Source organism: Pseudomonas sp. P2S-1 (assembly GCF_057197725.1).
In genome coordinates this window covers 2,680,179-2,737,849 of sequence record NZ_CM170068.1, presented here as the reverse complement: position 1 = coordinate 2,737,849, position 57,671 = coordinate 2,680,179, and the positions used below count along the sequence as shown (strand labels likewise).

Genomic DNA, 57,671 nt, shown 5'->3' with positions numbered 1-57,671 from the left:
GAAGCCCTGCGCCAGCAACTTGCGGCAAGCCTGCCGGAATACCTGGTGCCGGCGCAGATCCTGTTGCTGGAGCGCCTGCCGCTGACCGCCAACGGCAAGCTGGACAAGCGCGCCCTGCCCAGGCCGGGCGCGGTCAAGCAGCGTTACGTGGCACCGTCCGGCGAGATCGAGGAAAAGCTCGCGGCGATCTGGCGCGACGTGCTCAAGCTGGAACAGGTGGGCAGCACCGACAACTTCTTCGAGCTGGGCGGCGACTCGATCCTCAGCCTGCAGATCATCGCCCGGGCCAAGCGCCAGGGCATCAAGCTGAGCCCCAAGCAGCTGTTCGAGAAACAGACCATCGGCCAGTTGGCCACCGTCGCCAGGCTGATCGAGAAGAAAGCCGCCGCCCCGGCCCCGGCACAGATCAGCGGGCGCCTGCCGCTGCTGCCGATCCAGGCGCGCTTCTTCGACACCGCGATCCCCGAGCGCCAGCACTGGAACCAGGCGGTGATGCTCAAGCCCAGCGTGCGCCTCCATGCCGCCCATTTGCAGTCTGCGTTGCAGGCGCTGATCGAGCAGCACGACGCCCTGCGCCTGAGCTTCCAGCAGCAGTCCGCCGGCTGGCAGGCCAGCTTTGCCCCGGCCAGCAGCGCGGGTGTGCTGTGGGTCCGTGAGCTGGCCGAAGCGGGCGACCTGCGCGAGCTGGCCAACGAGGCCCAGCGCAGCCTGAACCTGGGCGACGGCCCGCTGCTGCGTGCGCTGCTGGTCAACCTCGCCGACGGCGAACAGCGCCTGCTTCTGGTGATCCATCACCTGGTGGTGGACGGCGTGTCCTGGCGCGTGCTGCTGGAAGACCTGCAACAGGCCTGCGCCGCGCTGATGGCGGGCAAGGCGATCGAATTGCCGGCCAAGACCAGTTCGCTGAAAGCCTGGGCCGGCCAGTTGCACGACTACGCCGTGAGCCCGGCGCTGGAGCAGGAACTGGATTACTGGCAGGCGCAGTTGCGCGGGCTCAGCGACGAGTTGCCTTGCGACCATCCCGAGGGCAGCCAGGAGCGCCGGCATGCTGCGTCGGTCAGCACCCACTTGGATGCCGAACTGACCCGCCGCCTGCTGCAGGACGCCCCGGCGGCCTACCGCACGCAGATCAACGACCTGCTGCTGACCGCCCTGGCCCGGGTGATCTGCCGCTGGACCGGGCAGGCCCATACGCTGATCCGCCTGGAAGGCCATGGCCGCGAGGACCTGTTCGAGGAGATCGACCTGAGCCGTACCGTCGGCTGGTTCAGCAACCTGTTCCCGGTGCGCCTGACCCCGGCCGGCTCGCTGGAGGCCTCGCTCAAGGCGATCAAGGAACAGTTGCGGGCGGTTCCGAACAAGGGCATCGGCTACGGCGTGCTCCGTCACCTGGGCAACGATGCCGCCCGTGAGGTGCTGGGCAGCCTGGCCCAGGGCGCTATCGTCTTCAACTACCTGGGCCAGTTCGACGGCAGCTTCACCGCCGAGGACGCGCTGTTCGCGCCGTCTGGCGAAAGCGCCGGCGACGGCCAGGACTTCGCCGCGCCACTGGCTGCCCTGCTGAGCATCAACGGCCAGGTCTACGGCGGCGAGCTGGACCTGGGCTGGAGCTTCAGCAGCGCGGTGTTCGAGCGCGAGACCGTGCAGCGCCTGGCGGATGACTACGCCACCGAGCTGCGCCTGCTGGTGGAGCACTGCACCGCGCCGGCGGTGGCTGGCATCACCCCCTCGGACTTCCCGCTGGTGAAACTGACCCAGGCCGAGCTGGATGGCCTGCCGGTGCCCGCCGGCAATATCCAGGACCTCTACCCGCTGGCGCCGATGCAGCAGGGCATGCTGTTCCACACCCTCTACGAGCAGGAGGCCGGCAACTACATCAACCAGTTGCGGGTCGAGGTCAATGGCCTTGAGGTCGCCCGCTTCCGTGCGGCCTGGCAGGCGGTGGTGGACCAGCACGATGTGCTGCGCAGCGTGTTCGTCAGCGAGCTGGAGCAGCCGTTGCAGGTGGTGCTGCGCCAGGTCGAGGTGCCGTTCAGCGAGGTCGATGCTCGTGGCCAGGCCGACCAGCAGGCCTGGCTGGATACCTGGGCGGCCGGCGAGCGCGAGGGCGGTTTCGAGCTGAGTAGCGGGCCGCTGCTGCGGTTGGCCGTGGCGCGCATCGGTGAGCAGCGTTATCAACTGGTGTACACCTGCCATCACATCCTGATGGACGGCTGGAGCAGCTCGCGCATGCTCGGCGAGGTCTTGCAGCGCTACAGCGGCCAGGACGTTGCTCGTCAGGGCGCGCGCTATCGCGACTATATCGAGTGGCTGCAACGCCAGGACGGCAGCGCCAGCCAGCGCTTCTGGGTGCGTCACCTGCACCGCCTGGACGAGCCGACCCGCTTGGTCCAGGCATTCAAGTCCGGGGTTGCCGGCACGGGTTACGGCGAGCAGTCCCATGTGCTGGACGCTTCCCTGACCCAGCGCCTCGGCGAGTTCGCCCGGGAGCAGCGGGTCACCCTCAACACCCTGGTCCAGGCTGCGTGGCTGTTGCTGCTGCAACGCTACACCGGGCAGTCCAGCGTGACCTTCGGCGCCACGGTGGCGGGCCGTCCGGCGGAGCTGCCGGGCATCGAGGAACAGCTCGGCCTGTTCATCAACACCCTGCCGGTGGTCGGCAGCCCGCGTTCCGAACAGTCGGTAGCCGATTGGGTGCGCGAGGTACAGGAGCAGAACGTGGCCCTGCGCGAGCACGAGCATACGCCGCTCAACGAGATCCAGCGCTGGGCCGGGCAGGGCGGCGAAGCGCTGTTCGACAATATCCTGGTGTTCGAGAACTACCCGGTGTCCGAGGCGCTGCAGCAGACCGCACCGCAGGGCCTGGAATTCGGTACGCTGGTCAACCGCGAACAGTCCCACTATCCGCTGACCCTGGTGGTCAACGTCGGCGCCACGCTGTCCATGCGCCTGAGCCATGACCGGCGCTTCTTCGCCGATGCGGCGGTGGTGCAACTGGCCGCGCATCTGGATCATCTGCTGCGGGCCCTGGTGGCCAATCCGCAGGCGGCGCTGGGTGAGCTGGCCTTGCCTTCGGCGGTGAGCCAGGAAGTGGCGGTCTACCCGGGCGAGCAGTGCATTCATCAGCGTATCGAGGCGCAGGCGGCGCGGGTGCCGGAAGCGGTGGCCGTCAGTTTCGGTAGCGAACAGCTGACTTATGCACAGCTGAACCGTCGGGCGAACCAACTGGCGCACAAACTGCGCGAGCAGGGCGTTAGGCCGGATGTGCTGGTCGGGCTTTCCGTCGAGCGCAGCCTGGAAATGCTGGTTGGGGTGCTGGGCATCCTCAAGGCCGGCGGCGCCTATGTGCCGCTGGACCCGGATTATCCACAGGACCGTCTCGACTACATGCAGCAGGACAGCGGCATCAAGCTGCTGCTGACCCAGGCGGATCTGCTGGGCTCGTTCGAGGGTTACAGCGATGAGAATCCGGTCAACCTGACGTCGCCGGACAACCTCGCCTATGTGATCTACACCTCGGGTTCGACCGGCAAGCCGAAAGGCGCGCTGTTGCCGCACCAGAATGTCCTGCGCCTGTTCAAGGCGACCGAGGACTGGTTCGGTTTCGACGACAAGGACGTGTGGACCCTGTTCCACTCCTATGCCTTCGACTTCTCCGTGTGGGAGATCTTCGGCGCGCTGATGTACGGCGGTCGCCTGGTCGTTGTCCCGCGTGAAGTGACCCGGTCGCCGGAAGACTTCAGCCAGCTGTTGGTGGACGAAAAGGTCACCGTGCTGAACCAGACGCCATCGGCGTTCAAGCAACTGTCCCGGGTCGCCAGCGAAGCACTGAGCCTGCGCTACGTAGTGTTCGGCGGCGAAGCCCTGGACGTCGGCAGCCTGCAACCGTGGTTCGAGCGCTTCGGCGATCAGCAACCAAGCCTGATCAACATGTACGGCATCACCGAAACCACGGTGCACGTGACCTATCGCCCGATCACCAAGGCCGACCTGGTGCAGGCGGAAGTCAGCCCGATCGGTGAGGCGATCCCGGACCTGTCGATGGTCGTGCTCGACACCGACTTCAACCCCGTCGCGACCGGTGTCTGCGGCGAGCTGCATGTCGGCCACGCCGGCCTGGCACGCGGTTACCACAACCGCGCCGCACTCACCGCCGAACGCTTCGTACCGAACCCGTTCGCGAAGGATGGCAGCCGCCTGTACCGCACCGGCGACCTTGCCCGTTTCCGCGAAGAGGGCGTGATCGAATACGCCGGTCGCATCGACCATCAGGTGAAGATCCGCGGCTTCCGTATCGAGCTGGGCGAGATCGAGGCGCGTCTGCAGGAACACGACGGCGTACGCGAAGTAGTGGTATTGGCAGTAGCCGGCCCGAGCGGGCAGCAACTGGCGGCCTATCTGGTCCCGACCGATCCGCACCAGGCCGACCTGCGCGAGACCCTGAAAACCCACCTGAAAGCCAACCTGCCGGACTACATGGTCCCGACCCATCTGGTCTTGCTGGAATCCTTCCCGCTGACCGCCAACGGCAAACTGGACCGCAAGGCCCTGCCCAAGCCTGACGCGGCCACTCTGCAAGCCGCCTACGTGGCCCCGCAGAGTGCCCTGGAACAGCAACTGGCAGCGATCTGGGCCGATGTGCTCAAGGTGGAGAAGGTCGGCCTGACCGACAACTTCTTCGAGCTGGGCGGTGATTCGATCATCTCCATCCAGGTGGTCAGCCGCGCCCGTCATGCCGGGATCTTCTTCACACCGAAGGACCTGTTCCAGCGCCAGACCGTACAAAGCCTGGCGGCGGTGGCGCGGCTGGCCGAAGCCACCACTATCGAGCAGGGCGCGGTCGAGGGCATCGCCCCGCTGACCCCGGTGCAGCACTGGTTCTTCGACGGCGACCTGCCGCAGCGCCATCACTTCAACCAGGCGGTGCTGCTGCAGCCGTCCCGCGCCCTGGACGGCAAGGCGCTGGAACAGGCCCTGCGCGCGCTGCTGGTGCAGCACGACGCCCTGCGCCTGGCCTTCGCCGAAGACAACGGCGTCTGGCAGGCCCGTCATGGCGCCCGTCACGATGCGGCCCTGCTCTGGCAGCGCCAGCTGACCCATGTCGATGAGCTGGAGCCGCTGGTGCAACAGGCCCAGCGCAGCCTCGACTTGCAACAGGGCCACCTGCTGCGCGCCCTGCTGGCCGACCTGCCGGATGGCTCGCAGCGCCTGCTGCTGGTGATCCATCACCTGGTGGTGGATGGCGTGTCCTGGCGCATCCTCCTGGAAGACCTGCAACAGGCCTACAGCGCGCTGCTGGACGGCAAACCCGCGGCCCTGCCGCGCAAGACCAGCGCCTTCAGGCACTGGGGCGAGCACCTGCGCGACTACGCCCGCAGCCCCGCGCTGGAGCAGGAGCTGGGTTACTGGCAGGCCCAGCTGGAAGGCGTCAGCGATGCCTTGCCGCATCACGCCTCCGGCCCGCTGACCAGCCGCAATATCACCAGTGTCTCGACCCGTCTCGACCGCGACACCACCCGCCAGTTGCTGCAGGACGCCCCGGCGGCCTACCGCACGCAGATCAACGACCTGCTGCTGACTGCCCTGGCCCGGGTCATCTGCCAGTGGACCGGGCAGGCCTCGGCACTGATCAAGCTGGAAGGCCATGGCCGCGAGGACCTGTTCGACGAACTGGATATCACCCGCACCGTCGGCTGGTTCACCAGCCTCTACCCGGTGAAACTCAGCCCGCAGGCGGACCTGGCTGGCTCGCTGAAGACCATCAAGGAACAACTGCGGGCGATCCCCAACAAGGGCATCGGCTACGGCGTGCTGCGCTACCTCGGCAGCGACGAGGCGCGGCGCAGCCTGGCGGCCCTGGCCAAGGGCACAATCGTGTTCAACTACCTAGGCCAGTTCGACGGCAGCTTTGCCGCCGAGGACGCGCTGTTCGTCCCGGCCAGCGAAAGCCGTGGCGATATGCACAGCGCTGAGGCGCCGCTGGACAGCCTGATCAGCGTCAGCGGCCAGGTCTATGGCGGCGAGCTGGAACTGAACTGGCGTTTCAGCACCGAGGCCTTCGCCCCAGCGCTGTTGCAGGACCTGGCCAACCGATATGGCGAGGAACTGCGCCAGTTGATCGCCCATTGCCTGGGCGCCGGCGTGGCCGGGGCGACGCCGTCGGACTTCCCCCTGGCGCGCCTGGAGCAGGCGCAGATCGACCGGCTGCCGATCGCCGTGGCGGAGATCGCCGATATCTACCCGCTGTCGCCGATGCAGCAGGGCATGCTGTTCCACAGCCTGTACGAGAAGGAAGCGGGCAACTACATCAACCAGATGCGCGTGGATGTCCGCGGCCTCGATGTGCCGCGCTTCAAGGCGGCCTGGCAGGCACTGATCGACCAGCATGAAGTGCTGCGCGCCGGTTTCGTCAGCGATATGGAGCGGCCGTTGCAGGTAATCCGTCGCCAGGTCGCGGCAGCCTTCGCCGAGCAGGACTGGCGCGGTCGCGATCATTCCGACGCGGCGCTCAAGGCCTGGGCCGATGGCGACCGCCAGCGCGGTTTCGACCTGGAGCAGGAAGCGCTGCTGCGCCTGACCCTGCTGCGTACTGGCGAGGACAGCCATCACCTGGTCTACACCAGCCACCACATCCTGATGGACGGCTGGAGCAACTCGCGCCTGCTCGGGGAAGTCCTGCAGCGCTACCACGGTGAAGTGCCGGCGCCGAGCGGGGCGCGCTATCGCGACTATATCGAGTGGCTGCAACGCCAGGACGCGGCGCTCAGCCAGCGGTTCTGGAGCGAGCAACTGGCGGTGCTGGACGAGCCGACCCGGCTGGTCCAGGTGCTCAGGTCGAGCACCGGCGCCCAGGGTTACACCGACCAGCATTACGCGCTGGATCAAGGGGAAACCCGCAAGCTCAACGAGTTCGCCCGCGAACAGCGGGTCACCCTCAACACCCTGGTCCAGGCCGCGTGGCTGTTGCTGCTGCAACGCTATACCGGGCAGTCCAGCGTGACCTTCGGCGCTACCGTGTCGGGGCGTCCGGCGGAGCTGGCGGGGATCGAGGAGCAGCTCGGCCTGTTCATCAACACCCTGCCGGTGGTCGGCAGCCCGCGCCCGGAGCAGCGCGTGGCGGACTTCGTGCAGCAGGTGCAGAACCTCAACCTGGCCCTGCGCGAGCACGAGCACACGCCGCTCTACGATATCCAGCGCTGGGCCGGGCAGGGCGGCGAGGCGCTGTTCGACAGTATCCTGGTGTTCGAGAACTACCCGGTGTCCGAAGCGTTGCAACAGGCGGCGCCGGAGGACCTGAAGTTCGGCAGCGTGATCAACCTGGAGCAGACCCACTATCCGCTGACCCTGATCGTTTCGGCTGGCGATGCGCTGGGTGTGCGCTTCAACTTCGATCGCCAGCGCTTCAGTGATGAAGCCATGGCGCGGCTGGTCGGGCATTTCGACCATCTGTTGCGGGCGCTGGTGGTGGATCCGCAGGCGGTGCTGGGTGGGTTGGCCTTGCCTTCGGTGGTGAGCCAGGAAGTGGCGGTCTACCCGGGCGAGCAGTGCATTCATCAGCGCATCGAAGCGCAAGCGGAGCGGGTGCCGGAGTCGGTGGCCGTGAGTTTTGCTGGCGAGCAACTGACGTATGCACAGCTGAACCGCAGGGCCAACCAGTTGGCGCACAAGCTGCGCGAGCAGGGCGTCGGGCCGGATGTGCTGGTCGGGCTTTCGGTCGAGCGCAGCCTGGAAATGCTGGTTGGGGTGCTGGGCATTCTCAAGGCCGGCGGCGCCTACGTGCCGCTGGACCCGGATTATCCACAGGACCGTCTCGACTACATGCAGCAGGACAGCGGCATCAAGCTGCTGCTGACCCAGGCCGATCTGCTGGGCTCCTTCGAGGGCTACAGCGATGAAAACCCGGTCAACCTGACCTCGCCGGACAACCTGGCCTACGTGATCTACACCTCCGGCTCGACCGGCAAGCCGAAAGGTGCCTTGCTGCCGCACCACAACGTCCTGCGCCTGTTCCAGGCGACCGAGGACTGGTTCGGCTTCGACGACAAGGACGTCTGGACCCTGTTCCACTCGTATGCCTTCGACTTCTCGGTGTGGGAGATCTTCGGCGCGCTGATGCATGGCGGTCGCCTGGTCGTTGTCCCGCGTGAAGTGACCCGGTCGCCGGAAGACTTCAACCAGCTGCTGGTGGACGAAAAGGTCACGGTGCTGAACCAGACGCCATCGGCCTTCAAGCAACTGGTCCCGGTCGCCTGCGCAGCGCTGTCCCTGCGTTACGTGGTGTTCGGTGGTGAAGCCCTGGACGTCGGCAGCCTGCAACCGTGGTTCGACCGTTTCGGCGATGAGCAGCCGCGTTTGATCAACATGTACGGCATCACCGAAACCACGGTGCACGTGACCTACCGGCCGATCACCAAGGCGGACCTGGCGCAGGCGGAAGTCAGCCCGATCGGCGAAGCCATTCCCGACCTGTCGATGGTCGTGCTGGACAGCGATTTCAACCCGGTCGCGCCCGGAGTCTGTGGCGAACTGCATGTCGGCCACGCCGGCCTGGCTCGCGGTTACCACAATCGCGCCGCCCTGACCGCCGAACGCTTCGTGCCGAACCCGTTCGCCACCGATGGCAGCCGCCTGTACCGCACCGGCGACCTTGCCCGTTTCCGCGAAGAGGGCGTGATCGAATACGCCGGCCGTATCGACCATCAGGTGAAGATCCGCGGCTTCCGTATCGAACTCGGCGAGATCGAGGCGCGTCTGCAGGAACACGACGGCGTACGCGAAGTGGTCGTGCTGGCAGTTGATGGCCCGGCGGGTCAGCAACTCGCGGCTTACCTGATCCCGGCCAATCCTGATCAGGGTGATCTGCGTGACAGCCTGAAGGCTCACCTGCGGGCCAACCTGCCGGACTACATGGTCCCGGCCCATCTGGTCCTGCTGGAAGCCTTCCCGCTGACCGCCAACGGCAAGCTGGACCGCAAGGCCCTGCCCAAGCCCGACGCGGCCAGCCTGCAAGGCGCGCATGTGGCCCCGGTCAGCGAGCTGGAGCAGCAGCTCGCGGCGATCTGGGCGGATGTCCTGCAAGTGGAGCGGGTCGGCCTCACCGACAACTTCTTCGAGCTGGGCGGCCACTCGCTGCTGGCGGTGCAGATGCTGGTACGCATCCGCGACCAGTTGCGCTGCGATATCGCCCTGCGCGAGCTGTTCGAGAAGAGCACGCTGCAGGACCTGTGCGCCGTGGTCGAGGCGAAACAGGGCCAGGTGGACCATGCCCAGGACGAACTGACTAAATCCCTGGAGGCCCTCAAACGTCTTAGTGCAGAGGAAATCGACAACCTGCTCGCCTGACTGGAGACCCCAACGTGCAAGAGCTGCTTGACTCCGTGAAATCCCTGTCTGCCCGTGAACGCAAGGCGCTGGCCGCCTTGCTCAAGCGCCAGGGGGTGAATCTGTACGGCGTCACGCCGATCTTCAGGCGCGAGCTGGAGGCCAGCGCTGCGTTGTCCTACGCCCAGCAGCGCCAGTGGTTTCTCTGGCAACTGGAGCCGCACAGCAGCGCCTACAACATCCCGGTGGCCCTGCGCCTGACCGGGGTGCTGGACGTCGCGGCGCTGGAGGCGGCGTTCGCCGGGCTGGTGGCCCGCCATGAAACCCTGCGCACCACCTTCCGCCAGGACGGCGAGCAGGCGGTGCAGGTGGTGCATGAGGCGCTGCCGTTCCAGTTGCCGGTGGAGGAGGTCGCTGACGCGGAGCTGCAAGCCCGGGTCGGCGCCGAGCTGCGTGCGCCGTTCGACCTGCAGGCGGGGCCGCTGTTGCGGGTTCGGCTGTTGCGGGTGGGCGCCGAGGAGCATGTGCTGACTGTGGTCCAGCACCATATCGTTTCCGATGGCTGGTCGATGCCGATCATGATCGACGAACTGGTGCGGCTCTACGACGCGCACCGGCGCGGGCAGCCGCTGCATCTGCCGGCGCTGCCGATCCAGTACGCCGACTATGCGATCTGGCAGCGCAACTGGATGGAAGCCGGGGAGCAGGAGCGCCAACTGGGTTACTGGACCGCGCAACTCGGCGGCGAGCAGCCGGTGCTGGAATTGCCCACCGACCGTCCGCGGCCGCTGGTGCAGAGCCATGCCGGGGAGCGCCTGGATATCGACCTGCCGCCGGTACTGGCGCAGCAACTCAAGGACCTGGCGCGGCAGCAGGGCGTGACCCTGTTCATGCTCCTGCTGGCGTCGTTCCAGACCTTGCTGCACCGCTATTCGGGACAGGCCGATATCCGTGTCGGCGTGCCCACCGCCAACCGCAATCGCGCCGAGACCGAGGGGTTGATCGGCTTTTTCGTCAACACCCAGGTGCTCAAGGCCGAATTCAGCGCAGACGCGACCTTCGGGCAACTGCTGCAACAGATCAAGCACACCGCCGTGCAGGCCCAGGCCCATCAGGACCTGCCGTTCGAACAGCTGGTGCAGGCCTTGCAGCCGGAGCGCGACCTGAGCCGCAGCCCGCTGTTCCAGGTGCTGTTCAACCACCAGACCCAGGCCCAGGGCCAGGCCCGGCAGTTGCCGGGGCTGAGCGTGGAGAAGCTGCAGTTCGGCCAGCACACCGCGCAGTTCGACCTGACCCTGGAAACCCTCGAACGCGACAGCGGTATCGGCGCGGCGCTGACCTATGCCACGGCGTTGTTCGACCCGGCCACCGCCGAGCGTTTTGCCCGGCATTGGCGTCATCTGCTGGAAGGCATCTGTGCCAATGTCGGGCAACGGATTGCCGAACTGCCCTTGCTGGATGCCGGCGAGCGCCAGCGCATGCTGGTGGACTGGAACCGCAGCCAGCTCGACTATCCCCGCGAGCAGTGCCTGCCGGCGTTGATCGAGGCCCAGGCGGCATCTACGCCGGATGCTGTCGCACTGGTGTCCTCCGACGCATCGCTGAGCTACGCGCAACTGAATGCCCGCGCCAACCAGCTGGCGCACAAGCTGCGCGAGCTGGGTGTCGGCGCGGATGTGCTGGTGGGCGTGGCGCTGGAGCGGGGACCGGAAATGGTCGTCGGCCTGCTGGCGATCCTCAAGGCCGGTGGCGCCTATGTGCCGCTGGACCCGGACTTCCCGGCGGACCGGCTGACCTACATGATGGAAGACAGTGGGCTGAAGCTGCTGTTGAGCCAGTCTTCCCTGGTCGACCAACTGAGCATTCCGCCTGCCGTGCAGACCCTGTGCCTGGATCAGGGCGGCGATTGGCTCGAGGGCTACAGCCGCGAAAACCCGCCGGCCTCGGCCGGCCCGGAGAACCTCGCCTATGTGATCTACACCTCCGGCTCCACCGGCCTGCCGAAAGGCGTGACCATTCACCACCAGGCCCTGGTCAACTTCCTCTTCAGCATGGCGGACAAGCCAGGGCTGACGGCGGCTGACCGGGTGCTGTCGCTGACGTCCCTGTCCTTCGATATCGCCGGCCTGGAGCTGTACCTGCCGCTGATCCGCGGTGCTGCGGTGGTCCTGCTCAAGACCCACCAGAACAAGGACCCGCAAGCCCTGCTGCAGGTAATCGCCGAGCAGCAGGCCAGCGTGATCCAGGCCACACCGTCGAGCTGGCGGATGATCCTCGACGCCGCACCAGCCGGTGCATTGAAGGGCAAGACCATCCTCTGCGGCGGCGAAGCCCTGAGTGCCGAGCTGGCCCAGCGCCTGATCGACCAGGCCGGGCATGTATGGAACGTCTACGGCCCGACCGAGACCACCATCTGGTCGGCCCGGCATTACCTGACCCGCGCCGACGATGTCTGGCTGGGCAAGCCGCTGGCCAACACGGCGCTGCATATCGTCAGCGATGACTTCGATGTGCTGCCGGTCGGTGCCCGGGGCGAGTTGCTGATTGGTGGCGACGGCCTGGCCCGTGGTTATCACCAGCGTCCCTCCCTGACGGCGCAACGCTTCGTGCCGGATCCGTTTTCCAGCACCGGCGGGCGCCTGTACCGCACCGGCGACGTGGCCCGCTACCGCGCTGACGGGGTGATCGAATACGTTGGCCGTCTCGACCACCAGGTAAAGATCCGCGGCTTCCGTATCGAACTGGGCGAGATCGAGGCGCGCCTGCTGGCACACCCGGCGGTCCACGAAGCCGTGGTCATCGATATCGATAACCAGCTGGCGGCCTACCTGATCGCCGACCAGGATACCCCGGAGCTGCGCAGCGCTCTCAAGGTCCACCTCAAAGCCGGGCTGCCCGATTACATGGTCCCCAGCCATTTCACCTGGCTGGACAGGATGCCCCAGACCCCCAACGGCAAGCTCGACCGCAAGGCCCTGCCCAAGCCCGATGCCAGCCAGGCGCAGGGCGAACACGAACCGCCGCGCAACGAGCGTGAGCGGCAACTGGCGCAGATCTGGAGGGACGTGCTCAAGGTCGAGCGGGTCGGGCTCAAGGACAACTTCTTCGCCCTGGGCGGTCACTCGTTGCTGGTGATCACCCTGGTCAGCCGCTTGCGCGAGGCCTTCGAGACCAACCTCAGCCTGCATGATTTCCTGTTGCTGGAAACCTTCGAGGACCTGGCGGACTTCATCGCTGCGGGCGAGCGCCGGGTGAGGAACCCGGTGGTCAGCATGAACATCAGTGCCGGCGACAAGGCCCCGCTGTTCTGCCTGCCGCCCGGTGGCGGCGGTACCTACGCCTACTATCCGCTGGCCGGGCACCTGGGCCCGCAGCGCAGTGTGCTGGGGGTGGTCAACAAGAGCTATGTGGTGCCGGGCTGGAAGGAAACCTCCTGGGACGACATGGTCGGCTACTACGTCGAGCAGATCCGCAAGGTGCGCCCGCACGGGCCCTACAACCTGCTCGGCTGGTCCCTGGGCGGGGCGCTGGCCATCGAGGTGGCGCATGTCCTGGAAACCTCAGGCGAGACCGTGGGCTTCCTCGGGCTGGTGGATACCCACCTGCCCAAGAGCGAACAAGTGCTGGCCAATGAGGATGCCGAGGAACCTGAAGCCGGGCCGTGGGAAGGGCTGGTGCGCAGCCTGCTGGCGTTCGCGCCGGGGATTGGCGAGGCGGTGGTGCTGGACCTGATCGAGGAAGGTACTGCGCGCTTTGAGGATCCGAAGGAAGCGGCGGATTGGGTGATGGTCCAGGTGGCTGGGATCAGCGGCACGGACATCGAGGCGCTGCGGGCGATTCACCGGGATATCGGGGTGCAGGCGGAGATTGCCAGCGGTTATGAATTGCTCAGCGCGAACATGGCGCTGGGGCAGGCGTTCGTGCTCAAGCCGTTGCGGGTCAAGCCGCATTGCTGGTGGGCCGGTGGCAGCCGCACTGAAGAGCAGGTGGCGGCGGCGCAGGTGCTGCTGAAGGCGGGTTGCGGGCTGGACGAGGTCTGGTCGGCGACGCTGACGGGGGTGAAGCATGATGATGTGGTGCTGGCGCCGGAGCTTTTGACTGCTGTTTCGCAGCAACTCGAAGGCATGGAGTAACGCTATACCTGTGGGAGCTGGCTTGCCAGCGATTGCGGTGGTGAACTCACTGCCGCTATCGCTGGCAAGCCAGCTCCCACAGGGTCCACGCAGACGCAACAAAAAAGGCCAGTCGGGATAACCGACTGGCCTTTTGTTTTACCGCTGCCGAACGATCAGAAATCGCCGCGCAGGCTCAGCATGAAGGTCCGTGGATCACCCCAGACGTTGCCGCGGTTCAGGCCCGAAGCGGTGGACCAGTACTTGCGGTCGAAGAGGTTTTCACCGGTCAGGTTGACCTTCCAGTGCTCGTCGATCTTCCAGCCGATACGGGCATCCCAGATGGCGCGGCCAGGGGAGCCGTAGTCATAGCCACCGGCCAGCTTGTTCTCGTAGCGCGATTGTGCGGAGACGCCGGCACCCACGGTCAGGCGGTTCCATTCGCCATCCTGCGGGGTGTAGCTGGTGCTGATGCGGGCCAGGTGCTTCGGGGTGTCGACACTCAAGGGTGTGCCCTGGGGGCTGACGATACGGTTGTAGGTGTAGCCGGCCAGGACTTCGAGGCCCGGCAACACCTCGCCGCTGGCTTCCAGGTCGATACCCTTGCTGCGCTGGATCAGACCATTGACCTGGCAGATACCGGTGGCGTTGGTCGGGCAGGTGTGGGTCTCATCAGGGTCGTTGACCGCGAGGTCTTCCTGCTTGATGTAGAACACGGCCGCCGACAGGTTCAGGCGCTTGTCGAACAACTCGCCCTTGATACCGGTCTCGTAGTTGGTGCCAATCGCCGGATCAAGCGGCGAACCGTCGTAAGTCCGGTTGTTTTGTGGCTGGAAGATATCCGCATAGCTGGCGTACCACGACCAGTGCTCGCTGAAGTCGTAGATCAGGCCCGCAAACGGGGTGACCTCACGGTTCTGCTGGGTCACGTAGTCGTTGCCGCTGCCCAGTTTCTGGTCGTAGTCGTACTTGTACCAACTGACGCGGGTACCGAGGACCAGGCTCAGTGGCTCGCTCAGGTGCAGGCGGGTGTTGGCATAGAGGCCGGAACGCTCGTCGACGTATTCGGAGACCTGAGTCCAGGCCGTGCGGACCGGTTTGGCAAAGGCACGGTGATCAACGTCGAAGATGTTGATCGGGATCGCATCAGCCAAGCGTCGCTGATACGGCAAGCGTCTTTCCGTCACGTCCTGCCGCGACCAGTTGGCGCCCAGGGTGACCTGGTGCGATTGGCCGAAGGCATCGAAATGGCCGTCCAGGAAGCTGTCGACACCGACGCTCTCGATATTTGTGTGACGGAATTCAACGTTGCGCCAGACCGAGCCGGTATTGGTGGCCGGGTCGATTGCACCGTTGCCGTAGGCCGCCACCATGTCGAGGTCGCCCTTGGACCAGCTGACGGAGGTCTTGTTGCTCCAGTTGTCGTTGAAGCGGTGGTTCAGTTCGACGAACACCTCGCTCATGTTGGTGTTCAGGTGGTTCCAGTCCTGGACCAACGCAGTGGAGCGGGAGATATCCAGCGACTGGCCGTTGGAGTAGCGCGGCAGGGCCCAGATCGAATAGCCGTCGACGCGCTTCTCCTGACGACGCAGGCCCAGGGCCAGGGTGGTGTCTTCGGCCAGGTCCGCTTCGATGATTCCGTAAAGCAGAGGCGTCTTGGCGTTGTACTCGTCGAGGTAGGAACCTTTGTCCTCGTAGGCCGTGACCAGGCGTCCGCGCAGGGTGCCTTCGGCATTCAGGCGACCGCTGCCATCCAGATCGACGCGGTAGTTGTCGTAGGAGCCGGCACGGGTCGTGATGGAGAACTGCGGGTCCGAGGTCGGACGCTTGCGCACCAGGTTCACCGCACCGCCCGGGTTGCCGGCACCGACCAGCAGGCCGGAGGCACCGCGCAGAACCTCGATGCGGTCGTAGATCGCCATGTCCGGCGACATCCAGCCGCCAGGGGCATAGGACTGGCCAGGAATGCCGTCAACCATGTAGCTCTCGTCCGTCAGCACGAAGCCGCGGGACTGGAAGGCATGGGAACCGAAGTTGCGCTGGGTGAAGGATATACCCGGGGTCTTGGACAGGACCTGGTCCAGGGTGACCAGGTTCTTGTCATCCATCAACTGACGGGTCATCACCGTCACCGACTGCGGGGTTTCGCGCAGCGATTGCGCCGACTTGCCGATGGTCACTGCACCGGTGGTATAGGACCCGGTGTTCTCGGTGGTAGTCCCCAGCACCTGCGAGTTGATGTTGGTCGGTGCCAGGTTCAGCGTCGCCGGGGCGCCGTTGGCGGCCTTGGCCTCGCTCTCGCCCTCCACGTCCTGGGCGTGGACCTGGGCGGCCAACGGCAGGGTCAGGGCCAGGCCGAAGGCGGCCTGGCGCAGGAGCAAGGCCTTGCTCAAGGGCGTAAGTCGGGACGGTGTATGCATGTGCAGAAGACTCGTTCTAAGGGTTGTGTCATGAGTGATGGCGTGCTGAGTCAACGGCCCGCTTCTGCGCCGGCTCAAGGGAGGGGAGGCCGGGTCTTTCCTGGCGGAGCGCGTTTGGTCGTTGTAGAGAACGAGTTGCAGGTGCGAGGATTTAACGGAATTTTCACTTTCTGCTGATTTGTGCGTGATGACGGTTTTTGGGCGCAGATCGTCGGTTTTGTGGCGCCTTGATACCGTCGACCCACGCTCCTACAGGGGTATGCCTGAAGGCATCCATGCCAGTCGAGATAGGAAGAAATTGTCGGCAGAACGCCGCAGAAGGGAGGTAAAGCGGGGGCGTCAGAAGTCGCCGCGCAAGGTCAGCATGTAGCTGCGCGGGTCGCCGTAGAGATTGCCGCGGTCCAGGGCGGCTGCGGCGGCGTAGTACTTGCGGTCGAACAGGTTGTCGCCGTTGAGGCCGAGGGTCCAGTGCTCGTCCAGCTTCCAGGCGATGCGTGCATCCCACACGGCATAGCCCGCCGCGCCATAATCGACGCCCTGACCGGCATCGTTGCGGTAGCCGGACTGCGCCGAGACACCCCCGCCGATGCTCAGGCGATTCCAGGCGCCCGGCAGGGTGTAGCTGGCACTGGCGCGCAGCAGGTGCTTCGGGGTTTCCGGCGAGACCGCGCCGCCGGTACTGCTGCGGGTCAGGTTGAAGGTGTAGCCGGCCAGCACCTGCAAGCCGGGCAGCACCTCGCCACTGGTCTCCAGTTCGATGCCCCGGCTGCGCTGCACGGTGCTGTTGACGTAGCAGGTGCCGGCGACATCGTTGGTCAGGCATTTGCCGTCGCTGGCGGTGTCGATGGCGTACACGCCCTTCTGGCGGATATAGAACAGCGCCGCCGAGACGTTCAGGCGCTTGTCCAGCAACTCGCCCTTGATCCCGGTTTCGTAGCTGGCGCCGATGGACGGGTCGAGGGTCGAGCCGTCCACCGAGCGATAGATGCTCTGCGGCTGGAAGATATCGGTGTAGCTGGCGTACCACGACCAGTCGTCGTCGAGGTCGTAGATCAGCCCGGCGAACGGCGTGACCCGGGCCTGCTGGTGGTCGGTGAAGTCGCCGCCGCCGATGCGGTAGTCGAAGTCATAGGTGTACCAACTGAGCCGCGCCCCGAGAATCAGCGCGAGGGGATCGGCCAGGTGCAGGTTGGCCTTGGTGAACATTCCGTAGCGTTCGTCGACCACCCGGTTGATCGCCGACCAGGCCGGACGCGCCGGTTTGGGGAAGGCGTCATGGTCGACATCCTCGAGATCGATAGGGATGCGTAGCGCCAGCGGTGCACGCTTCTCCAGCACGGTCTGGCGCGACCAGTTGACCCCGCTGGAGATCTGGTGCGCCTGGCCGAACAGCTCGAAATGCCCGTCGAGCACGCTATCTACCCCGGTGCTGTCGATATCGGTGTGGCGGAATTCGACGCCGCGAAACTGCGAGCCGCTGCCGGTCACCGGGTCCACCGCGCCGCGGGCATAGGCGATGGACTGATGGAAGCCACCCTCGGAATGGATCAGCGACAGCTTGCCGGTCCAGTCGTCGTTGAAGCGGTGGGCGATTTCCCCGAAGACCTCGGTGATCTCCGGCTGGTGCCGGTTCCAGTCCTGCACCAGGGCGGTGGAGCGCGGCACGTCGAGGGCGGTGCCGTCGCTGTAGCGTGGCAGGCCGAAGATCGAGTAGCCGCGCACGTCGCTGGTCTGGCGACGCAGGCTGGTGGTCAGCACCGTGTCCTCGTCGAGATCGATATCGACGATGCCGTAGAACAGCGGGGCGCTGGTGTGCTTTTCGTCGAGGTAGGAGCCGTCGTCCTCGTAGGCGGTGATGAACCGGCCGCGCACGCTGCCGTCGTCGTTGAGCTTGCCGCCGGCATCGAGGTCGAGGCGGTAGTTGTCCCAGGAGCCGGCGCGGGCGATCAGGGTCAGGCGCGGTTCGGCGCTGGCGTGCTTGCGCACCAGGTTGACCGCGCCACCCGGGCTGCCCGCGCCGATCAGCAGGCCGGCAGCGCCGCGCAGCACCTCCACGCGGTCGTAGATGGCCATGTCGGTGGGCAGCCAGGCGGTGGGGTTGTAGGCCTGCCCGGGGATGCCGTCCATCATGTAGCTTTCGTCGTTCACCGCGAAACCGCGCGACTGGTACAGGTGCGAGCCGTAGTTACGCTGGCCGAAGGTCATGCCCGGGGTCTGCGCCAGGACCTGGTCGAGGCTGGTGAGGTTGCGGTCGTCCATCAGTTGGCGGGTCATCACCGTGACCGACTGCGGGGTGCGCCGCAGCGACTCGGCCGACTTGCCAATGGTCAGCATGGGCGTGGTGTAGGAGCCGGTGCCCTCGGTGGTCGGGTCGAGCGGCTCGGCGCTGATCGAGGTCGGGGTGATGTCCAGGGTCGACGAGGTCTGGGTCATCACCAGGGTCAGGGTATCGCCCGCCAGGCTGTAGTTGATCTGGGTGTGGCGCAGGAGGATCTGCACCGCCTGCTCCGGAGAATAGCGGCCTTGCACCGGGCTGCTGGTCTTGCCCTGGATATCGTCGGGGTTGACCAAGACCTGGAAATCACTCTGCCGGCCCCATTCCTGCAGCGCGCTCCACAGCGGTTGCGCGGGGATATCGAAGCTGATTTCCCGGGCCTGGGCCTGGGTGCTGATCATCAGTGGCAGCAGGGCGGCACCGGCCAGCAGCGCCGGGCGGCGGTGCAGCAGCTGTTTCATCAGCCAGGCGAGGCGCAGCGGACAGCGTCGTTGCAGTCTTTGCATTGGGTGGGATCTGGATTGATATCAGGGTGATGGCGTTTTTGCGCGACGTTAATGATATCCATTTCTAAACATTTGCATATTGTTCGGGGCAAAGACTTTTGCCCGCCGCGGCTGGACCGGGGCGGGGGAGGGGATAAAGCGACGAATGGTGTCGTGATCTAGAGGGCACCACTGACCCTGTGGGAGCTGGCTTGCCAGCGATAGCGTCGGTGAATTCACTATAGCTATCGCTGGCAAGCCAGCTCCCAGAGGTTCGGTGAACAGTCAGCCAAATCTGAGTCAGGCAGGAATGGCGCTGTCTTCTACCTGCTCCACGGAAATCCGCCCACCCTGCATCCGCACCAGTTGATCCGCCACCGGGAAATACCGGTCATCATGGGAGATGACGATGATGGTCTTGCCTTGCTGTTTCAGCTCCGGCAGCAGCTCGGTATAGAACACCCGGCGGAAGGCCGGGTCCTGGTCGGCAGCCCATTCGTCGAACACCAGCAACTGGCGTTCGTCGAGCCAGGCACTGATCAGCGCCAGGCGCTTGCGCTGGCCGGTGGACAGGTCGGTGGTGGTGAAGGCACCGTCGCGGATGCCGACCTTGTGCGCGATATCCAGGCGTTCCAGGTATTTCGCCGCGTCGGCGGTGATGGGTGCGTCGCCCGGCAGCGGGTCGTCGAACAGGTAGTAGTCGGCAAAAATCGTGGTGAACAGCTGGCGATAGTCGTCCAGTTGCTCGGCGGCCAGCGCCTGGCCATTGAACAGGATCTCGCCCTGCTGCGGCGTGTACAGGCCGAGCAGCAGCTTGATCAGGGTGGTCTTGCCGCCGCCGTTCTCGCCGACGACGAAGACGATATCGCCCTGCTTGATGCTCAGGTTGACCGGGCCGAGGTGGAAGGATTCGACGCCTTCCACCGGCGGATAGTCGTAGCGCAACTGGCGCAGTTCCAGGGTGCGCATGGCGCCCAGGCTCGACGGGCGATCCTTGACCAGCAGGTGCGGCTCCGGCGAGGAGAATTTCCAAGACAGCTCGGCGATCCGGCGCAGGGCGATCTTCGCCCGGGAGAGGATCGGCAGGGAGGTGATCAGGCGCTCCAGCGGGCCTTTCATGTACAGCATGACCAGCACGAAACCGCCCAGCACGCTCTTGTCGGTGGCCGGCCACAGGGCCTGGAAGGCGATGGCGATGCCGATCACCGCGAAGAACAGCATGGAGCCGAAGGTCTCGGCGCTGACGAAGATGTCCACCGCGCGGATGTTCGAGGCGCAGATGCGCTCGGTGGTGCCGTGGATCTGCTCGTCCAGCAGGTGCTGGCGGCGGCGGCGCTGGATGCGCAGCTCCTTGGCCCCGGCGGAGATCGCCTGGTAGTGCTTCTGCAACTCGTCCTCGCCATCGCGGGCTCGCAGGATGCTGCGCGTGGTGGCCTTGTGCGCCAGGTACTGGGCGCCGCCGCCGATGATCACGGTGAGCAGGGTCAGGGCGAGGATCTGCCAGGACAGGAACGCCAGGTAGCTGAGGCAGCCGAGGGTCACGGTGAAGGCGATGACCATGGGCGCCACGGCCAGGGCGAAGTTGCTCAGGGTGTTGACGTCGGTCATCAGCACCGGAATCAGCCGGTGCGCGCGGTAGCGCTCCAGTTGCTCGATGGGCGCGACGAGGATTTTCGCTGCCAGCTCGCGGCGCAGGTTGGCCACCACGCGCTGGCCGACCCGGTTGCTCAGCAGGCTGGAACCGGTGGAGCAGGCCAGGGTCAGCAGGCACAGGCCGGCGAAGAGCAGCGCGATGTCGACGCCGGGGCCGCCTTCCTGGGTCATGGCGCGGTTGATGGTGGCGATCAGGCCGGTCACGCTCAGCCCGCTGACCACGCCCAGTACCGTCGACAGAGCCACCAGCCACCAGTAGGGCTTGAGGATTCTCAGGGTTTCCCGGGCCAGGCTTTCAGTCTTGAGGGTCATGCGTTTCTCTCGGATTGCGGGCAAACGGGCTCTGCGCCGTCAGGGAGAGGACGAGCTCCCGGGCGGGAAATTTAGCGGCACAGCGTAGTGCGACCGCATGTCGGCGAGATGAATTCTGTCGCTGATTCGGAGCCTGGCGGTTTAAGTGCCCGGCCAGCTGTAGCACAATAGGCGCCGTTCGTTTTTCCCCTCCAGGATTTGCAATGTCTAAGTCAACCGTCTGCGGTGCGCTCGGGCTGGCCCTTGTGCTGGCGGGTGTCGCCGGTTGCAGCTCGAAGAAGGCTGCCGTGTACGAGCACGAGAACTTCGATAACTCGGGCACCTACTCGCGCAGCTTCCCGGTCAGCGAGGCCGGCTCCTGCGAGGCCGCGCGGCGTGCGCTGCTCAGCCAGGGCTACATCATCACCACGGCCGACAAGGGCCAGGTCAACGGCAACAAGAGCTTCCAGCAGACCGGCGAAAGCCATATGCAGATCAGCTTCAATATCGTCTGTGCCGACGACATGAGTGGCGCCGGGCGCTCCACCGTGTTCGCCAATGCCCTGCAGGACCGTTATGCGCTGAAGAAGTCCAACACCTCGGCCAGCCTCGGCGTGGGCGTGCTGGGTTCGGTGTCGATGCCGATCGGCTCCTCCGACGACTCCATGGTCAAGGTCGCCAGCGAGACGGTGACCTCGGCGCAGTTCTACGAGCGCTATTTCGCCCTGGTGGAAAGCTTCCTGCCGCCAGCGCCGAAGAAGCAGGCCGTTGTGCCTGAAGCGCCGGCGCCGGCCAAACCGGCTGCCGAGCTGGGCATGCCGGAACCGGCGGCGCTGGTTGCACCGCAGGCCGAAGCGCCTGTGGCTGCGCCGGTCGAGGCCGCTCCGGTCGTTGCCCCGGTCGCCGAGACTCCGGCCGCGCCGGTGGTGGACGACAGCCAGGGTTCGCAGCCGGTCGCACCGCCTGCCGAAGCCGCGCCGATCACCGCCGAGCAGGTGGTACCGACGGTCACCGAGCCGACCACCACGCCGGTGGTCAACGAGCCGACCGCTCCGGCGACCAACGGCGAGCCTTCCGCGCCGCTCTAGTCCGGGGATAAATCCTGTAACACCTGCACCGTTTATTTTCTGAAAGGCAGTTGTCATTTTTTCTTCACCCGTGCACTTTAGGGTGAATCGGACACAGACATGACAGACGAAGAAACGGAGCAGGATTATGGATGACTATCAGGAAGAACTTCTCGAATTCCACGCGTCGGAGCTGGATGTACCAGAGCCGGCGGATGATGCGACAGAGCTGTGAATGAAAAAGGGCCGGTTTTGAAAACCGGCCCTTTTTTATTGATTGCAAGAGCGCCGCGGACCCTGTGGGAGCTGGCTTGCCAGCGATTGCTGCAGTGAATTCACCATAGCTATCGCTGGCAAGCCAGCTCCCACAGGGTCCGCGTTACTCTCCTCTGCGCTGGCTACGCCTGAACTCCCCCGGCGTCACCCCGCTCCAGCGCTTGAACGCCCGCTGGAACGCCTCCGCCGACGCAAACCCCAGCAAATATGCAATCTCCCCGAACGCCAGCTCGGTATCACGGATATAGCTCATCGCCAGGTCCCGCCGCGTGTCATTGAGGATCGCGCGAAACTGCGTGCCTTCCTCCGCCAGCTTGCGCCGCAAGGTCCAGGTCGGCAGTTGCAGGCGGCGCGCCACTTCTTCCAGGTCCGGCTCGCGCCCGCCATTGAGCAACGGGCCCAGCAGGTGGGCGATGCGCTCGGCCAGGCTGCGGATCCGTGTGCGCTCCAGCAGGTCCTGTTCGCAGAGCTGCAACAGGTGCTGCCAGGTGCTCGGGCAATGCGCCGGGTTGCGCAGGTCAAGGGTGGCGCGGGCCAGGCGCAGGCGGTTGTCCGGGGCGGCGAAGTGCACAGGATGAAGGCTCAGGCCCTGATAGGCCTCGGCATAGGCCGGGCTGTCGAACTCGATCTCGATCCGCTCGGCCAGCACCGGCTGCCCCGCCAGGTCCGCCAGTTGGGCCAGCCAGCCGGACAGCACCGAGTCGACCACGAAGCGGTTGTAGGCGTTGTACGGGCTGATGGAATAGAAACGCAGCCATGCACCCTGGCTGTCTTCCTCGAAGCTCGACTGGCCGCGGTAGTTGGCCGCATACAAGGGCTCGAAACGCAGCAGCGTCCGCGCCGCCTCGCCAAGCGTCGGGGCCTGGGCCGCAGTGATGCCGGCGAGCCCCGCCTGGCCCAGCCGGCTCAGACGCCCCATGCGCAGCCCCAGGGCCGGTTCGCGGCATTGTTCCATGGCCGCATGACCGAGGTGCATGTAGCGCGGGATCGACAGGCGCGCTCCGGCTTCGGCCAGGCGCGTCGGGCTCAGGCCATAACGCTCGAGCAGCGGCGCCGGGTCCTGGCCGAGTTCGCCAAGGGCAAGCTCCAGGCTCTGGATAAAACCGACCGAAAGATCGCCGAGCCGCACCCGTGGCCGGTTCATCGGCCTACAGCCACAGGTTGAGCAGACGCGCGCCGTGGCTGGCGCTGGCGTGATACAGGGCGTTCAGGTTGGCGAACCCGAGACCTTCGCCGCGCACCTCCCAGAATTGCCCGCGCAGGAACACGCTCATGCTGGCGATCCCGGCCGGCACGGCGGTTTCGCTGAGGTGATACCAGGCCTGTTCCTCGCTGGTTTCACCGGGTTGCAGGTCCAGTTCCGCGGCGCGCTGCTGATGCCGGTTGCCCCGCCACGGCCCCTGCCAACTGCCGACGAACGCCGGGTTGGCGATGATCTGCACGTTCTGCGCGGCCAGTTGCTCATAGCTCGAGGGATACCAGGCGTCGCTGCCGATCAGCACGCCGAGACGCCCGGCGGGCGTGTCGATCACCTGCGGCGCAGAGCCCGTGCCCGGGTCGATGAAGCGCCGCACATTGCTGTCCGGGTATTGCTGGCGATGGACCTGGCCGAGCACCGCGCCGGTTCCCGAGAACACCAGGCTGGCGTTGTACAGGGCACCGGAGCCGGCACGCAGCATCCCGTGATCGAGATAGGGCTCGGGCAGGACGATGGAGCCGGCCACCAGGGTCACGCCGAACTCCCGGGCCAGGTCGCCGAACAGCTTCTGGTAGTCCGCGGCCATCTGCCCGGCCTTCATGCGCAGGTGCGCATCGCCGCGGCGGTCGTCGCCGGTGGCGCTGTACATCGCCAGGCCATAACGCAGCGGGTTGCTCAGCTCCAGCCACTGGTAGGCCTCGCTCAGCCGGGTGACCTGGTACATCTCGCGCTTTTCGCCACGGGCCCAGAGCCAGGTGCCGATATGCTCCGGGAGCACGACCACGGTGCGCTCGTTGACCAGCCCCTTGACCCGCGCCTGCTCCAGGTACGCGGCAAGCTTGCGGTGCAGGCGGGTGAGGTTCTGGTAGTCGCCGGGGTAGAGGGTTGGCTCGATGCCGAGCAGGTTGCCCTGGCCGCTGGGCACGCCCTGGTCCAGCGCCAGCTCGACGCGCAGGTCGGACAGGTAATGACCCTCCGGGCGCTGCTCGGCCCAGAGCATGTAGCCACCGAAGGCGGCGAGGAGGACAAGCGCCAGGGCGCCTGAAAGAAGTTTGCGCATGAGGCGGACAAGGCCGGCAGGGAATTCGCCCCCAAGGGTAATCGCCCCGGTGCGTTTGGATCAATAACTTGTCACTTTCGGTCATTGAGCGGCGACGGAGCGCCCTTTAATGTCGGCTCCAGACAAATCGACGGGGCCCGCCAACGAGGTTCCCGCATTCCGTGATTCGCCGTGGAGATCATCATGACCGCCGCTCAATACCCGCACCTGCTCGCCCCGCTGGACCTTGGCTTCACCACCCTGCGCAACCGCACCCTGATGGGCTCGATGCACACCGGCCTGGAAGAACGCCCCGACGGCTTCGAGCGCATGGCCGCTTACTTCGCCGAGCGTGCCCGGGGCGGCGTCGGCCTGATGGTCACCGGTGGTATCGGGCCGAACGTGGAAGGTGGCGTGTACTCCGGCGCGGCCAAGCTGACCACCCCTGAAGAGGCCGAAAAACACAGGATCGTCACCCAGGCCGTGCATGACGCCGGCGGCAAGATCTGCCTGCAGATCCTCCACGCCGGGCGCTATGCCTACAGCCCGAAACAGGTGGCGCCGAGCGCCATCCAGGCGCCGATCAACCCGTTCAAGCCCAAGGAACTGGACGAAGAGGGCATCGAGAAGCAGATCGCCGATTTCGTCACCTGCTCGCAACTGGCCCAGAGCGCCGGCTACGACGGCGTCGAGATCATGGGTTCGGAAGGCTACTTCATCAACCAGTTCCTCGCCGCCCACACCAACCAGCGCACCGACCGCTGGGGTGGCAGCTACGAGAACCGCATGCGCCTGGCGGTGGAAATCGTCCGCCGGGTGCGTGAAGCGGTCGGCCCGAACTTCATCATCATCTTCCGCCTGTCGATGCTCGACCTGGTGGAAGGCGGCAGCAACTGGGACGAGATCGTGCAACTGGCCCAGGCCATCGAAAAGGCCGGGGCGACCATCATCAACACCGGCATCGGCTGGCACGAGGCGCGTATCCCGACCATCGCCACCAAGGTGCCACGCGCAGCGTTCAGCAAGGTCACCGCCAAGCTGCGTGGCGCGGTGAAGATCCCGCTGATCACCACCAACCGCATCAACACCCCGGAAGTCGCCGAGCAGGTGCTGGCCGAGGGCGATGCCGACATGGTCTCGATGGCCCGGCCATTCCTCGCCGACCCGGAGTTCGTCAACAAGGCTGCCGAGGGTCGCGCTGACGAAATCAACACCTGCATCGGCTGCAACCAGGCCTGCCTGGACCACACCTTCGGCGGCAAGCTCACCAGTTGCCTGGTCAACCCGCGGGCCTGCCATGAGACCGAGCTGAATTACATCCCGGTCGCCAAGGTCAAGCGTATTGCCGTGGTCGGCGCCGGCCCTGCCGGTCTGGCGGCGGCGACGGTGGCGGCCGAGCGTGGGCATCAGGTGGTGCTGTTCGATGCCGCCGGGCAGATCGGCGGGCAGTTCAATGTCGCCAAGCGCGTGCCGGGCAAGGAAGAGTTCTACGAGACCCTGCGCTACTTCGATCGCAAGTTGCAGACCACCGGTGTCGAGGTCTGCCTGAACACCCGCGTCGATGCCGCGCAACTGGCGGCCGGCGGCTATGACGAGATCATCCTCGCCACCGGTATCGTCCCGCGTCTGCCGGCGATTCCGGGGATCGAGCATGCCAAGGTCATGACCTACCTGGACGTGCTGCTGGCGCGCAAGCCGGTAGGCCAGAAGGTGGCGGTGGTGGGCGCGGGCGGGATCGGCTTCGACGTCTCCGAGTTCCTCGTGCATGAAGGGGTTGCTACCAGCCAGGACCGTGCGGCGTTCTGGAAGGAATGGGGCATCGATGCAGCGCTGGAGGCCCGTGGTGGAGTTGCCGGGGTCAAGGCCGCGCCTCATGCGCCGGCGCGCGAGGTGTACCTGTTGCAGCGCAAGAAGACCAAGGTCGGCGACGGCCTGGGCAAGACCACCGGCTGGATTCACCGCACCGGGCTGAAGAACAAGCGCGTGCAGATGCTCAACAGCGTCGAGTACCTCGGGATCGACGATGCCGGGTTGCATATCCGGATCGGCGAGGGCGAGCCGCAGGTGCTGGCGGTGGATAACGTGGTGATCTGCGCCGGGCAGGATCCGCTGCGCGAGTTGCAGGATGCGCTGGTGGCGGCGGGGCAGTCGGTGCACCTGATCGGGGGTGCGGATGTGGCGGCGGAGCTGGATGCCAAGCGGGCGATCAATCAGGGGTCGCGTTTGGCGGCAGAACTCTAAATACAGAGGGCCAGGCTTACACCGAACCTGTGGGAGCTGGCTTGCCAGCGATAGCTATGGTGAATTCACTGCAGCAATCGCTGGCAAGCCAGCTCCCACAGGGTTAGCGGTGGCCTGTAGAATTTGCGGCATGCTCAATCTCCCTCAAGCGCCTCTACAGCGCGTCTCCTTTCCCTGGCTTAGCGAAGCCGGTATCGAACTGGCCATCCTCCGCCTCGACCAGATCGACCCCCTGGTCAGCGGCAACAAATGGTTCAAGCTCCTCGAACACCTGCGCCTCGCCCGCCGAAACCAGGCCCCGGGCCTGATCAGCCTTGGCGGCAACCATTCCAACCACCTCCACGCCCTGGCCGCTGCCGGCCAGCGTTTCGGCTTCAAGACCGCCGGCCTGTTGCGCGGCACCCCTCAGGACACCCCGACCACCCGCGACCTCGAAGCCTTCGGCATGCACCTGCACTGGCTCGGCTACGGCGGCTACCGTGCGCGCAACGAACCCGGTTTCTGGGAACCCTGGCAAGCGCTGTACCCCGGCTGGCACTGCATCCCGGAAGGCGGCGGCGGTGAGCTGGGCGAGAAGGGCTGCGCCCTGATCGTCGAACAGGCGCGGGCGCAATTGCACACTATCGGCTGGAACGACTACGACGCCTGGTGGCTGGCCGCGGGCACCGGCACCACTGCGGCGGGATTGATTGCGGCGGAGGCCGGCGCCCGTCCGGTGCACGCGGCCATGGCAGTGCCCAAGGGGTACGGCGTGGAGCACGTGCTTTCCCATCACCTCCACGAAGCCAGCCGCGGCGGCTTCGCCAAGGTCGACCCCGAACTGCTGGCCTTCATCGAAGCGTGTGAAAAAGAGTCCGGCATCCCGCTGGAGCCCCTCTACACCGGCAAGGCCCTCATGGCCCTGAAAGAAAAAGCCGGATGCTTCCAACGAGGCACCCGGCTGATCTTCGTCCATACCGGCGGCCTCCAGGGCCGCCGCGGTTTCGCTTAATCCTTGCCCGGCAGCATCCGCACCAGGGTGTTGTCCTTACGCACATAGTGGTGATACAGCCCGGCCACGGCATGCAGGCCAATCAGCCAGTAGCCGATGGTGCCGCCCAGTTCATGCCAGCCCTTGACCGCACGGGCCAGGTCCTTGTCCGGCTGTACCAGCGCCGGCAGTTCGAAACCGTAGAAGGGGATCGGCTTGTCGGCGGCGCTGAGAATGGTCCAGCCGGCCAGCGGCAGGCCGATCATCAGGGCATACAGGGCCCAGTGCACCAGATGCGACAGACCGATCTGCCAGGCCGGCGGCGCCGGGACGATGCGCGGCGTCGGCCGGGTCACCTTGAGGAACAGGCGCAGCCAGACCAGCAGGAACACGGTCAGGCCAAGCATGAAGTGCAGGGTTTTCATCAGTTCCCGTTCCGGGCTGTCCTTGGGAAAGATGCCGCGAAACTCGATGCAGGCGTACACCGCCGCCAGCAACACCAGCATCAGCCAGTGCAGGGCCACGGACAGGCTGCCGTAGCGCTCCCGGGTATTGGTCAGGCTCATACGAACACGTCCTCGTCAGGTCACGGAATAGGGCGCTCTTGGCGGCGCCATCCCTACAGGGTAGATAGCTGAGCGCTATTACGGCAGAGAGTTCGCGGAAAAAAGACCGGGTCAAGCCGCCGGGGTCAAGTGCGGCCACTGGTCGGCGACGAGAAAGGCCCGGTCGGCCTCTTGCCAGTCACCGTCGTCACCCGGTTCAAGGCGCACCATCAACTGTGCCTGGGCCTGTGGATCGAGGGCGGTCAGCCAGTCCTGCAACTGGCGTGCGCTCCACACAGCCTCCGCCGCCACCCGCGCCGGCCCGAGCCAGGCCTGGCGCGGCAGCAGTTGCCAGCGACCTTGCGAGTGAGCGGCGTGGAACGCCCGCCAGTCGCGCTGATGCAGCCAGTGACCGCGCAGGTGCTGTGGATGTACACCCTGGGGCGAGTCGGCATGCACATGCCAGGGATAAAGCAGGTAGCCGCCGAGCCACAGCCGTGCCTCGACCTGGTCCAGCCCCAGTCCGGCCAGGGCCTCGCGGCTTTCCGGGCGGGCCGAGATCGGCAACTGGTGCGCCGCCAGATGGTCCAGCTTGTGGCCCAGTCGGTCATGACAGCCGGGCCCGAGCCAGTGCGCCGGGTCGATCCCGTCGCCACTTTCCGGCCCGAGGTAGAACTTGATCGCCAGTTCCAGATGATGCACGCCGTCGCGGTCGCGCAGGACGATATCCAGCTCGCCCAAGGTATGCCCGCCCTGGCGGATCTGCAGATTGGACGCCAGCAACTCCACCCACGGTGCCTGCTGCAGGGCGAACTGCCAGAGCCGTTCGTAGTACATGCCAAGGCGCCGGCTGGCCAGGCGCGACAGCCAGTCGAGTAACGAGGCCGGATCACGGTCCAACGCCAGCAGCCAGTCGCGCAGGGCCTGCGGGTCGTCCACCCAGCCGCTGCCGGCCAGCGGATGGCGCTGCGGCCACGGCGCCCGGGCCAGCATCGGCGGCGACAGCAGCGCCCAGGCCAGGTCGCGGACCGCAGGCTGGCGCAGATGGCGGGGCAGGGCGTGGAGGTCGGCGAAGGGATTCATCCAGCGAGCATAGCCCTGTTTACCCCGCGCCGTTTGCCGCAGGGCGGGGCACTGGCCCATAATCGGGCCTTTGACCGTGCGTACTTTTGACCGTCGTTAGCCCAAGCAGGAACCCCATGGAGCAATTTCGCAATATCGGTATCATCGGCCGCCTCGGCAGCTCGCAAGTGCTCGATACCATCCGCCGCCTGAAAAAATTCCTGCTGGAACGGCACCTGCACGTGATCCTCGAGGACACCATCGCCGAGGTCCTGCCCGGCCATGGCCTGCAAACCTCCTCGCGCAAGCTGCTGGGCGAGGTCTGCGACCTGGTCATCGTGGTCGGTGGCGACGGCAGCCTGCTCGGCGCCGCCCGCGCCCTGGCCCGGCACAACACCCCGGTACTGGGGATCAACCGCGGCAGCCTGGGCTTCCTCACCGATATCCGCCCGGACGAGCTGGAAGTGAAGGTCGCCGAAGTGCTCGACGGCCATTACCTGGTGGAAAACCGCTTCCTGCTCCAGGCCGAAGTGCGCCGCCACGGCGAGGCCATCGGCCAGGGTGATGCCCTCAACGACGTGGTCCTGCACCCGGGCAAGTCGACGCGGATGATCGAATTCGAGATCTACATCGACGGCCAGTTCGTCTGCAGCCAGAAAGCCGACGGCCTGATCGTCGCCACCCCGACCGGCTCCACCGCCTACGCCCTGTCCGCCGGCGGGCCGATCATGCACCCCAAGCTGGACGCCATCGTCATTGTGCCGATGTACCCGCACACCCTGTCGGGCCGGCCGATCGTGGTCGACGGCAACAGCGAGCTGAAGATCGTCGTGTCCCAGGACATGACCATCTACCCGCAGGTTTCCTGCGATGGCCAGAACCACTTCACCTGCGCCCCCGGCGACACCATCACGGTGAACAAGAAGCCGCAGAAACTGCGCCTGATCCATCCGCTGGACCATAACTACTACGAGGTCTGCCGGACCAAGCTCGGCTGGGGCAGCCGCCTGGGTGGTGGAGGCGACTGATGCTCGATCCAGCGCGCAGTTTCGACCTGATCGGCGATGTTCACGGCTGTGCCCACACCCTGGAACGGCTGCTCGACGCCCTCGGCTACAAGCGCCAGGGCGGCGTGTGGCGGCATGCGCAGCGCCAGGCCCTGTTCCTCGGCGACATCATCGACCGCGGCCCGCGTATTCGTGAGGCCCTGCATATCGTCCATGACATGGTCGAGGCCGGCCAGGCCCACTGCATCATGGGCAACCACGAGTACAACGCCCTCGGCTGGACCACCCCGGCACCGCCCGGCAGTGGCAAGACCTTCGTCCGCGAGCACACGCCGCGGCACGCCCGGCTGATCGACGAGACCCTGACCCAGTTCGCGCAGCACCCCGGCGACTGGCACGACTTCCTCGGCTGGTTCTACCAGTTGCCGCTGTTCGTCGATGCCGGGCGTTTCCGCCTGGTGCATGCCTGCTGGGACGGCCGGGTGATCGACACGCTGCGCCAGCAGTACCCGGATGGGCGCATCGACCCGGCCTTCGTCCAGGCCTCGGCCGAGTCCGACACCTTCGCCCACCTGGCCTGCAACCGCCTGCTGCGCGGCACCGACATGCGCCTGCCGGACGGCCTGACCCTGACCGGCGGCGACGGCCTGACCCGGGCCTTCTTCCGCACCAAGTTCTGGGAAGAAGACCCGCAGACCTACGGCGATATCGTGTTCCAGCCCGATGCACTGCCGGAAGAAGTGGCCAGCGCGCCCCTGAGCCGCACCCAGAAGAATGCCCTGCTGCGCTATGCCGAGGACGAGCCCCTGCTGTTCGTCGGGCACTATTGGCGCAGTGGCAAGCCGGCGCCGATCCGCGCCAACCTGGCGTGCCTCGACTACAGTGCGGTGTTGTACGGCAAGCTGGTGGCCTACCGGCTCGACAATGAAACCCGCATCGACCCGCGCAAGTTCGTCTGGGTCGATGTGGAACGGCCGGAGGCCAGTCAATGAATGTGGTTCCCATCCTGCAACTGCCGCTGAATGCCGACCTCAGCGGCTTCGTCCAGTTGCTGCGGCGCCTGCAGGTGATGCACCGGGTCACCGAGGAGCACGGCGAGCAGGTGCTCTGGGTCGAGCAGGCGCGGGCCGAGGAAATCCGCCGCCTGTACGAGGCCCACCCGGAAGGCGACGCCGATACCCAGGACCTGCCCCTTACCGCGCAGCCCGATGCCATGCTCCGCCCGGGCCTGGGCGAGCAGTTGCGCACCAGCAAGGTGACGGCCCTGGTGCTCCTGGCCTGCCTGATCGTCGCCGGTCTCACCAGCCTCGGCGAAAACTTCGCGACCATGCGCTGGCTGACTTTTCTCGATTTCCGCGTAGCCGGTGAGTACATCTACTTCATCCCGCTGGACACCAGCCTGCAGGCCAACCAGTGGTGGCGCCTGTTCACCCCGATGCTCCTGCACTTCAGCGTGCTGCACCTGGCCATGAACGCCGTGTGGTACTGGGAGCTGGGCCGCCGCATCGAATGGCGCCAGGGCCCGTTCAGCCTGCTCGGCCTGACCCTGGTGTTCGCCCTGGTGTCCAACGGCGTGCAATACCTGTTCAGCGGTCCGACCCTGTTCGGCGGCCTGTCCGGCGTGCTCTACGGCTTGCTCGGGCACCTGTGGATCTACCAGCGCCTGGCCCCCCATCCGCTGTACCGCATGCCCCGAGGCGTGCTGGTGATGATGCTGGCCTGGCTGGTGCTGTGCCTGACCGGCGTGATGTCCGTGCTCGGTTTTGGCGCCATCGCCAACGGCGCCCATGTCGGCGGCCTGTTGGTCGGATGCTTGAGCGGACTCTTGGGCGGGGCGCTGGCCCGGCGTAAACTGACGGCTTGATTTGGGAGACGCTATGTCCACTTTTGCGCAAATGATCGAAAACATCACCCCGGAAATCTACGAGAGCCTGAAACTGGCCGTGGAAATCGGTAAATGGGCGGACGGGCGCAAGCTCACTGCCGAACAGCGCGAGCTGTCCCTGCAGGCGGTGATCGCCTGGGAGATGCAGAACCTGCCGGAAGACCAGCGCACCGGCTACATGGGCCCGCAGGAATGCGCCTCGAAGTCCATCACCGTGCCGAACATCCTGTTCAAGTCGGATGCGATCCATTGATCGAACTCGGCCGTGGTTCCATTCGCAAGATGACCGCGCGTCTCGAGACGCCGGTCGTGCAATACGCTTTCCGCCTGGATGAACTGGAAGTACCGGTCAACCCGCTGATCGGCCAGACCGTGCGCCTGGAATACCTCGGCGCCATCCATTGCAGCCACTGCGGGCGCAAGACCAAGACCAGCTTCAGCCAGGGCTACTGCTACCCATGCATGACCAAGCTGGCCCAGTGCGACGTGTGCATCATGAGCCCCGAACGCTGCCATTACGACGCCGGCACCTGCCGCGAGCCGTCCTGGGGCGAGCAGTTCTGCATGACCGACCACGTGGTCTACCTGGCCAACTCGTCGGGGATCAAGGTCGGCATCACCCGCGCCACCCAGCTGCCGACCCGCTGGCTCGACCAGGGCGCCAGCCAGGCCCTGCCGATCCTGCGGGTCGCCACCCGCCAGCAGTCCGGCCTGGTCGAAGACTTGCTGCGCAGCCAGGTGGCCGACCGTACCAACTGGCGCGCGCTGCTCAAGGGCGACGCCGAGGCGGTGGACCTGGTGGCCGTGCGCGACCAGCTGTTCGACAGCTGCGGCGACGGCATCCGCGGTCTGCAGGAGCGTTTCGGCCTGCAGGCGATCCAGCCGCTGACCGATGGCCAGCCCCTGGAGATCCGCTACCCGGTCGAGGCCTACCCGAGCAAGATCGTCAGCTTCAACCTGGACAAGAACCCGGTGGCCGAAGGCACGCTGCTGGGGATCAAGGGCCAGTACCTGATCTTCGATACCGGCGTGATCAATATTCGCAAGTACACGGCCTATCAACTGGCCGTGCATCAGTAAGCCGTGAATCAGTAAAAAGGACCCGCCACATGCGCACCGAACAGCCGCAAGTGATCTACCTCAAGGACTATCAGGCGCCTGAGTACCTGATCGACGAAACCCACCTGACCTTCGAGCTGTTCGAGGACCACACCCTGGTCCACGCGCAACTGGTCATGCGCCGCAACCCGGCCCGTGGCGCCGGCCTGCCGCCGTTGGTGCTGGACGGCCAGCAACTCGAGCTGCTCAGCGTCGCCCTCGACGACCAGGCCCTGGCCGCCGGCGACTACCAGCTCGACGACAGCCACCTGACCGTGCAGCCGAAGAGCGAGCAGTTCACCCTCGACACCAGCGTGCGCATCCACCCGGAAAGCAACACCGCGCTGGAAGGCCTGTACAAGTCCAGCGGCATGTACTGCACCCAGTGCGAAGCCGAAGGCTTCCGCAAGATCACCTACTACCTCGACCGCCCGGACGTGATGAGTTCGTTCACCACCACGGTGATCGCCGAACAGCACCGCTACCCGGTCCTGCTCTCCAACGGCAACCCGGTGGGCAGCGGCCCGCAGGAAGATGGCAGGCACTGGGCGACCTGGGAAGACCCGTTCAAGAAGCCGGCCTACCTGTTCGCCCTGGTGGCCGGCGACCTCTGGTGTGTCGAAGACAAGTTCACCCGCCAGTCCGGGCGTGACGTGACCCTGCGCATCTATGTCGAGCCGGAAAACATCGACAAGTGCCAGCACGCCATGACCAGCCTGAAGAAGTCCATGCGCTGGGACGAAGAGGTCTATGGCCGCGAGTACGACCTGGACATCTTCATGATCGTCGCGGTCAATGACTTCAACATGGGCGCCATGGAAAACAAGGGCCTGAACATCTTCAACTCCAGTTGCGTGCTGGCCCGCGCCGAAACCGCCACCGACGCCGCGCACCAGCGGGTCGAGGCGGTGGTCGCCCACGAATACTTCCACAACTGGTCGGGCAACCGCGTGACCTGCCGCGACTGGTTCCAGCTGTCGCTCAAGGAAGGCTTCACCGTGTTCCGCGACGCCGAATTCAGCGCCGACATGAACTCGCGCACAGTCAAGCGCATCGAGGACGTCGCCTACCTGCGTACCCACCAGTTCGCCGAAGATGCCGGCCCGATGGCCCACGCGGTGCGCCCGGACAGCTTTATCGAGATCTCCAACTTCTACACCCTGACCGTCTACGAGAAGGGTTCGGAAGTGGTGCGCATGGTCCGCACCCTGCTCGGGGCCGACGGCTTCCGCAAGGGCAGCGACCTGTACTTCGAGCGTCACGACGGCCAGGCGGTGACCTGCGACGACTTCATCAAGGCCATGGAAGATGCCAATGGCGTCGACCTGACCCAGTTCAAGCGCTGGTACAGCCAGGCCGGCACCCCGCGCCTGGCGGTCAGCGAGGCGTATGACGCCGCCGCGCAGACCTACAGCCTGACCTTCCGCCAGAGCTGCCCGGAAACCCCGGACAAGGTCGAGAAGCTGCCGTTCGTGATCCCGGTCGAGCTGGGCCTGCTGGATGCCGAGGGCAACGACCTGCCGCTGCGCCTGCACGGCGAGGACGCTGCCGTGGGCACCAGCCGCGTGCTGTCGGTGACCGCAGCCGAGCAGACCTTCACCTTCGTCGGTATCGCTGCCAAACCGTTGCCGTCGCTGCTGCGTGGCTTCAGTGCGCCGGTCAAGCTGTCGTTCCCGTATGACCGCGACCAACTGATGTTCCTCATGCAGCATGACAGCGACGGTTTCAACCGCTGGGAAGCCGGCCAGCAACTGTCGGTGCAGGTGTTGCAGGAGCTGATCGGCCAGCAGCAGAAGGGCCAGCCACTGGTGCTCGACCAGCGTCTGGTCAAGGCCCTGGGCAGCGTGCTGGGCAATGACAGCCTGGACCAGGCCATGGTCGCCGAGATGCTCTCGCTGCCGAGCGAGGCCTACCTCACCGAGATCAGCGAAGTCGCCGATGTCGATGCTATCCATACCGCTCGCGAGTTCGCCCGCAAGCAACTGGCGGACCAGCTGTTCGACGGCCTGCTGGCGCGTTACCAGGCCAACCGCGAGATTTCGCGCAAGACCGAGTACGTTGCCGAGGCCGAGCACTTCGCCCGGCGTGGCCTGCAGAACATCGTGCTGTCGTACCTGATGCTCAGCGGCAAGCCGGAGGTGCTGGCGGCGACGCTGGAGCAGTTCGACGGTTGCGACAACATGACCGAGCGCCTGACGGCCCTGGCCGTGCTGGTCAACTCGCCGTTCGAAGCCGAGCGGGCCAAGGCGCTGGAAGCCTTCGCCGAGCACTTCAAGGACAACCCGCTGGTCATGGACCAATGGTTCAGCGTCCAGGCCGGCAGCACCCTGCCGGGCGGGCTGGCGCGGGTGCGCAAGCTGATGGAGCACCCGGCGTTCACCATGAAGAACCCGAACAAGGTGCGGGCGCTGGTCGGCGCGTTTGCCGGGCAGAACCTGGTCAACTTCCATGCGGCGGATGGTTCGGGGTATCGCTTCCTGGCGGATATCGTCATCGAGCTCAATGCGCTGAACCCGCAGATCGCCTCGCGGCAACTGGCGCCGCTGACCCGCTGGCGCAAGTACGACGCGGCGCGGCAGGCGCTGATGAAGGGCGAGCTGCAGCGGATCCGCGATTCGGGGCAGTTGTCCAGTGATGTGTTCGAGGTGGTGAGCAAGAGCCTCGCCTGATCCAAAAGCCCGGTCGTCAGACCGGGCCCTATCGCTGGCAAGCCAGCTCCCACAGGTTCACCACTGTCCTTGAGAGCAGCGCTGTACCTGTGGGAGCTGGCTTGCCAGCGATAGGGCCATCAGCCACACCATCAAACTCCCCCTGCCTCCTTCCGATAACAAAAGATAACGTCCCGTTCGTTGTCAGCCCTTCGCAATCCCCATTAGGATGGCCATCAGCTATTGCAGGGCTCTGGAACACGCTTTTCGCAGTACCTGCATCTGGAATCACCCACATAACAAGAACCGGGGGACAGATCGATGACCGAGCCTCTTATAGCAGCGCAGCACGGCGCACCGCGCGCACGGCCATGGGCGCTGGCAGCCAGCATGAGCCTGCTGCTGACCATGGGTTTCTGGGCCGACAGCCTCGAGGCCGCCACCTCGCCGGAGCCGGAGGTCTGGTCCACCGTCTCCGCCAAGTCCGACCAGGGCCTGCTGCTCGACGTGACCAAGGCCGGCGCACGCCTGGTGATGGTCGGCGAACGCGGTCATATCCTCTTCTCCGACGACCAGGGCGCCACCTGGACCCAGGCCAAGGTACCGACCCGGCAACTGCTTACCGCCGTCACCTTCGTCGACGACAAGCACGGCTGGGCCGTCGGCCATGACGCGCAGATCCTCGCCAGCAGCGACGGCGGAGCGACCTGGAGCAAGCAGTTCGAAGACCTCTCCCGCGAAGCACCCCTGCTCGACGTCTGGTTCGAAAACACCCGGCACGGCCTGGCCATCGGTGCCTACGGCGCCATGCTCGAAACCACCGACGGCGGCCAGCACTGGCAAGATGTCGGCGAGCGTCTCGACAACCCCGACGGCCTGCACCTGAACGGCATCGCCCGGGTCAAGGACGCCGGCCTGATGATCGTCGGCGAGCAGGGCTCGATGTTCCGCTCCAGCGACGAAGGCCAGACCTGGGAAAAACTCGAAAGCCCCTATGAAGGCTCGTTCTTCGGCGTGATCGGCACGGCGCAACCCAACACCGTGCTGGCCTACGGTTTGCGCGCCAACCTGTACCGCTCCAGCGACTTCGGCAGCACCTGGCAGCCGGTCAGCCTGCAAACCAGCCGCGGCCCGCTTCAATTCGGCCTGGCAAGCGCTACGCTTCTCGATGATGGCAGTCTGGTATTGGTGGGCAATGGCGGCAGCGTCCTGCGCAGCAGCGACGATGGCCAGACCTTCAGCGTGTTCAACCGTACCGACCGCCTGGCCCTGGCTGGAGCCAGCGGCCTGTCCGACGGCAATCTGATCCTGGTGGGGCAGGGCGGCGCACACTACGCCACCGCCACCGGTGCCGAGAGGGCGCAACCATGACCGTTCGGGAGCCGTTCAGCATGAATCAGCACCATCAGGACAAGCCGACCACCCTCGAGCGCCTGATCTTCAACAACCGCCCGGCAGTGATCGCCATCTGCCTGCTGGTCAGTGTGTTCCTGTTCTGGCAGGCCACCCTGATCCGCCCGTCCACCAGCTTCGAAAAAATGATCCCGCTGGAGCACCCGTTCATCCAGAACATGCTCGAGCACCGCAATGACCTGGCCAACCTCGGCAACACCGTGCGCATCTCGGTGGAAGCGGTCAACGGCGATATCTTCGACAAGGACTACATGGAGACGCTGCGGCAGATCCATGACGAGGTCTTCTACATTCCCGGCGTCGACCGCTCGGGGCTGAAGTCGCTGTGGAGCCCGGCGGTACGCTGGACCGAGGTGACCGAGGAAGGCTTCTCCGGCGGCGAAGTCATCCCCAACACCTATAACGGCTCGCAGCAGAGCCTCGACACCCTGCGCGACAACGTGCTCAAGTCCGGGCAGATCGGCCGCCTGGTGGCGAACAACTTCAAGTCGAGCATCGTCGATGTGCCGCTGCTGGAGTCCTACCCGGACCCGCAGGACCCGGGCAAGCAGATCAAGCTCGACTACCAGCAGTTCTCCCACCAACTGGAAGAGAAGATCCGCGACAAGTACCAGGCGCAGAACCCCAACGTGAAGATCCATATCGTCGGCTTCGCCAAGAAGGTCGGCGACCTGATCGACGGGCTGATGATGGTGGTGGGCTTCTTCGCCATCGCGTTCATGATCACCTGGGTCCTGCTGTACTGGTTCACCTGGTGCATCCGCAGCACCATCGCGGTGTTGATCACCACCCTGGTGGCGGTGGTCTGGCAACTAGGGCTGATGCATGTGGTGGGCTTCGGTATCGACCCCTATTCGATGCTGGTGCCGTTCCTGATCTTCGCCATTGGCATCTCCCACGGGGTGCAGAAGATCAACGGTATCGCCCTGCAATCCAGTGACGCCGACAACGCCCTGACCGCGGCACGGCGGACCTTCCGCCAGCTGTTCCTGCCGGGGATGATCGCCATCCTCGCCGACGCCGTGGGCTTCATTACCCTGCTGATCATCGATATCGGGGTGATCCGCGAGCTGGCCATCGGCGCCTCCATCGGTGTCGCGGTGATCGTCTTCACCAACCTGATCCTGCTGCCGGTGGCGATTTCCTATGTCGGCATCAGCAAGAAGGCCATCGAGCGCAGCAAGAAGGACGCGACCCGCGAGCACCCGTTCTGGCGCCTGCTGTCGTCCTTCGCCAGCGCCAAGGTGGCGCCGGTGTCCATCGTCCTGGCCCTGCTGGCCTTTGGTGGCGGCCTCTGGTACAGCCAGAACCTGAAGATCGGCGACCTCGACCAGGGCGCCCCGGAGCTGCGTCCGGACTCGCGCTACAACAACGACAACGCCTTCATCATCAACAACTACTCGACCAGTTCCGACGTGCTGGTGGTGATGGTCAAGACCCCGACCGAAGGCTGCTCGGCCTACGCCACCATGGCGCCGATCGACGAGCTGATGTGGACCATGGAGAACACCCCCGGCGTGCAGTCGGCGATCTCCCTGGTGACCGTGTCCAAGCAGATGATCAAGGGCATGAACGAGGGCAACCTGAAATGGGAAAGCCTGTCGCGCAATCCTGAGGTGCTGAACAGCTCGGTGTCCCGCGCCGACGGCCTGTACAACGGCGACTGCTCGCTGGCGCCGGTGCTGGTGTTCCTCAACGACCACAAGGCCGAGACCCTCGACGGCGTGGTCAAGGCGGTCAAGCTGTTCGCCGACGAGCACAACCGCGAAGGCCTGGAATTCCTCCTCGCCGCCGGCAACGCCGGGATCGAGGCGGCCACCAACGACGTGATCAAGTCGGCCGAGCTGACCATCCTGATCCTGGTGTACATCTGCGTGGCAGTGATGTGCATGATCACCTTCCGCTCCTTCGCCGCGACCCTGTGCATCGTCCTGCCGCTGGTGCTGACCTCGGTGCTGGGCAACGCCCTGATGGCCTTCATGGGCATCGGCGTCAAGGTCGCCACCCTGCCGGTGGTGGCCCTCGGCGTGGGGATTGGCGTGGACTACGGGATCTACATCTACAGCCGCCTGGAAAGCTTCCTGCGCGCCGGCCTGCCGTTGCAGGAGGCCTATTACCAGACCCTGCGTTCCACCGGTAAAGCGGTGCTGTTCACCGGCCTGTGCCTGGCGATCGGCGTGTGCACCTGGATCTTCTCGGCCATCAAGTTCCAGGCCGACATGGGCCTGATGCTGACCTTCATGCTCCTGTGGAACATGTTCGGTGCGCTGTGGCTGCTGCCGGCCCTGGCGCGCTTCCTGATCAAGCCGGAAAAACTCGCCGGGCAGAAGGGCAACTCGATCTTCGCCCACTGATCCATCGACGGAACCACAGCGGGGGCCGGACGTCACAACGTCTGGCCCCCGCTGCATTTGGGCTATCATTCGGGCCTTTCCCCTGACCATGGCTGTTTCCCGATGACCACCCTTTCCCAAGCCCTGCACACCTGCGACATGCTGCTGATCGACGGCCTGCACTGCTTCGACTTCGTTCATGACGACAGTGGCCTGCGTGCCGAGTGCATGGATGGCCGTGCGCTCAAGCGCTGGACCTTCACTGCGGCCCAGGTCGAGGCAGCGCGTGCCGAGGGCGGCGACTGGCTGATCGACAGCGACAGCGGCGAGCACCGCCTGGTGTGCATGGGCGCCGTGCGTGCGCCGGAGGACGATGAAGACGACGAGTATGAAGAAGGCGCTGCTGAGCCTGCTGATCGCTAGCGGCATGAGCATGAGCGTGCACGCCCGTGAACTGCTGGTAGGCAGCTATACCGATGGCGCCAGCCAGGGGATCTACCGCTACCGCTTCAGCGAGGGCCGTATCGACGCCATGCCGTTGCAGGTGGTGGAGGCGGGTAATCCGTCGTGGCTGACCTTGTCTGCCGATGGTCGCCGGCTGTTTGCCGTGAACGAGGCAGCGGCGGGGCGGGTCTCGGCATTCAGCCTGGATGCCCATCATGTGCTTACGGCGGTGAATCAGGTCGGTAGCGGCGGTGCCGAGCCGACCCATAGCAGCCTGAGCCGGGACGGGCGTTTCCTGTTCGTCGCCAACTATGGTGGTTCCAATACCGAGGGCGGCAGCCTGAGCGTGTTGCCGGTGCAGGCTGATGGCCGTCTTGGCGAGCCGGTGCAGCAGGTGCGGCATGCCGCGAGCAAGGTCAATCTTGAGCGTCAGGCCACGCCTCATGTGCATTCGCTGGTGTCGTCACCGGATGGGCGTTTCGTGTTTGCCAGCGATCTGGGGGCGGACAAGGTCTTCGCCTATCGCTACGAACCGGACCAGGCCGAACCGCTCAAGGCGTTCGATGCGGTGGCTCTTGCGCCCGGCAGCGGGCCTCGGCATCTGCTCCTCAGCGCCGATGGCCGGCATGCCTGGCTGACCCTGGAAATGAGCGCGGAGGTGGCGGTGTTCGATCATCAGGACGGCCATCTGACCCTGCGCGGTACGCTGCCGCTGACCGACAGCAAGGATCCCGCAGCCAAGGCGGCGGGTGCCCTGCATGCCTCGGCGGACGGGCGTTTCCTGTATGTCAGCAATCGTGGCACGGCCAATGAGCTGGTGGTGTTCGCCATCGATCCGTTCGACGGCGGTTTGACCCTGGTGCAGCGGCGTTCCGTTGAAGGCGATCACCCGCGTGAATTCGCGCTGGATCCGGAGCAGGGGTTCGTACTGGTAGCCAACCAGAAAAGCGACGAAATCGTGGTGATCCGTCGCGATCCTGCGAGCGGGATGCTGGGTGAGGTGGTGCAGCAGTTCGTGCAGCCGGCGCCGTCGGACCTGAAGTTCCTCGACTGACTATCGACGTGCTCGATAATCGTTAGTGCTGCAATGAATTTTTCCCGGCGGGTCTCGGGGCGTAGTTTTGAACCAAGCCAGACGGCTTCTCAACTCAACGACTTCGAGGCCAGACCGATGAATTTCAATCTCTTTCCCGTAATCGCCGCATCCGCCATTTCCGCTTCCGTGGTGCAGGCTGCCAATGCCCATGTCGAGATCGACCAGCGCAAGGCGGCGACCCCGAGCTATACCACTGAGTATCTGCGTCAGAGTGCCAATTTCTATGCGGCGCTGGATCACAAGGCTTCGCACTGAATTTTTTGTTGCTCTTGAGGGCCTCATCGCTGGCAAGCCAGCTCCCACAGGGTCCGCGGTGCATGCGATCCCTGTGGGAGCTGGCTTGCCAGCGATGAGGCCCTGAAGATCACTTGGCCATGATCGCCTTGAACAGCTCCGATTCCAGCCAGCCCTGCAACCAGGCTCTCAGCCTCGGATAGGGCGCATCGGCGAACCACTGCGGTTCGACCCCGGCGAACTGGCGGATAAACGGCAGCAAGGCGGCATCGGCCAGGCTCGGGTGGTCGGCGAGCAGGTAAGGCTGCTCGCCGAGCAGCCGCTCCAGATCCGCCAAAATCACCTCCGCCTGCTGCCGATAATGCTCCCGGGAATACTCCGGATAGCGCTCGGCATACTTGTAGTGGTTCAGGTGAACCTTGAACTCGCTGTCATTCCGGGCAATCAGCGCGTCGATCTGCGGATCGCCGCCAAGAAGCCAGTCCTGCGGATCATTCCGGTCCAGCGCCCAGCGCATGATGTCCAGGCTCTCCTCCAGCACCCGCCCCTCGACACTCAACACCGGCACCGTGCCCTTGGGCGACAGCGCCAGCATTTCCGCCGGCTTGGCCTTCAGGCTGACTTCCTCGATCCGTACCGGCACCCCGGCATAGCGCAGGGCCAGCCGCGCACGCATGGCATAGGGGCAACGACGGAACGAGTAGAGGATCATCCCGCCACCTCCAGGTTGCTCAGGCCATTGCCCTGGCGCCGTACCTGGATCTGTACGCCGATCCGCTCATGCATCTCCTGCACATGGGAAATCACCCCGACCTTGCGGCCCTGGGCCTGCAGACCGTCGAGGGCGTCCATGGCCAGTTGCAGGGATTCCGGATCGAGGCTGCCGAAGCCTTCGTCGATGAACAGCGATTCGATGCGCAGGGTGCTCGACGCCATGGACGCCAGGCCCAGTGCCAGGGCCAGGGACACCAGGAAGGTTTCGCCCCCGGACAGCGAATGCACCGAGCGCAGTTCGTCGCCCATCTCGGTGTCCAGCACCAGCAGGCCGAGCTGGCTGCCGCCGCGTTTCAGGCGATAGCGCTTCACCAGTTGGCGCAGTTGGGTGTTGGCGTGATGCACCAGCAGATCGAGGTTGTAGCTCTGGGCGATCTTGCGGAAGGTGTCGCCGCTGGACGAGCCGATCAGGTCGCTCAGCCGCGCCCAGCGCTGCCATTCCTCACGAGCCTGGGCGATGCGCTCGGCGAGGCTCTGGCTGGCCTGCTGGCGGCGCTGGTCCTCGGCCTGTTGCGCACGCAGTTCGGCGCACTGGTGTTCCTGCTGGTCGAGCTGCTGCTGGCTGGCGAGCAGGGCCTGGTCCAGGTCTTCGGCGCTTTGTTCGGTGAGTTGCTGCTTCTGGTGTTGCTGCAGGCGCTCGTCACGCTCCTGGACCCGCACGCTGGATTGCTCGACGGCTTTCTCGGCCGCTTGCAGACGCTGGCGCAGCTGGGCGACCTGCTCGTCGTCCATGCCCAGCAGGGCGTCGAGGCCCTGTTCGTCCAGCTCCGGATGGGCTTCGCGCCATTGGCCGATGGCCGCATCCAGTTGCTGGCGTTCCTGTTCCAGGGCCTGGTGCTGTTCTTCCCGGGCCTTGAGTTCGCTGGCGATCGCGGCGGCCTGGGTGCGGGCGTCGTGCATCTGCTGGCCGAGGCCGGCCTCGCTGGCACGAGCCTGTTCCACTGTCTGCTCCAGGGCGCGCTGCCAGTGATCGGCGTCGGCATGCTCGCCGATCAGCGCGGTCAGGGCTTCGCGGGCCTGCTGTTGCTGGGTTTCCAGTGCCGCCAACTGCTGGTTGCGTTGCTCCAGCGCCTGCTGGCGGTCGTGCTGCTTGCCTTCGAGGCTCTCGCGCTGCTTGAGGCGTTCGGCCAGTTCCTGCTGCTCGTCCTTCTGCTGGTCGAGCAGTTGCAGACGGGCGCTGAGCTGCTGGTCGAGGCTGAGGAAGGTCTCGGACGGGGTTTCCCGCAGGGCGGCGAAGATGTCCGCCGGCAGCAGGGTTTCGAATTGCGCCAGGTCCTGGTCCAGACGCTGCTGGTCGGCATTCAGGCCGTCCTGCTGCTGGTTCAGTTGCAGGGTGGCCTGGCGGTGGGCTTCGTTGGCGTCTTGCAACTGCTGCTGAAGACGGGACGCGTCCTGTTGCAGGGTCAGCAGGGTTTGCTGGCGCTGCTGGTCGCGCTCGATATCGTCGTTGAGACGGCGCAGTTGCAGGTCCAGCCACGGGCTGCGGGCGGCGCTGTCGTGTTCGGACAGCTGCGGCCACAGGGCCTGGGCCTCCAGTTCCGGGGCCAGGGCCTGGAGCTGGGTGTTCAGTTGTTCCTGCTGGTGCAGGTATTCCTTGAGCTGGCCGTTGACGCCACCGAGGCGGGAACGCAGCTCGTCGAGCTTCTCGGTCAGCTCGCTGACCACCTTCTGCGCGGCGGCTTCCTCGCTTTCGTCATGTCGGGCGAGGTTTTCCAGCAGGGCTTCCGGCTGGTGATACGGGTGTTCCAGGCTGCCGCAGACCGGGCAGGGCTGGTCGTCCTGCAATTGCGTGCGCAGCTCTTCGACGCTGGCATTGCGCGCCAGGCGCTGACGCTCCAGTAGCTGGCGGGTCAGGGTCAGGGCCTGTTGCGCCTGCTCCAGTTCCTGCTTGCCCTGCATGCCGGCGGCAATTAGCTGCTGGCGTTCCTGCTGGGCCGTGGTCTGGCGCTCGCGCAGGGCATTCAGGCGCTGTTCGATTTCCTGTTGGCGGCTCCACAGCCGGGCCAGGTCCTCGAAGCCGCGTTGCTGCTTGCGGTTGTCCTGCAGCAGGGTGCCGAGCAGGCCGATCTGTTCGGCCAGGGCTTGCGGCTCGGCCGCGCTTTCCTGGAACAGCAGGTCGAGTGACTGGCGCAACTGCGCGCAGTCCTGGGACCGGGCTTCGGCGGTCTGGCGCAGGGCCGGGAGTTCTTCGCGGCCCTTGCCGAGGCGGTTGGCGGTGAGCATCACCTGCTGCAACTGGCCGCGATAGATCTGCCAGGCCCCCCCCAGGTCGGCCATGCCTGCACTGCTTTGCAGTTGCGCGGCAATGCTGGCGAGCGCCTGTTCGTGGCGCTGCTGGTGTTCAACAAGGGCGTTGAGCTGGTTCTGACCTTCGTTGAAGGCCTGTTGCGCCTGCTGGCTTTGCTCGCGTTCGCGGGTCAGGTCCTGGTCCAGGCGGGTCAGGTTGTGCTGGATCTCGAAGGCCTGCTTGAGGTGCGGGGCGCTGTCGCCCTGGGTGGCGACGGCCTGGGCCAGTTGCGCCTTGGCGCCATTCAGGTCCTGTTCCAGTCGCTGTTGACGCTCGCCCAGTTCGGTTTGCTGCCGGCGTTGCTGTTCCAGTGCGGCCGCCAGCGGGGTGAGCTGGTTGAGCACTTCCTGACGGCGGGCGAACTGGTGACGCTGTGGCGCCAGTTGTTCGAGGCGGGTCAGGTTCAGGCGTTCGGCAGCCAGGCCTTCCCAGTCCTGGCGGGCGCTGGCTAGGGCTTCGGCGGCGGCTTTCTGCTGGTCTTGCAGGGCCAGCAGTTCGTTGATCCAGGTGCGTTGCTGTTCCAACTGGCGCTGCTGGGCCTGTCCGGCCTTGAGGCCTTGCTGCGCCTCGACCAGTTGCTGATCGAGCGCCGCGCGTTCTTCCTCGCTCATCGGCAGCACGCCGCTGGCCTCGCCGAGCAGGGCTTTCAGGGCTTCGTCGGCTTCCTTGGCCTTGGCAAAGGCGCGTCGGCCCAACTGGCTGTAGATCGCCGTGTTGGTGAGCTTTTCCAGCAGCTCGCTGCGTTCCTTGTCGTCGGCCTTGAGGAAGGCGCTGAACTCGCTCTGGGCCAGCATCACCGCGCGGGTGAACTGGGCGAAGTTGAGGCCCAGGCGCGATTCGATCAGTTGCTCGTACTCGCGCTTGCTCTGGTTGCTCAGCAGTTGCTGGCTGTCCAGGTCGTGCAGGCTCTGGCGGCTGCCTTGCAGCTTGCCGTTGGCCTTGTCGCGGGCGCGGTTGGCTTCCCAGCGGGCGCGGTAGCGGCGGTCGTCGATGCCGACGAAATCCACCTCGGCAAAGCAACTGCCGGTGCCACGGCGCAGCAGGGTGCGCGGGTCATTGGTGAGGATTTCGCCGTCGGCATCGGGCACCTTGGTCTCGCGGCCGATGTTCTCCAGGCGTGGCACCGAGCCGAACAGGGCCAGGCACAGGGCGTCGAGCAGGGTGCTCTTGCCCGCGCCGGTCGGCCCGGTGATGGCGAACAGGCCGGCGCTGGCCAGGGGTTCGGCGGTGAAGTCGATCTCGAAGGGCCCGGCCAGGGAGGCGAGGTTCTTCAGGCGGATGGCGAGGATCTTCATGGCTGTTCCTCCTGCTGCTGGACTTCCTGCAACAGCAGGGCGAAATCGGCCAGGGTGCCGTCATCGGCGGCGCTGCCGTAGGCCTGTTCCCAGGCGCGGGCGAACAGGTCCTGGGGCTTGAGCTGGCCCAGTTCCACCAGGCGCTCTTCTTCCTCGCCATCGGCGCCGAGGCGCCCGGCGTATTCGGCGCTGATCCGCACCAGGCGCACGGCCTTGCCTTGCAGGGCGCCTTCAAGCTGCTGGCGCAGGTCGGGTTGTGGCTCGTCCAGTTGCACGCGGACTTCCAGCCACGGCTGGCGCTGCGGGTCGTCGAGCAGGTCGACCACCGGCAGTTCGGTGAGGCTTTCGAGAATCTCGGCCAAGGGCGCCGGGCCGACCCGTTGCAGGGCCACGGCCCGGGGCACGCTGCGGCTTTCCACGCTGACCAGCTTGTTGCCCTTGAGCTCCACTTCGAGGATCTGGTGCGGGTACTTGATCTCCGAGAACGACAGCGGTAGCGGCGAGCCGCAATAGCGGATGCGTTCCTCGCCATTGACCTTCTGCGGCTTGTGCAGGTGGCCGAGGGCGACATAGGCGATTTCTTCGCCGAACAGGCTGGCGGGCAGGGCTTCGGCGGTGCCGATGATCAGGCTGCGCTCGGAGTCCTCGGAGACCGAGCCACCGGCCATATGGGCGTGGCTGATGGCGACCAGCGCCTGTTTCGGCTGGCGGCGCTCGAGGGCGGCGGCGATGAGTTTCTCGTGAACCTGGCCGATGCCGCGCAGGTAGTCCTCGCCCAGGTGCGGGCCGGTGACTTCCGCCGGGCGCAGGAAGGGCAGGGCCAGGCACCAGGCCTCGACCTTGCCCTTGTCGTTGGTCAGGGGTACGAGCAGGCGGTCGCTGTCCAGCTGGCCTTCGTCGAGCCATTGCACGCGACCGAGGGCGTGGGTGCGCAGGCTGCGCATCAGCGGGCCGGGGAGTTCGATGCGCGAGCCGGAGTCGTGGTTGCCGGCGATCATCACGATGGTCAGGGCCGGCTGTTGCTCGTGGGCCTTGACGATAAAGTTGTAGAGCTGTTCCTGGGCCTTCACCGGCGGGTTCACGGTGTCGAAGATATCGCCGGCGATCAGCAGGGCATCGGGGGTGCGCAGCTTGAGCTGGCCGAGCAGCCAGTCGAGGAAGCAGGCATGTTCGAAATCGCGCTCCTGGCCGTGCAGGGTTTGCCCCAGGTGCCAGTCGGAGGTGTGAAACAGACGCATGGATAGTCCTGTGACGGGGGCAGGATGGAAAACCGGTAATGGTACCTGAATGTGTGGTGTTCTTGAGGGCCCTATCGCTGGCAAGCCAGCTCCCACAGGGATCCCATGCGCCGCGGACCCTGTGGGAGCTGGCTTGCCAGCGATAGGGCCCTCAAGAACAACAGAAAACTATTTGGGACAAGCATCGGCAGGCTCCCATTCTCTCCACAGGGATTGCTGGCGCCGCGGACCCTGTGGGAGCTGGCTTGCCAGCGATAGGGCCCTCAAGAACAACAGAAAACTACTTGGGATAAAGCGGCGGAAGGCTGCCGTTCTCGCCTGGGGTCGGCTGGGCGAGTTCCGCAGCGGGAATGGTACTGATCGCCTTCCACAGATCCTCACCTTGCCAATACTGCCCGGCCTCGCTGTACAGCGCGCTGTTCAGCCCATCCAGCGCATCCGACAGCGGCACGAAGCGCGCCGCCATCTCCGCCAGGGTCTGCGGCTGCTGGCGGGCCCAGGCATCGAGGGCCTGGCGGGTCGCCTGGGGATCATTGGCCAGGCACGCCCGCTTCAGATCATCGAGCAGCGTCCGCGGACTCGGCCCCGCCGGAATCACCCGCGCCACCGCCGGCTGCGAACGGGCCCGCCACCACAGGGCGAAACCGGCCAGGGTGGTCAACGCCAGAACCAACGTACTCAGTTGCCACGGCCACAACAGCTGGCTGCCCTGGCCTGAGGTCGCACCTGGCGTTTCTGCGGTCAGCGCCGGGTTGTCCTGCACCTGGAGGCTGCGCGCCGGCAGGCTGCTGTGTTCCAGATGGTCTTCGCGGGTGTTCCACCAGACCACCTCCAGGCTCGGCAACTCGAGGTTGCCGCTGTGGGTCGGCACCAGCGCCTCGCGCTCCTCGCGGCTGCCGACCAGCCCGCGTTCGTCGATCTGGTTGCGCAGTTGCGGCTGGTCCGGATAACGCCGCAAGCCGGCGATTTCACTGCTCGGCAACGGCGTCAACTGGGTGCTGGACAGCCCCTCGGCCTTGAGCGTGACGCTGCGGGTCAGGGAGTCGCCGATCTGCACCGGGCTTAGCGCCGGGTCCGGGCTCCAGTGTTCCTCAAGCGTCAGGTTGCGCGCCGGCAGCCAGGGCGCGCCGGCCGGGTAGCTGGCCGGGATCGGCTTGACCTGCAACGGCAGTTCCCGGGAAATCACCCGCACCTGGCTGTTGCCGGCGGCATTCGGGCTGTCGCTGTCGCCGCCCGCGCTGGTGGCGCTGAAGGTCAGCGACGGCACCTTCACCTCGCCGCTCTGCTGCGGATACAGGGCATAGCGCATCTCGATCACGCCATGGCGGATACCGTTGATCAGCTTCTCGTAGGTGCGCGATTCGCCCAGCGGCTCGATCTTCACCCCGTCCAGTTGCAGCGGGCTGAGGCTGCTGTCGTCGTACAGCGATACCGAGTGGTAGATGCGCAGGGTCAGCACGGCCTGGGCCTGCACGTAGACGCTGCTCTGGTCGAGGCTGGCCTCGATGAATACCGGGGCGAGCAGGGTCACCGGGGTGTCCTCGGCGGCCTGGACCTGCAACTGGATCGGCTCGCTATGCAGCTCGCCGAGGCTCAGCGACGGGATTTCCAGGGTCCCGGCGCGGCGCGGCATGAGGGTTACGACCCAGCGCGTGGTGGCTTCGTTCTGCCCGTCGAGGGTATTGAGGCTGTTGAGCTGGCGCGTGCCACGCACCTCGAAGTCCGCCTGCAGGGGCGTCAGGTCCGGCTTGCCGAACTGCGTGACATCGCCGACCTCAAGGGTCAGTTCCAGGGTTTCCGCGGTATTCAGCTGGCTGCGGTCGACACTGGCGTGCAGCTCCCGGGCCTGGGCCTGCAGGGCGAAGATAAGACAGAAGACGAAGGCGCAGACGCGGCTCATCGATGGGTTTCCTGAAGTTGTTGCTGTTCGTACCAGAATTTGCGCCGCAGCAGTTGCGCGGGGTTGTCCGGGATCTGCCGCAGCCATTGCTCCAGGGCCTGGCGCTGTTCGGCGTCGAGGTTGCTGCCGGTGGGGCGCTGGGGCGGCCGGGTGGTGCTTTCGTCGTCATCGCCGGCGGCATTCTGCGGCGCTTGAGCCTCGCCTTGTTCCTGCTGCTCCTGGGGCTCGTCGCCGGGCTGGCCGGTTTCCTTCTCGTTGTTGCTCTGTTGCGGATTGTCGCTGGTTTCGCCCGGCATCTGCTGGCCGTTCTGCTGTTCCGGTTCCTCCTCCGGCTCTTTCGCCGGCGGGGTCTGTTCCTGCTGGCGCTGTTGCAGCAGTTGCTCGACCAGGGCCTTGTTGGTCAGCGCCGGTTGCAGGTCGGGCTGGCGTTCCAGGGCCTCTTCATAGGCATCCACCGCCGCTTCCAGTTCGCCGCTGCGGGCCAGGGCGTTGCCGCGGTTGTAGTGGCCGGCGGCGCTGTCGTCGAGGGCGAACAGGCGGGCCGCGCCCGCATAGTCGCCGGCCTCATAGAGGGCCCAGCCTTTCCATTGCGGGTCCTGGAAGTGCTTGGCCGCTTCCGCCGGACGCTTTCTTTCCAGCAGGTACTGGCCCTGCTGGTCGGGGCGCCGCCACAGCTCGCTGAATTCGAAGGCATAGGACGGCTGCGGCAGACAGAACAATAGCGGCAGGCAGAACAACCAGCCACGCCGCCCGGCGCAGGCCGCCAGGAGCAGCAGCGGCAGGAGCAGCCAGTAGCCCTGGTCGGCCCAGGTATCCAGTTGCACGGTCTGGCCGTCGTTGCTCATCGCCTTGGGGTTGTCGAACAGGCCGAGGCCGCGCAGGTCGAGGTCGTCGATGCGCGCGTGGCGGTAGCGGCCGCCGAGGTCGCTGATAAAGGGCTTGAGGCTGCTGCTGTCGAGGCGCGGCACGAAGATCGCGCCGTCGGCGTCCTTGAGCAGTTCGCCATTGGCCTGCTTGACCGGTGCGCCCTCGGCGCTGCCGACACCGAGCATCAGCAGCGGTGGCCCGTTGCGGCCCAGGGCCTGGGCGATGCCCTGGCGTTCTTCGTCGGTGAGCGACGAGGCGATCAGCAGCAGCCGGCCCTGGCCCAGCGCGCCCTGGGACAACAGCGACATGGCCTTGCCCACGGCGAGATCGGCACGCTGTCCGGCCTGGGGCATGATCCCCGGCTCCAGCGCCTCCAGCAGGTTGCGGCTGGTACCGAGGTCGTCCGACAGCGGCACCAGGGTGTGGGCGCTGCCGGCGTAGACGACGATCGCGGTCTGGCTGTCGCTGCGGTGTTCGAGCAGGTCAAGGATCTTGCGCCGGGCCTGTTCCAGACGGGTCGGCGGGGTGTCCTCGGCGAGCATTTCCGGGGTCAGTTCGAGCAGGATCACCAGCGGATCAGCCGGGCGCTGGCGGGTTTCCTCCAGGCGTTCCCAGCTTGGCCCGACCAGTGCCAGCACGCCAAGCACCCAGGCCAGCCCGAGGGCGACCCACGGCAGCTTGCTGTCGTGACCGCTGCCGCCGCCCAGCAACACGCCATGGAAGGCCGGCGGCAGGATCATCTGCCAGCGCCCGGCGCGCTTCTGCCGGTGCCAGAGTTTCCACAGCAGCCAGCCGAGCACCGGCAGCACCAGCAGCCACAGCGGACGCATGAAATGAGGCCAGAGCTCGCTCATCGACGCCTCCGCAGACGCAGGCGCTTCAGCCGTTCACGCCATTCCGGGTGCGGCTGGAGGAAGTCCGGGCGGCGCAGCAGGCGTTGGAGCAGGCGTTGCAGCAGGTGATCGGGCCAGCGCTCGCGGATCACCAGGGCCATGCTCAGCAGCATCGCCGCGGCCAGGGGCCAGGCATACAGGGCTTCGGCGGTGCGCGCCTGGGTCGGTTGCTGTTCCACCGGTTCCAGCAGGTCGAGGGTGTCGCCGATAGCCTTGAGTTCGGCGCCATCGCGGGCACGGAAATACTCGCCATGGGTGATCTGGGCGATCTCCCGCAGCGAGGCTTCGTCGAGGTCGAGGCTCGGATTGAGGCCGATCTGCCCGGCGGTGCCGCTTTCCTCGGCGCTGGCGCCGATGCCGATGGTGTAGATGCGGATGCTTTCCTGGGCGGCCAGGCGCGCGGCGGTCAGCGGGTGGATCTGCCCGCCGTTGTTGGCGCCGTCGGTGACCAGGATCAGCACCCGGCTGTCGGTCGGGCGCGAGCGCAGGCGCTTGACCGCCAGGCCGATGGCGTCGCCGATGGCGGTGTTCTTGCCGGCGATGCCGATCTGCGCGTCATCAAGGAAGTTACGCACGGTGCGCCGGTCGAAGGTCAGCGGCGCCTGCAGGTAGGCCTGGCTGCCGAACAGGATCAGGCCGACGCGGTCGCCTTCGCGCTGCTGGAGGAAGTCGCCGAGCAGGTCCTTGACCAGCGACAGGCGGCTGACGTCCTCGCCGTCCCAGCTCATGTCCGGGTAATCCATCGAGCCGGACACGTCCACGGCCACCAGCAGGTCGCGGCCACTGGCGGCCACCGGCAGCGGCTCGCCCAGCCATTGCGGGCGGGCGGCGGCGCACACCAGAAGAAGCCAGACCAGGATGAACGGCGCCTGTTGGCGCAGGGTCGGCAGGTTCAGGCGCGCGCGGCGGCCGGCCAGGCCTTCCAGCTCATCGAGGAAGCTGACCTTGAGCACCGGCTCGCCGCTGTCCGCTGCCGGCAGCAGCAGGCGCGCCAGCCAGGGCAGCGGCAACAGGGCGAAGACCCACGGCCAGGCCAGTTCAAACATGCTTGCGGATCCAGGTTTCGACCGCCTGGTTGAGGCCGGCGATGGCCTTGTCGTCGAGGCGGCATTCGGGCTTGTAGGTGCCTTCCACCAGCACCATCCAGCGGGTCAGGCCGGCGGCGGGGCAGCGGTTGTCGAGAAAGGCCAGCCATTTGCGGCCATTGAGGGTATGGCTGTGGCTGTCCGGGTAATGGTTGCGGCACAGACGCTTGAGCAGGGCGTTGATCTGCTGCAGCCAGGCGCCGGCCGGAGCGCCGTCGTAGGGCTTGGGCAGTTGCGCCAGTTCGGCCAGGGCGGCGATGCGGATCGGGTCCAGCGGCTGTTCGGCGCGGGGCACCGGGGGTTTGCGTGGACGCCAGTGACGCAGGCGCCAGAGGCCCCAGCCGAGCAGCGGTACAAGCAGCAGGAGTGCCCACCAGCCCGGCGCCGGTGGCCAGGCGCTGACGGGCGGCGGGGCGATCAGCGGTTGCAGTTGCGCCAGAGGGTTCATCGCGGCTTGCCTGCCCGTTGTGGGTCGAGGTATTCGCGCAGTTGCTCGATCATTTCGCTCTGGGTGCTCAGGGGCATCAGCACCACCCGCAGCTTCTGCGCGAGCATTTCCCAGCGCTCGATACGCGCCTCGCTCTGCTGGCGATAGCTCTGGCGCAGGTTGCTGTCCAGCGTATCCAGCTCCAGTTGCGCGCCACGCTGGGCGAAACGCAGCAGGCCGGCGGCGGGCAGGGCGTGGTCGAGCGGGTCGGACAGCGGCAGCAGGAGCAGGTCGCAATGCCGCGACAGCAGGCTGAGTTGCTGTTCCACACCGGGATTCAGGGCGCGCTCGTCGCACAGGATGATCGCCAGGCTGCCCGGGCGCAGCACCTCGCGGGCACGACGTAGCGCGGTGCCGAGGTTATCGCCCTGGGGCGTGGCCTCGGTGTGCAGTGACTGGTTGACCCGGGCCAGGCGGTTGAGCAGTTGCAGCAGGCTTTGCTTGCTGCGGCGCGGCTTGATCTCGTGGTGTTCGTTGTCGCCGAACACCAGCCCGCCGATGCGGTCGTTATGGCCCAGGGCCGCCCAGCCGAACAGCGCGGCGGCTTGCGCGGCGAGCACCGACTTGAACATCAATCCGGAGCCGAAGAACAGCCGGCGGCTCTGCTCGACCATGATGAAGATCGGCCGTTCGCGCTCCTCGTGGAACAGCTTGGTATGCGGCTCCTGGGTGCGGGCAGTCACCCGCCAGTCGATATTGCGCACATCGTCGCCGGCCTGGTACACGCGCACCTGGTCGAAATCCACGCCGCGCCCGCGCAGGCGCGAATGGTGCAGGCCGACCAACGGGCTGCGCTGGCCGGGGGCGGAAAACAGACGGACTTCGCGCACCCGGTGGCGCATCTCGATCAGCTCGGTGAGGCTGATACGGATGCCGGGGGCGGCCAACAGTTGACTGGGCATGGGCTCAGGCGACGGCGACGACGTCGAGAATGCGCTGGATCACCCGGTCCTGGTCGATCCCGGCCGCTTCGGCCTCGAACGACAGGATAATGCGGTGGCGCAGCACGTCGAACAGCACCGCCTGGATATCCTCGGGGCTGACGAAATCGCGCCCGGCCAGCCAGGCGTGGGCGCGGGCGCAGCGGTCCAGGGCAATGGAACCGCGCGGGCTGGCGCCGTAGGCGATCCAGTCGCCCAGCTCGGCGTCGTACTTGGCGCCGTTGCGCGTGGCCATGACCAGTTGCACCAGGTATTCCTCCACCGCGTCGGCCATGTACAGGCCGAGGATCTCCTTGCGTGCGGCAAAGATCGCCTGCTGGCTGACCCGGCGCTCGGGCTTGGTCTCGCCGTTCAGGGCTTCACCACGGGCCTGGGACAGGATGCGGCGTTCCACGGTGGCATCCGGGAAGCCGATCTTCACATGCATCAGGAAGCGGTCGAGCTGCGCTTCGGGCAGGGGATAGGTGCCTTCCTGCTCGATCGGGTTCTGGGTCGCCATCACCAGGAACAGCGGCGACAGCTCGTAGGTGCTGCGGCCGACGCTGACCTGGCGCTCGGCCATGGCTTCGAGCAATGCCGACTGGACCTTGGCCGGGGCGCGGTTGATTTCGTCGGCCAGCACCAGGTTATGGAAGATCGGGCCTTGCTGGAACACGAAGCTGCCGGTTTCCGGGCGATAGATCTCGGTGCCGGTGATATCGGCCGGGAGCAGGTCGGGGGTGAACTGGATGCGATGGAACTGCGCCTCGATCCCTTCGGCCAGTTCCTTGATGGCCTTGGTCTTGGCCAGGCCGGGGGCGCCTTCGACCAGCATATGGCCGTCGGCCAGGAGCACGATGAGCAGACGCTCTACCAGTTTCTCCTGGCCGAGGATCTGGGTGGAAAGAAAGGTGCGCAGCGCGATCAGCGCTTCACGGTGTTCCATCGTGACGGTTCCTGGAGTGAAGCCCGGGGCGGCGTGAAGCGCCCGGACAGGGGCTGATACTTTAATCCATCCAGGGGGGTGGCGACTAACGGTACGGGGGAAATCTTTTACGGGGGGAGGGCGGGTTTCTGGCGTCAAATACGGTATTCAAGACGTTATGCGGAGCCTGGGAGGGCCTCATCGCTGGCAACGCCAGCTCCCACAGGGTCCGCGCCGGGCACAAGTTCTGCGGCTGACCCAGAACCCTGTGGGAGCCGGCATTGCCGGCGATGAGGCCATCAGCCTCACCCCAGATCCGGCGATGTCCCCGGCCCCTGTGGGAGCGGGTTCACCCGCGATTGCGATGGTGAATTCACTACCGCAATCGCTGGCAAGCCAGCTCCCACAAGGTCCGCGCCGGGCACGAATGCTGCGGCTGACCCTGAACCCTGTGGGAGCTGGCTTGCCAGCGATGAGGCCATCAGCCCCGCCCCGGATCCGGCAGTGTCCCCGGCCCCTGTGGGAGCGGGTTCACCCGCGATTGCGATGGTGAATTCAGTGCCGCAATCGCGGGTAAACCCGCTCCCACAAGGTCCGCGCCGGGCACGAATGTTCCGGCTGACCCAGAACCCTGTGGGAGCTGGCATTGCCGGCGATGAGGCCCTCAGCCCCGCCCCGGATCCGGCAGTGTCCCCGGCCCCTGTGGGAGCGGGTTCACCCGCGATTGCGATGGTGAATTCAGTGTCGCAATCGCGGGTAAACCCGCTCCCACAAGGTCCGCGCCGGGCACGAATGTTGCGGCTGACCCAGAACCCTGTGGGAGCTGGCTTGCCAGCGATAGGGCCATCAGCCCCACCCCAAACCCCGGCAATACCACCCCAGCTCAGCGCTCGCAGACCAGCGTCCCAACCCCATCAAGAATCACCTTCAGCACCGCCTCGATCTCCTCCAGATCATCCCCCAGCGCCCTCGAGATATCGATCTCCAGCGCATCATCCCCACCAAACAGATCCGTCGCCCCCGGCGCCGTCTCGATCAGCAGCCGGCTGGCGCTCAAGGTCACCTTGATATCCCGCAGCGTCTCGCCTTCTTCCTCGATCATCAGGTCGACTTCATCGTCTTCCGGATACCGGCACAGGATGAACAGACGGCCATCGGTATTGTTGCTGCCGAGGGTGGCAAGGTTGTCTTCTTCGTCATCGCAGGCGTTGCCGAAAATCAGCTCGGAGGTCAGTTGCATGGTGCAGCTCGGTCAAGGAAATGAAACCCAAGTGTGCCAGCGTTTCCCTTCAGGATGAATCTCCGCCTGCACCTCAATGTCCGAATATGTCGCAGCGCCGCAAGCAGGGGCGGGTGGGCTGTCGTTAAGCTGCGTTGTCGATGGACACCCGTAAAGACGCAGTCGGCTCCAACAGACAGTGGTTTTTGCAGATGTCCATCCTGGTGTGACCGACCGGTCAAACCTGTACTCGCTCTTTCGCATTTCCCCTGCGCCGCGCCCGACATTGACTATGGTTGATGCGGGATAAAGCGGACACGCGCGACGTTTCAATCAAAAACAAAGCCCAAGCGGAGTACCACAGATGGCGTTTTTCACCGCAGCCAGCAAAGCCGACTTCCAGCATCAACTGAAAGCCGCCCTGGCGCAGCACATCAGCGAGCAGGCACTGCCACAAGTGGCGCTGTTCGCCGAGCAATTCTTCGGCATCATCTCTCTGGACGAGCTGACCCAGCGTCGTCTCTCCGACCTGGTCGGCTGCACCCTCTCTGCCTGGCGCATCATCGAGCGCTTTGACCACGCCCAGCCCAAGGTCAACGTCTACAACCCCGATTACGAGCGTCATGGCTGGCAGTCGACCCACACCGCCGTGGAAGTCCTTCACCATGACCTGCCATTCCTCGTCGACTCCGTCCGCACCGAACTGAACCGCCGCGGCTACAGCATCCACACCCTGCAAACCACCGTACTCAGCACCCGTCGCGGCAAGGACGGCGAACTGCTGGAAATCCTGCCCAAGGGCACCCACGGCGAAGGCGTGCAGCAAGAATCCCTGATGTACCTGGAGATCGACCGCTGCGCCAACAACGCAGAACTCTCCGTACTGACTCACGAACTGACCCAGGTCCTGGCCGAAGTGCGCGTCGCCGTGGCCGACTTCGAGCCGATGAAGGCCAAGGTCCAGGAGCTGCTGGAGCTGGTCGAGCAGACCCCGTACCCGGCGGTCGCCGGCGAGAAGTCCGAGGTCAAGAGCTTCCTCGAATGGCTGGTGGGCAACCACTTCACCTTCCTCGGCTACGAGGAATTCGTGGTCAAGGCCGACGCCCAGGGCGGCCAGTTGGTGTATGACGAGCAGTCCTTCCTCGGCCTGACCCGCCTGCTGCGCGCCGGCCTCACCGCCGAAGACCTGCGCATCGAAGACTACGCCGTCGCCTACCTGCACGAGCCGCTGCTGCTGTCCTTCGCCAAGGCCGCCCACCCGAGCCGCGTGCACCGCCCGGCCTACCCGGACTACGTGTCGATCCGCCAACTCGACGCCGACGGCAAGGTGATCAAGGAATGCCGCTTCATGGGCCTCTACACCTCTTCGGTGTATGGCGAAAGTGTCCACCAGATCCCGTACATTCGCGACAAGGTCGCCGAAGTCGAGCGCCGTTCCGGTTTCGACGCCAAGGCCCACCTGGGCAAGGAACTGGCCCAGGTCCTCGAAGTGCTGCCCCGCGACGACCTGTTCCAGACCCCGGTGGACGAGCTGTTCAACACCGTGATGTCCATCGTCCAGATCCAGGAACGCAACAAGATCCGCGTGTTCCTGCGCAAGGACCCGTACGGCCGCTTCTGCTACTGCCTGGCCTATGTCCCGCGTGACATCTACTCCACCGAAGTCCGGCAGAAGATCCAGCAGGTGCTGATGGAGCGCCTCAAGGCCAGCGACTGCGAGTTCTGGACCTTCTTCTCCGAATCGGTCCTTGCCCGCGTGCAGCTGATCCTGCGGGTCGACCCGAAGAACCGCATCGATATCGACCCGAAACAGCTGGAAAACGAAGTGATCCAGGCCTGCCGCTCGTGGCAGGACGACTACGCCGCACTCACCGTCGAAGCCTTCGGCGAAGCCCAGGGCACCAACGTCCTCGCCGACTTCCCGAAAGGCTTCCCGGCCGGTTACCGCGAGCGTTTCGCCGCGCACTCGGCGGTGGTCGACATGCAGCACCTGCTCAACCTGTCGGAGAAAAAGCCGCTGGTGATGAGCTTCTACCAGCCGCTGACCCAGTCCGGTAAGCACATCCTGCACTGCAAGCTGTACCACGCCGACACCCCGCTGGCCCTGTCCGACGTCCTGCCGATCCTGGAAAACCTCGGCCTGCGCGTGCTGGGCGAGTTCCCGTACCGCCTGCGCCACACCAATGGCCGCGAGTTCTGGATTCATGACTTCGCCTTCACCTACAGCGAAGGCCTCAACCTCGACATCCAGCAGCTCAACGACACCCTGCAGGACGCCTTCGTCCACATCGTCAATGGCGATGCGGAAAACGACGCCTTCAACCGCCTGGTGCTGACCGCCGGCCTGCCATGGCGCGACGTCGCCCTGCTGCGTGCCTACGCCCGCTACCTCAAGCAGATCCGCCTGGGCTTCGACCTCGGCTACATCGCCAGCACCCTGAACAACCACACCGACATCGCCCGCGAGCTGACCCGGCTGTTCAAGACCCGCTTCTACCTGGCGCGCAAGCTCACCAGCGAAGACCTCGAAGACAAGCAGCAGCGTCTCGAACAGGCCATCCTCAGCGCCCTCGACGACGTCCAGGTGCTCAACGAAGACCGCATCCTGCGGCGCTACCTGGACCTGATCAAGGCCACCCTGCGCACCAACTTCTACCAGCCGGACGCC

The 57,671-nt window shown here is 65.8% G+C and carries 33 protein-coding genes and 1 pseudogene (2 of these 34 cut by a window edge); 17 read left to right on the top strand and 17 right to left on the bottom strand.

Going from position 1 to position 57,671, the window contains the following annotated elements; genetic code table 11:
- Together AC2CQI_RS11995 and AC2CQI_RS11990 are read left to right on the top strand one after the other, a co-directional pair.
- On the top strand, window positions 1–9,342 hold the 3' portion of the coding sequence (locus AC2CQI_RS11995) for a non-ribosomal peptide synthetase (protein WP_484580283.1). 2,835 nt of this gene lie to the left of the window's left edge; 9,342 of the gene's 12,177 nt are visible here — the last part of the coding sequence; its start codon lies off the left edge, out of view; its stop codon occupies window positions 9,340–9,342.
- A gap of 146 nt (window positions 9,343–9,488) precedes the next feature.
- A pseudogene (locus AC2CQI_RS11990) lies at window positions 9,489–13,454 on the top strand (amino acid adenylation domain-containing protein); the annotation flags it as partial.
- A 155-nt stretch (window positions 13,455–13,609) separates the two neighbouring features.
- Here AC2CQI_RS11990 and AC2CQI_RS11985 read toward each other — a convergent pair.
- The 3 genes from AC2CQI_RS11985 to AC2CQI_RS11975 form a co-directional block, all read right to left on the bottom strand.
- Entirely contained in the window at window positions 13,610–15,853 is a 2,244-nt protein-coding gene (locus AC2CQI_RS11985; protein WP_484580282.1) for a TonB-dependent siderophore receptor, read from the bottom strand.
- 339 nt (window positions 15,854–16,192) lie between these two features.
- A complete protein-coding gene (locus tag AC2CQI_RS11980) occupies window positions 16,193–18,589 on the bottom strand; it encodes a TonB-dependent siderophore receptor (RefSeq protein WP_484580612.1) in 2,397 nt (798 codons plus the stop codon).
- Between the two features lie 324 nt (window positions 18,590–18,913).
- Entirely contained in the window at window positions 18,914–20,578 is a 1,665-nt protein-coding gene (locus AC2CQI_RS11975; RefSeq protein WP_484580281.1) for a cyclic peptide export ABC transporter, read from the bottom strand.
- Window positions 20,579–20,781: 203 nt separating this feature from the next.
- Here AC2CQI_RS11975 and AC2CQI_RS11970 point away from each other — a divergent pair, with 203 nt between their 5' ends.
- Window positions 20,782–21,645, top strand: a complete 864-nt coding sequence (locus AC2CQI_RS11970) for a DUF2242 domain-containing protein (protein ID WP_484580280.1) — start codon at window positions 20,782–20,784, stop codon at window positions 21,643–21,645.
- Window positions 21,646–22,003: 358 nt separating this feature from the next.
- Here the strand turns inward: AC2CQI_RS11970 and AC2CQI_RS11965 are convergent, their stop codons facing one another.
- Together AC2CQI_RS11965 and AC2CQI_RS11960 are read right to left on the bottom strand one after the other, a co-directional pair.
- Entirely contained in the window at window positions 22,004–23,044 is a 1,041-nt protein-coding gene (locus AC2CQI_RS11965) for an AraC family transcriptional regulator (protein ID WP_484580279.1), read from the bottom strand.
- Between the two features lie 4 nt (window positions 23,045–23,048).
- Complete coding sequence (locus tag AC2CQI_RS11960) at window positions 23,049–24,158, bottom strand: carbon-nitrogen hydrolase family protein (RefSeq protein WP_484580278.1); 1,110 nt, start codon at window positions 24,156–24,158, stop codon at window positions 23,049–23,051.
- 183 nt (window positions 24,159–24,341) lie between these two features.
- Here AC2CQI_RS11960 and AC2CQI_RS11955 point away from each other — a divergent pair, with 183 nt between their 5' ends.
- Together AC2CQI_RS11955 and AC2CQI_RS11950 are read left to right on the top strand one after the other, a co-directional pair.
- Complete coding sequence (locus AC2CQI_RS11955; protein ID WP_484580277.1) at window positions 24,342–26,378, top strand: oxidoreductase; 2,037 nt, start codon at window positions 24,342–24,344, stop codon at window positions 26,376–26,378.
- A gap of 130 nt (window positions 26,379–26,508) precedes the next feature.
- Entirely contained in the window at window positions 26,509–27,369 is an 861-nt protein-coding gene (locus AC2CQI_RS11950; RefSeq protein WP_484580276.1) for a 1-aminocyclopropane-1-carboxylate deaminase/D-cysteine desulfhydrase, read from the top strand.
- Here AC2CQI_RS11950 and AC2CQI_RS11945 read toward each other — a convergent pair.
- Both AC2CQI_RS11945 and AC2CQI_RS11940 read right to left on the bottom strand, forming a co-directional pair.
- Window positions 27,366–27,914: a cytochrome b gene (locus AC2CQI_RS11945; protein ID WP_484580275.1), complete on the bottom strand. Its 549-nt coding sequence runs from the start codon at window positions 27,912–27,914 to the stop codon at window positions 27,366–27,368. The genes AC2CQI_RS11950 and AC2CQI_RS11945 overlap by 4 nt on opposite strands.
- A 111-nt stretch (window positions 27,915–28,025) precedes the next feature.
- Window positions 28,026–28,976, bottom strand: coding sequence for a DUF1853 family protein (locus AC2CQI_RS11940; RefSeq protein ID WP_484580274.1), 951 nt, complete (start codon window positions 28,974–28,976; stop codon window positions 28,026–28,028).
- 116 nt (window positions 28,977–29,092) lie between these two features.
- Here AC2CQI_RS11940 and AC2CQI_RS11935 point away from each other — a divergent pair, with 116 nt between their 5' ends.
- The 11 genes from AC2CQI_RS11935 (at window position 29,093) to AC2CQI_RS11885 (ending at window position 41,134) form a co-directional block, all read left to right on the top strand.
- Entirely contained in the window at window positions 29,093–29,983 is an 891-nt protein-coding gene (locus AC2CQI_RS11935; RefSeq protein WP_042124167.1) for an NAD(+) kinase, read from the top strand.
- On the top strand, window positions 29,980–30,954 hold the full coding sequence (locus AC2CQI_RS11930; RefSeq protein ID WP_178392008.1) for a metallophosphoesterase: 975 nt from the start codon (window positions 29,980–29,982) through the stop codon (window positions 30,952–30,954). Before AC2CQI_RS11935 ends, AC2CQI_RS11930 begins: the two co-directional genes overlap by 4 nt.
- Complete coding sequence (locus AC2CQI_RS11925; RefSeq protein ID WP_075803954.1) at window positions 30,951–31,826, top strand: rhomboid family intramembrane serine protease; 876 nt, start codon at window positions 30,951–30,953, stop codon at window positions 31,824–31,826. Before AC2CQI_RS11930 ends, AC2CQI_RS11925 begins: the two co-directional genes overlap by 4 nt.
- A gap of 13 nt (window positions 31,827–31,839) precedes the next feature.
- Window positions 31,840–32,100, top strand: a complete 261-nt coding sequence (locus AC2CQI_RS11920) for a YeaC family protein (RefSeq protein WP_075803955.1) — start codon at window positions 31,840–31,842, stop codon at window positions 32,098–32,100.
- Entirely contained in the window at window positions 32,097–32,927 is an 831-nt protein-coding gene (locus AC2CQI_RS11915; protein WP_484580273.1) for a DUF2797 domain-containing protein, read from the top strand. Before AC2CQI_RS11920 ends, AC2CQI_RS11915 begins: the two co-directional genes overlap by 4 nt.
- A gap of 29 nt (window positions 32,928–32,956) precedes the next feature.
- Complete coding sequence (pepN, locus tag AC2CQI_RS11910) at window positions 32,957–35,614, top strand: aminopeptidase N (RefSeq protein WP_484580272.1); 2,658 nt, start codon at window positions 32,957–32,959, stop codon at window positions 35,612–35,614.
- Window positions 35,615–35,914: 300 nt separating this feature from the next.
- Entirely contained in the window at window positions 35,915–36,964 is a 1,050-nt protein-coding gene (locus AC2CQI_RS11905; protein ID WP_484580271.1) for a WD40/YVTN/BNR-like repeat-containing protein, read from the top strand.
- A gap of 20 nt (window positions 36,965–36,984) precedes the next feature.
- Entirely contained in the window at window positions 36,985–39,360 is a 2,376-nt protein-coding gene (locus tag AC2CQI_RS11900; protein WP_075803997.1) for an efflux RND transporter permease subunit, read from the top strand.
- Between the two features lie 102 nt (window positions 39,361–39,462).
- Window positions 39,463–39,762, top strand: coding sequence for a DUF5629 family protein (locus tag AC2CQI_RS11895; RefSeq protein ID WP_484580270.1), 300 nt, complete (start codon window positions 39,463–39,465; stop codon window positions 39,760–39,762).
- Complete coding sequence (locus AC2CQI_RS11890; RefSeq protein WP_484580611.1) at window positions 39,728–40,837, top strand: lactonase family protein; 1,110 nt, start codon at window positions 39,728–39,730, stop codon at window positions 40,835–40,837. The genes AC2CQI_RS11895 and AC2CQI_RS11890 overlap by 35 nt, the downstream gene beginning before the upstream one ends.
- A 117-nt stretch (window positions 40,838–40,954) precedes the next feature.
- The gene (locus tag AC2CQI_RS11885) at window positions 40,955–41,134 is read left to right on the top strand and encodes a hypothetical protein (RefSeq protein ID WP_484580269.1); all 180 of its coding nucleotides are present in this window, start codon (window positions 40,955–40,957) and stop codon (window positions 41,132–41,134) included.
- A gap of 109 nt (window positions 41,135–41,243) precedes the next feature.
- On the opposite strand, the gene AC2CQI_RS11880 is transcribed toward AC2CQI_RS11885, so the two are convergent.
- The 10 genes from AC2CQI_RS11880 to AC2CQI_RS11835 form a co-directional block, all read right to left on the bottom strand.
- Window positions 41,244–41,825 (bottom strand): glutathione S-transferase, encoded by a 582-nt coding sequence (locus AC2CQI_RS11880; protein ID WP_484580268.1) that lies wholly within the window; start codon window positions 41,823–41,825, stop codon window positions 41,244–41,246.
- Window positions 41,822–45,469 carry an AAA family ATPase gene (locus tag AC2CQI_RS11875; RefSeq protein WP_484580267.1) on the bottom strand — a complete coding sequence of 1,216 codons (3,648 nt, stop codon included), beginning with the start codon at window positions 45,467–45,469 and terminating at the stop codon, window positions 41,822–41,824. The genes AC2CQI_RS11880 and AC2CQI_RS11875 overlap by 4 nt, the downstream gene beginning before the upstream one ends.
- Window positions 45,466–46,707 (bottom strand): exonuclease SbcCD subunit D C-terminal domain-containing protein, encoded by a 1,242-nt coding sequence (locus tag AC2CQI_RS11870; protein WP_484580266.1) that lies wholly within the window; start codon window positions 46,705–46,707, stop codon window positions 45,466–45,468. Before AC2CQI_RS11870 ends, AC2CQI_RS11875 begins: the two co-directional genes overlap by 4 nt.
- Before the next feature lie 280 nt (window positions 46,708–46,987).
- Window positions 46,988–48,607, bottom strand: a complete 1,620-nt coding sequence (locus AC2CQI_RS11865) for a BatD family protein (RefSeq protein ID WP_484580265.1) — start codon at window positions 48,605–48,607, stop codon at window positions 46,988–46,990.
- Complete coding sequence (locus AC2CQI_RS11860; RefSeq protein WP_484580264.1) at window positions 48,604–50,328, bottom strand: tetratricopeptide repeat protein; 1,725 nt, start codon at window positions 50,326–50,328, stop codon at window positions 48,604–48,606. Before AC2CQI_RS11860 ends, AC2CQI_RS11865 begins: the two co-directional genes overlap by 4 nt.
- A complete protein-coding gene (locus AC2CQI_RS11855) occupies window positions 50,325–51,413 on the bottom strand; it encodes a vWA domain-containing protein (protein WP_484580263.1) in 1,089 nt (362 codons plus the stop codon). The genes AC2CQI_RS11860 and AC2CQI_RS11855 overlap by 4 nt, the downstream gene beginning before the upstream one ends.
- Window positions 51,406–51,900: a DUF4381 domain-containing protein gene (locus AC2CQI_RS11850; protein ID WP_075803968.1), complete on the bottom strand. Its 495-nt coding sequence runs from the start codon at window positions 51,898–51,900 to the stop codon at window positions 51,406–51,408. The genes AC2CQI_RS11855 and AC2CQI_RS11850 overlap by 8 nt, the downstream gene beginning before the upstream one ends.
- Window positions 51,897–52,841, bottom strand: a complete 945-nt coding sequence (locus tag AC2CQI_RS11845) for a DUF58 domain-containing protein (protein WP_075803969.1) — start codon at window positions 52,839–52,841, stop codon at window positions 51,897–51,899. The genes AC2CQI_RS11850 and AC2CQI_RS11845 overlap by 4 nt, the downstream gene beginning before the upstream one ends.
- Window positions 52,842–52,845: 4 nt before the next feature.
- Entirely contained in the window at window positions 52,846–53,805 is a 960-nt protein-coding gene (locus AC2CQI_RS11840) for an AAA family ATPase (RefSeq protein WP_075803970.1), read from the bottom strand.
- Window positions 53,806–54,667: 862 nt separating this feature from the next.
- Entirely contained in the window at window positions 54,668–55,024 is a 357-nt protein-coding gene (locus tag AC2CQI_RS11835) for a hypothetical protein (protein ID WP_484580262.1), read from the bottom strand.
- A gap of 343 nt (window positions 55,025–55,367) precedes the next feature.
- Between AC2CQI_RS11835 and AC2CQI_RS11830 the strand changes: the two genes are divergently transcribed.
- On the top strand, window positions 55,368–57,671 hold the beginning of the coding sequence (locus AC2CQI_RS11830; protein WP_484580261.1) for an NAD-glutamate dehydrogenase. 2,562 nt of this gene lie beyond the right edge of the window; the window shows 2,304 of its 4,866 coding nt (coding positions 1–2,304); the start codon lies at window positions 55,368–55,370; its stop codon lies beyond the right edge, outside the window.

What these genes read in the sequence shown, in the direction of transcription:
- AC2CQI_RS11985 (WP_484580282.1), bottom strand. Translation starts at nt 15,853, where the DNA reads ATGCATACACCGTCCCGACTTACGCCCTTGAGCAAGGCCTTGCTCCTG.
- AC2CQI_RS11980 (WP_484580612.1), bottom strand. Translation starts at nt 18,589, where the DNA reads ATGAAACAGCTGCTGCACCGCCGCCCGGCGCTGCTGGCCGGTGCCGCC.
- AC2CQI_RS11975 (WP_484580281.1), bottom strand. Translation starts at nt 20,578, where the DNA reads ATGACCCTCAAGACTGAAAGCCTGGCCCGGGAAACCCTGAGAATCCTC.
- AC2CQI_RS11970 (WP_484580280.1), top strand. Translation starts at nt 20,782, where the DNA reads ATGTCTAAGTCAACCGTCTGCGGTGCGCTCGGGCTGGCCCTTGTGCTG.
- AC2CQI_RS11965 (WP_484580279.1), bottom strand. Translation starts at nt 23,044, where the DNA reads ATGAACCGGCCACGGGTGCGGCTCGGCGATCTTTCGGTCGGTTTTATC.
- AC2CQI_RS11960 (WP_484580278.1), bottom strand. Translation starts at nt 24,158, where the DNA reads ATGCGCAAACTTCTTTCAGGCGCCCTGGCGCTTGTCCTCCTCGCCGCC.
- AC2CQI_RS11955 (WP_484580277.1), top strand. Translation starts at nt 24,342, where the DNA reads ATGACCGCCGCTCAATACCCGCACCTGCTCGCCCCGCTGGACCTTGGC.
- AC2CQI_RS11950 (WP_484580276.1), top strand. Translation starts at nt 26,509, where the DNA reads ATGCTCAATCTCCCTCAAGCGCCTCTACAGCGCGTCTCCTTTCCCTGG.
- AC2CQI_RS11945 (WP_484580275.1), bottom strand. Translation starts at nt 27,914, where the DNA reads ATGAGCCTGACCAATACCCGGGAGCGCTACGGCAGCCTGTCCGTGGCC.
- AC2CQI_RS11940 (WP_484580274.1), bottom strand. Translation starts at nt 28,976, where the DNA reads ATGAATCCCTTCGCCGACCTCCACGCCCTGCCCCGCCATCTGCGCCAG.
- AC2CQI_RS11935 (WP_042124167.1), top strand. Translation starts at nt 29,093, where the DNA reads ATGGAGCAATTTCGCAATATCGGTATCATCGGCCGCCTCGGCAGCTCG.
- AC2CQI_RS11925 (WP_075803954.1), top strand. Translation starts at nt 30,951, where the DNA reads ATGAATGTGGTTCCCATCCTGCAACTGCCGCTGAATGCCGACCTCAGC.
- AC2CQI_RS11920 (WP_075803955.1), top strand. Translation starts at nt 31,840, where the DNA reads ATGTCCACTTTTGCGCAAATGATCGAAAACATCACCCCGGAAATCTAC.
- pepN (WP_484580272.1), top strand. Translation starts at nt 32,957, where the DNA reads ATGCGCACCGAACAGCCGCAAGTGATCTACCTCAAGGACTATCAGGCG.
- AC2CQI_RS11905 (WP_484580271.1), top strand. Translation starts at nt 35,915, where the DNA reads ATGACCGAGCCTCTTATAGCAGCGCAGCACGGCGCACCGCGCGCACGG.
- AC2CQI_RS11900 (WP_075803997.1), top strand. Translation starts at nt 36,985, where the DNA reads ATGAATCAGCACCATCAGGACAAGCCGACCACCCTCGAGCGCCTGATC.
- AC2CQI_RS11895 (WP_484580270.1), top strand. Translation starts at nt 39,463, where the DNA reads ATGACCACCCTTTCCCAAGCCCTGCACACCTGCGACATGCTGCTGATC.
- AC2CQI_RS11890 (WP_484580611.1), top strand. Translation starts at nt 39,728, where the DNA reads ATGAAGAAGGCGCTGCTGAGCCTGCTGATCGCTAGCGGCATGAGCATG.
- AC2CQI_RS11885 (WP_484580269.1), top strand. Translation starts at nt 40,955, where the DNA reads ATGAATTTCAATCTCTTTCCCGTAATCGCCGCATCCGCCATTTCCGCT.
- AC2CQI_RS11880 (WP_484580268.1), bottom strand. Translation starts at nt 41,825, where the DNA reads ATGATCCTCTACTCGTTCCGTCGTTGCCCCTATGCCATGCGTGCGCGG.
- AC2CQI_RS11875 (WP_484580267.1), bottom strand. Translation starts at nt 45,469, where the DNA reads ATGAAGATCCTCGCCATCCGCCTGAAGAACCTCGCCTCCCTGGCCGGG.
- AC2CQI_RS11870 (WP_484580266.1), bottom strand. Translation starts at nt 46,707, where the DNA reads ATGCGTCTGTTTCACACCTCCGACTGGCACCTGGGGCAAACCCTGCAC.
- AC2CQI_RS11865 (WP_484580265.1), bottom strand. Translation starts at nt 48,607, where the DNA reads ATGAGCCGCGTCTGCGCCTTCGTCTTCTGTCTTATCTTCGCCCTGCAG.
- AC2CQI_RS11860 (WP_484580264.1), bottom strand. Translation starts at nt 50,328, where the DNA reads ATGAGCGAGCTCTGGCCTCATTTCATGCGTCCGCTGTGGCTGCTGGTG.
- AC2CQI_RS11855 (WP_484580263.1), bottom strand. Translation starts at nt 51,413, where the DNA reads ATGTTTGAACTGGCCTGGCCGTGGGTCTTCGCCCTGTTGCCGCTGCCC.
- AC2CQI_RS11850 (WP_075803968.1), bottom strand. Translation starts at nt 51,900, where the DNA reads ATGAACCCTCTGGCGCAACTGCAACCGCTGATCGCCCCGCCGCCCGTC.
- AC2CQI_RS11845 (WP_075803969.1), bottom strand. Translation starts at nt 52,841, where the DNA reads ATGCCCAGTCAACTGTTGGCCGCCCCCGGCATCCGTATCAGCCTCACC.
- AC2CQI_RS11840 (WP_075803970.1), bottom strand. Translation starts at nt 53,805, where the DNA reads ATGGAACACCGTGAAGCGCTGATCGCGCTGCGCACCTTTCTTTCCACC.
- AC2CQI_RS11835 (WP_484580262.1), bottom strand. Translation starts at nt 55,024, where the DNA reads ATGCAACTGACCTCCGAGCTGATTTTCGGCAACGCCTGCGATGACGAA.